40 protein-coding genes and 3 pseudogenes are annotated in these 41,323 nt (G+C 58.2%); 18 read left to right on the top strand and 25 right to left on the bottom strand.

Translation table 11 applies throughout. The annotated features are described in order from the left end of the window. Positions 1–196: 196 nt before the first annotated feature. Together APH42_RS18280 and queF are read left to right on the top strand one after the other, a co-directional pair. Positions 197–724, top strand: a complete 528-nt coding sequence (locus APH42_RS18280; protein ID WP_060493946.1) for a plastocyanin/azurin family copper-binding protein — start codon at positions 197–199, stop codon at positions 722–724. Between the two features lie 68 nt (positions 725–792). Next, a complete protein-coding gene (queF, locus tag APH42_RS18275) occupies positions 793–1,623 on the top strand; it encodes an NADPH-dependent 7-cyano-7-deazaguanine reductase QueF (RefSeq protein WP_060493945.1) in 831 nt (276 codons plus the stop codon). 39 nt (positions 1,624–1,662) lie between these two features. Here the strand turns inward: queF and APH42_RS18270 are convergent, their stop codons facing one another. Continuing rightward, positions 1,663–1,926, bottom strand: coding sequence for a DUF4404 family protein (locus APH42_RS18270; RefSeq protein WP_019471256.1), 264 nt, complete (start codon positions 1,924–1,926; stop codon positions 1,663–1,665). Positions 1,927–2,048: 122 nt separating this feature from the next. After that, on the bottom strand, positions 2,049–2,612 hold the full coding sequence (locus APH42_RS18265; RefSeq protein ID WP_012271368.1) for a hypothetical protein: 564 nt from the start codon (positions 2,610–2,612) through the stop codon (positions 2,049–2,051). A 200-nt stretch (positions 2,613–2,812) separates the two neighbouring features. On the opposite strand from APH42_RS18265, the gene APH42_RS18260 reads away from it, so the two are divergent. Next, positions 2,813–3,520 (top strand): VacJ family lipoprotein, encoded by a 708-nt coding sequence (locus tag APH42_RS18260; RefSeq protein WP_012271369.1) that lies wholly within the window; start codon positions 2,813–2,815, stop codon positions 3,518–3,520. A gap of 34 nt (positions 3,521–3,554) precedes the next feature. Here APH42_RS18260 and APH42_RS18255 read toward each other — a convergent pair whose 3' ends face one another. Next, positions 3,555–3,854, bottom strand: coding sequence for a PilZ domain-containing protein (locus tag APH42_RS18255; RefSeq protein WP_060493944.1), 300 nt, complete (start codon positions 3,852–3,854; stop codon positions 3,555–3,557). 270 nt (positions 3,855–4,124) lie between these two features. Between APH42_RS18255 and rssB the strand changes: the two genes are divergently transcribed. Together rssB and rssC are read left to right on the top strand one after the other, a co-directional pair. Continuing rightward, positions 4,125–5,306 carry a two-component system response regulator RssB gene (gene rssB, locus APH42_RS18250; RefSeq protein WP_012271371.1) on the top strand — a complete coding sequence of 394 codons (1,182 nt, stop codon included), beginning with the start codon at positions 4,125–4,127 and terminating at the stop codon, positions 5,304–5,306. Next, the gene (gene rssC / locus APH42_RS18245; protein ID WP_009686305.1) at positions 5,303–5,785 is read left to right on the top strand and encodes an anti-sigma factor antagonist RssC; all 483 of its coding nucleotides are present in this window, start codon (positions 5,303–5,305) and stop codon (positions 5,783–5,785) included. The genes rssB and rssC overlap by 4 nt, the downstream gene beginning before the upstream one ends. A gap of 74 nt (positions 5,786–5,859) precedes the next feature. Here rssC and APH42_RS18240 read toward each other — a convergent pair whose 3' ends face one another. From APH42_RS18240 to dusA, 3 genes are all read right to left on the bottom strand, one after another. Continuing rightward, complete coding sequence (locus tag APH42_RS18240; RefSeq protein WP_060493943.1) at positions 5,860–7,710, bottom strand: alkaline phosphatase D family protein; 1,851 nt, start codon at positions 7,708–7,710, stop codon at positions 5,860–5,862. A gap of 97 nt (positions 7,711–7,807) precedes the next feature. After that, a complete protein-coding gene (gene tal, locus APH42_RS18235) occupies positions 7,808–8,734 on the bottom strand; it encodes a transaldolase (protein ID WP_012271373.1) in 927 nt (308 codons plus the stop codon). Positions 8,735–8,903: 169 nt separating this feature from the next. Further along, entirely contained in the window at positions 8,904–9,914 is a 1,011-nt protein-coding gene (gene dusA, locus APH42_RS18230) for a tRNA dihydrouridine(20/20a) synthase DusA (RefSeq protein WP_060493947.1), read from the bottom strand. Positions 9,915–10,072: 158 nt separating this feature from the next. Here dusA and APH42_RS30845 point away from each other — a divergent pair. From APH42_RS30845 to APH42_RS18215, 4 genes and pseudogenes are all read left to right on the top strand, one after another. Then, positions 10,073–10,213: pseudogene (locus APH42_RS30845) on the top strand (site-specific integrase); the annotation flags it as partial. Positions 10,214–10,540: 327 nt separating this feature from the next. Continuing rightward, positions 10,541–11,018 (top strand): annotated as a pseudogene (locus APH42_RS18225) (glycoside hydrolase family 19 protein). Beyond that, complete coding sequence (locus APH42_RS18220; protein ID WP_060493942.1) at positions 11,018–11,572, top strand: lysis system i-spanin subunit Rz; 555 nt, start codon at positions 11,018–11,020, stop codon at positions 11,570–11,572. Before APH42_RS18225 ends, APH42_RS18220 begins: the two are co-directional and overlap by 1 nt. A 152-nt stretch (positions 11,573–11,724) precedes the next feature. Then, on the top strand, positions 11,725–12,522 hold the full coding sequence (locus APH42_RS18215) for a DNA adenine methylase (protein ID WP_060493941.1): 798 nt from the start codon (positions 11,725–11,727) through the stop codon (positions 12,520–12,522). Between the two features lie 55 nt (positions 12,523–12,577). On the opposite strand, the gene APH42_RS29315 is transcribed toward APH42_RS18215, so the two are convergent. From APH42_RS29315 to APH42_RS18205, 4 genes are all read right to left on the bottom strand, one after another. Then, positions 12,578–13,714, bottom strand: a complete 1,137-nt coding sequence (locus APH42_RS29315) for a hypothetical protein (RefSeq protein WP_082421424.1) — start codon at positions 13,712–13,714, stop codon at positions 12,578–12,580. Between the two features lie 47 nt (positions 13,715–13,761). Continuing rightward, positions 13,762–14,718, bottom strand: a complete 957-nt coding sequence (locus tag APH42_RS18210; protein WP_060493940.1) for a DNA-processing protein DprA — start codon at positions 14,716–14,718, stop codon at positions 13,762–13,764. Positions 14,719–15,168: 450 nt separating this feature from the next. Further along, positions 15,169–15,534 (bottom strand): helix-turn-helix domain-containing protein, encoded by a 366-nt coding sequence (locus APH42_RS29305; protein ID WP_082421422.1) that lies wholly within the window; start codon positions 15,532–15,534, stop codon positions 15,169–15,171. A 411-nt stretch (positions 15,535–15,945) separates the two neighbouring features. Next, a complete protein-coding gene (locus APH42_RS18205; protein WP_156352825.1) occupies positions 15,946–16,623 on the bottom strand; it encodes a phosphatidylserine/phosphatidylglycerophosphate/cardiolipin synthase family protein in 678 nt (225 codons plus the stop codon). 427 nt (positions 16,624–17,050) lie between these two features. On the opposite strand from APH42_RS18205, the gene APH42_RS18200 reads away from it, so the two are divergent. Both APH42_RS18200 and APH42_RS30510 read left to right on the top strand, forming a co-directional pair. After that, positions 17,051–18,298: a hypothetical protein gene (locus APH42_RS18200; RefSeq protein ID WP_060493938.1), complete on the top strand. Its 1,248-nt coding sequence runs from the start codon at positions 17,051–17,053 to the stop codon at positions 18,296–18,298. A gap of 300 nt (positions 18,299–18,598) precedes the next feature. Further along, a pseudogene (locus tag APH42_RS30510) lies at positions 18,599–18,745 on the top strand (site-specific integrase); the annotation flags it as partial. A gap of 263 nt (positions 18,746–19,008) precedes the next feature. On the opposite strand, the gene APH42_RS18190 reads toward APH42_RS30510, so the two are convergent. The 8 genes from APH42_RS18190 to APH42_RS18155 form a co-directional block, all read right to left on the bottom strand. Continuing rightward, positions 19,009–20,277 (bottom strand): malic enzyme-like NAD(P)-binding protein, encoded by a 1,269-nt coding sequence (locus APH42_RS18190; protein WP_060493936.1) that lies wholly within the window; start codon positions 20,275–20,277, stop codon positions 19,009–19,011. 134 nt (positions 20,278–20,411) lie between these two features. After that, entirely contained in the window at positions 20,412–20,741 is a 330-nt protein-coding gene (locus APH42_RS18185; protein WP_012271428.1) for a hypothetical protein, read from the bottom strand. A gap of 26 nt (positions 20,742–20,767) precedes the next feature. Continuing rightward, positions 20,768–22,129 (bottom strand): dihydroorotase, encoded by a 1,362-nt coding sequence (locus APH42_RS18180; protein ID WP_060493934.1) that lies wholly within the window; start codon positions 22,127–22,129, stop codon positions 20,768–20,770. Further along, positions 22,126–23,382: a Zn-dependent hydrolase gene (locus tag APH42_RS18175; RefSeq protein WP_060493933.1), complete on the bottom strand. Its 1,257-nt coding sequence runs from the start codon at positions 23,380–23,382 to the stop codon at positions 22,126–22,128. Before APH42_RS18175 ends, APH42_RS18180 begins: the two co-directional genes overlap by 4 nt. Then, positions 23,379–24,314: a dihydroorotate dehydrogenase gene (locus tag APH42_RS18170; protein WP_012271431.1), complete on the bottom strand. Its 936-nt coding sequence runs from the start codon at positions 24,312–24,314 to the stop codon at positions 23,379–23,381. Before APH42_RS18170 ends, APH42_RS18175 begins: the two co-directional genes overlap by 4 nt. Beyond that, complete coding sequence (locus tag APH42_RS18165) at positions 24,314–25,144, bottom strand: dihydroorotate dehydrogenase electron transfer subunit (RefSeq protein ID WP_012271432.1); 831 nt, start codon at positions 25,142–25,144, stop codon at positions 24,314–24,316. The genes APH42_RS18170 and APH42_RS18165 overlap by 1 nt, the downstream gene beginning before the upstream one ends. A gap of 187 nt (positions 25,145–25,331) precedes the next feature. Further along, on the bottom strand, positions 25,332–26,570 hold the full coding sequence (locus APH42_RS18160) for an MFS transporter (RefSeq protein ID WP_012271433.1): 1,239 nt from the start codon (positions 26,568–26,570) through the stop codon (positions 25,332–25,334). A 161-nt stretch (positions 26,571–26,731) separates the two neighbouring features. Next, the gene (locus APH42_RS18155) at positions 26,732–27,586 is read right to left on the bottom strand and encodes a hypothetical protein (protein ID WP_060493932.1); all 855 of its coding nucleotides are present in this window, start codon (positions 27,584–27,586) and stop codon (positions 26,732–26,734) included. Positions 27,587–27,891: 305 nt separating this feature from the next. Between APH42_RS18155 and APH42_RS18150 the strand changes: the two genes are divergently transcribed. Continuing rightward, complete coding sequence (locus APH42_RS18150) at positions 27,892–28,767, top strand: helix-turn-helix domain-containing protein (protein WP_012271435.1); 876 nt, start codon at positions 27,892–27,894, stop codon at positions 28,765–28,767. Between the two features lie 258 nt (positions 28,768–29,025). Here the strand turns inward: APH42_RS18150 and APH42_RS18145 are convergent, their stop codons facing one another. From APH42_RS18145 to APH42_RS29300, 3 genes are all read right to left on the bottom strand, one after another. Then, a complete protein-coding gene (locus tag APH42_RS18145; RefSeq protein WP_060493931.1) occupies positions 29,026–29,895 on the bottom strand; it encodes a GyrI-like domain-containing protein in 870 nt (289 codons plus the stop codon). A 199-nt stretch (positions 29,896–30,094) separates the two neighbouring features. Continuing rightward, a complete protein-coding gene (locus tag APH42_RS18140) occupies positions 30,095–30,424 on the bottom strand; it encodes a hypothetical protein (RefSeq protein WP_012271437.1) in 330 nt (109 codons plus the stop codon). A gap of 196 nt (positions 30,425–30,620) precedes the next feature. Further along, positions 30,621–31,010 carry a GFA family protein gene (locus APH42_RS29300; protein ID WP_071984316.1) on the bottom strand — a complete coding sequence of 130 codons (390 nt, stop codon included), beginning with the start codon at positions 31,008–31,010 and terminating at the stop codon, positions 30,621–30,623. A 155-nt stretch (positions 31,011–31,165) separates the two neighbouring features. Between APH42_RS29300 and APH42_RS18135 the strand changes: the two genes are divergently transcribed. Further along, the gene (locus APH42_RS18135; protein WP_012271439.1) at positions 31,166–31,621 is read left to right on the top strand and encodes an isoprenylcysteine carboxylmethyltransferase family protein; all 456 of its coding nucleotides are present in this window, start codon (positions 31,166–31,168) and stop codon (positions 31,619–31,621) included. A gap of 64 nt (positions 31,622–31,685) precedes the next feature. Here APH42_RS18135 and APH42_RS18130 read toward each other — a convergent pair whose 3' ends face one another. Next, positions 31,686–33,206, bottom strand: a complete 1,521-nt coding sequence (locus APH42_RS18130) for an NCS1 family nucleobase:cation symporter-1 (protein WP_060493930.1) — start codon at positions 33,204–33,206, stop codon at positions 31,686–31,688. Positions 33,207–33,500: 294 nt separating this feature from the next. Between APH42_RS18130 and APH42_RS18125 the strand changes: the two genes are divergently transcribed. Both APH42_RS18125 and APH42_RS18120 read left to right on the top strand, forming a co-directional pair. Next, entirely contained in the window at positions 33,501–34,535 is a 1,035-nt protein-coding gene (locus APH42_RS18125) for a L,D-transpeptidase (RefSeq protein WP_060493929.1), read from the top strand. A gap of 83 nt (positions 34,536–34,618) precedes the next feature. Continuing rightward, positions 34,619–35,335, top strand: coding sequence for a murein L,D-transpeptidase catalytic domain family protein (locus tag APH42_RS18120; protein ID WP_012271442.1), 717 nt, complete (start codon positions 34,619–34,621; stop codon positions 35,333–35,335). A 16-nt stretch (positions 35,336–35,351) separates the two neighbouring features. Here APH42_RS18120 and APH42_RS18115 read toward each other — a convergent pair whose 3' ends face one another. The 3 genes from APH42_RS18115 to APH42_RS18105 form a co-directional block, all read right to left on the bottom strand. After that, positions 35,352–36,059 carry a tellurite resistance TerB family protein gene (locus APH42_RS18115; protein WP_012271443.1) on the bottom strand — a complete coding sequence of 236 codons (708 nt, stop codon included), beginning with the start codon at positions 36,057–36,059 and terminating at the stop codon, positions 35,352–35,354. A gap of 149 nt (positions 36,060–36,208) precedes the next feature. Next, the gene (locus tag APH42_RS18110; protein ID WP_060493928.1) at positions 36,209–37,342 is read right to left on the bottom strand and encodes an aminotransferase class V-fold PLP-dependent enzyme; all 1,134 of its coding nucleotides are present in this window, start codon (positions 37,340–37,342) and stop codon (positions 36,209–36,211) included. Positions 37,343–37,494: 152 nt separating this feature from the next. Continuing rightward, on the bottom strand, positions 37,495–38,421 hold the full coding sequence (locus tag APH42_RS18105; protein ID WP_012271445.1) for a LysR substrate-binding domain-containing protein: 927 nt from the start codon (positions 38,419–38,421) through the stop codon (positions 37,495–37,497). 181 nt (positions 38,422–38,602) lie between these two features. Between APH42_RS18105 and APH42_RS18100 the strand changes: the two genes are divergently transcribed. The 3 genes from APH42_RS18100 to APH42_RS18090 all read left to right on the top strand — a co-directional run. Then, entirely contained in the window at positions 38,603–39,157 is a 555-nt protein-coding gene (locus APH42_RS18100; protein ID WP_012271446.1) for a helix-turn-helix domain-containing protein, read from the top strand. 27 nt (positions 39,158–39,184) lie between these two features. Continuing rightward, positions 39,185–40,531, top strand: a complete 1,347-nt coding sequence (locus APH42_RS18095) for a glutamine synthetase family protein (RefSeq protein WP_060493927.1) — start codon at positions 39,185–39,187, stop codon at positions 40,529–40,531. A 72-nt stretch (positions 40,532–40,603) separates the two neighbouring features. Further along, positions 40,604–41,323 (top strand): gamma-glutamyl-gamma-aminobutyrate hydrolase family protein (locus APH42_RS18090; RefSeq protein ID WP_060493926.1); only part of this gene is annotated, 720 nt, incomplete at its 3' end.

The raw sequence follows: 41,323 nt of genomic DNA, 5'->3' as shown, positions 1-41,323 counted from the left end.
ATCAGCAGTTTCATGCACTGTCCATAATCTGAAGGTTTGTGCCTACCCTGTGGGAGCGGGCGATGCGGTGGCTGAAATGATACGTGACGATGCGCCGGCTCGCCCAAGCTGACAAAGTTGTAATCTTCCCGTCAGGTAGCTGCCAGTCGCCCCTGACTAAGGTGGCACTCTCTCGTTGTGTATTCCCGGAGTCATCATGAAGCGCCTGTTCATTGCCGCCACCCTTGCCCTGGCCAGCCTGCCGACCTTTGCCGGCGAGGCGCAAACCTTCGCCTTTGGCGAGCCGGCTGCAGCGGCCAAGGCCACCCGCACGGTCAACGTGGTGCTCAAGGACATTGCTTTCGAGCCCAAGAGCCTGCAGGTAAAAGCCGGCGAGACCGTGCGCTTCGTGCTGGTCAACGAGGGCAAGCTGCCACACGAGTTCAACCTGGGCGACAAGGCCATGCATGCCGAACACCAGAAGGAAATGGTCGCCATGCAAGGCAAGATGTTCACCGAGGCCATGAACCACGAAGGCATGGACCACGGTCAGATGGCGAACCACGGGCAAATGATGGGTCACGGCGGTGGCCATGGCCACGGTGGTGGCAACACCGTGCTGGTAATGCCCGGCCAGCGTGCCGAGCTGACCTGGACCTTCCGTAAGTCGGCACCCATCGAGTTTGCCTGCAACGTGCCGGGGCATTACCAGGCCGGCATGGTCGGGGCATTGACCATCGAGTGACTGGCCCTGCAAGGCGGGGTGCAAAACCGGTAGACTAAGGGCAATTTCGAACCTGTAGGTCAGTTTCCATGCATCCCGCTGCCGAACACTCCCCGCTGGGCAAATCCAGCGAATACATCGCCACCTACTCCCCGGAGCAGCTGTTCCCGATCCCGCGTACTGCCAAGTGGGCCGAGCTGGGCGTCACTGCACAGACCTTGCCCTGGCAGGGCGTGGATTACTGGAACTGTTTCGAGCTGAGCTGGCTGCTGCCTTCGGGCAAGCCTGTGGTGGCGATCGGCGAGTTCGCCATCCCGGCCGATTCGCCGAACATCATCGAGTCCAAGTCGTTCAAGCTGTACCTCAACTCACTGAACCAGACAGTGTTCGCCTCGCTGGGCGAGTTGCAGGCATGCCTGGAGAAAGACCTGTCCGCCGCTGCCGGCAAGCCTGTGGGCGTGAAGGTGCGCACCTTGGCCGAAGTTGAAGCCCAGGGGGTGGTAGCGTTGCCGGGGCAGTGCATCGATGCGTTGGACGTGGCCATCAGCAACTACGAGCAGCCGCAGCCAGAGCTGCTGCGCTGCAACCCGGCGCAGGTGGTGGAAGAAACCCTGCACAGCCACCTGCTCAAGTCCAATTGCCCGGTCACTGGCCAGCCGGACTGGGGCAGCGTGGTGGTCGAGTACAAGGGCAGGGCGCTGGACCACGGCAGCCTACTGACTTACCTGGTCAGCTTCCGCCAGCATGCCGACTTCCACGAACAATGCGTGGAGCGAATTTACCTGGACTTGAAGAACCTGCTGCAGCCAGAGCATTTGACGGTGTATGCGCGCTATGTGCGCCGCGGTGGGCTGGACATCAACCCGTACCGCAGTACCGGGGTAATCAAACCGGATAACAAGCGTTTGGTTCGGCAGTAAGTTCAAGGAATGCGGGGGCCGCTTTGCGGCCCCGCTACTTCAGATACCCATGCTGTGCAGCGAGTTGGCGATGCTGCGCAAGGTAGCGGTGAGGTCAGGGTGGTCGGCCTCGAAGCGCTCGATCGCCAGGTTCACCCCGTCCACCAGGTTATTGTCGGGCGTGGCTTCTTCGAGTTTCAGTTGCGCCTCGATCTGGCGCGCTTCTTCGTGCAACGCGGCCAGTTCGTCTTCCGAAAGCGGTACGTTGCGGTCCAGTTGCTCGCGCAAGCTGTTCAGGCGCTCTTGCAATTCGCGGGCAGGCATTGGCATTTCTCCATCAAGGGCTTGGCAAGCCATGGACCTCAGCGAAGCGGCAAAGGTTCTGGCCTTTCTTCAGCGTAATCCACCTGTCGCCGATTTGCATGATCCGCGTCAAAGGTGCTGTATCAGGGTTTTTCACCCTTGCGCCGGCGCTGGGCGATGTCCTGCAGGCAGGTGTCCAGCGCTTCCAGGTGGTCGATCACCGAATGCACGCCCAAGCTGAACAGCTCCAGCGTGGCCTTGCCGCGGGCCTGGTCCTGTTCCTTTGGGGTCATGCCTTGCCATTGCTCGGAGCCTCGGTCACAGAACGGGCTGCAGGCTGCCAGGCCAACCGTCCATAGCCCCGCGTTCAAGCCTGACTGCAGCAAGCGCGGGTCACCACTCACCAGCACGCAGCCGTCCAGGCGTTCGCTGTCCAGGGTCATCAGCGCCTGCCAGCAGGCGTTTGGCGCCGGCCAGCGCACGCCGTTGACCGAATGCCCTGGCAGCCAGGCGGGCAACACATGGGCCAGGCGCTTGCTTTGCGTGCTATTGAGGTCATCCAGCCAGATGCAGGGCACCTGGCGCTGGCGCAGGCTGGCGAGGGTGGCCAGAGCGCCGGGGGCGGGCGAGGGTGCGCCATTGGTGGCCTGCACCAGGCAGCCGCGCAAGCCGAACAGCACAGCAGTGAAGGCGGGTGCAGCGTCCATGGCAACTTCCCCCAAATAGTCCGCAGGCTATGCGCTGATTGTTACCGCACTGTGACATCGGTCATTGCGCAACAGTTGTTCACAAAATATTGAGCAAAAATGTGTAAAGCTGTTTATCAGCCCGCAAGCCTCTATACTGCCGCCTTGATAGCAGCGCGCCTGTCGCGCTTGCGGCCGAGAAATTCGATGGAGAAACATCTATGCGTAGGATCGGTGCCAGTGTGATCGAACGAGTCACCCAGGCCTGTGTCTGCGCCAGCATGCTGCTGGCGCCCGTGGCAGCTACCCAGGCCGCCACCGAGGAAGATCCCTGGGAAGCGGTCAACCGCCCGATCTTTCGCTTCAACGATACGGTCGACACTTATGCCCTCAAGCCATTGGCCAAGGGCTACCAGGCTGTCACCCCGCAGTTTCTTGAAGATGGCATTCACAACATCTTCCGCAACCTGGGCGACGTGACCAACCTGGCCAACAACCTGCTGCAGCTCAAGCCCCACGCGGCGGGCGTGGATACTGCGCGGTTGATCGTCAACACCACCTTTGGCCTGGGTGGCTTCTTCGATGTGGGTACCAAGATGGGCCTGCAGCGCAGCGACGAAGACTTCGGCCAGACACTGGGCTACTGGGGCGTGCCAAGCGGCCCGTACGTGGTCATTCCGCTGCTGGGCCCAAGCACCGTGCGTGACGGTGTGGCCAAGTACCCGGACACCTACACCGAACCCTACCGCTACATCGACCACGTGCCGACGCGCAACTCGATCTTCGCCCTGGACGTGATCGACACCCGCGCCAGCCTGCTCTCGGCCGAGAAGCTGATTCAGGGTGACAAGTACATCTTCATTCGCAATGCTTACCTGCAGAACCGCGAGTTCAAGGTCAAGGATGGCGAGGTCGAAGACGACTTCTAATCGGTGAGCTTGGGGCCGCTGTGCGGCTCCAGGTTCAATGCATGGCCAGAATCCGCAACCCGAACTTTTGTTGCCCGCCCGGCTGGTCGGCAATCCATACCACTTCGGTGCTGGCATGCAGCCCCTTGAGCGCCGGGTGGTCGGAGTCGATCCGTACCTCGATCCGATCCCCCACCGCAAAGCGCTGCGGCGCCTGTAACTGCATGCCGCCGCTGGACAGGTCCAGGCACACCGCCGCAATTACCAGGCCTTCGTGCAAAAGGCTGACTTCGGTATCGATACGCATGCGAATGAAGTCGCGTTTCTCGCTGTGGCTGGAGGGCGTGTGGGGCATGCTGCATCCTTCCCATCGGGTTGCGCTGGTCGACTTTCTTATAACTCCCGGTGATTTGCCCTGTAAAGAGCGACAAGGTCGACCCTTGCATGCTTGAAACCCCTGGCGGATGGGAGTACCGTCTGCGCCTTACAAGGTACCTCTGACAGTTGCCGGGCAAGTGTTCTTGTCCTACAACTCAAGTAGAGTGTGACTATAAAGAATTCCCGTAGCTGGCCGTCTGCCTTGCCGACACCGCTGCACCAACCCAAATCGGCGCCGTTCGCCCACATGCAGAAAACCAGTGCAACGCTGCTGATCATCGATGACGACGACGTGGTCCGTGCGAGCCTCGCCGCCTACCTTGAAGACAGTGGCTTCAGCGTCCTCCAGGCCGGCAATGGCCAGCAGGGGCTTCAGGTCTTCGAAGAACACCAGCCCGACCTCGTGATCTGCGATCTGCGCATGCCGCAGATGGGCGGCCTCGAACTGATCCGCCAGGTCAGCGAGCGGGCGCCGCAGTTGCCGGTGATCGTGGTGTCCGGTGCCGGCGTCATGAGCGATGCGGTGGAAGCGTTGCGCCTGGGCGCCGCCGACTACCTGATCAAGCCGCTGGAAGACCTGGCCGTGCTCGAACATTCGGTGCGCCGTGCCCTCGACCGCTCGCGCCTGGTGCTGGAAAACCAGCGCTACCGCGACAAGCTCGAAGCGGCCAACCGTGAACTGGAGGCTAGCCTGCACCTGCTGCAGGAAGACCAGACCGCCGGTCGCCAGGTGCAGATGAACATGTTGCCGGAAAGCCCTTGGGTGGCCGGTGAATTTGCGTTCGAGCACCAGATCATTCCGTCGCTGTACCTGTCGGGTGATTTTGTCGACTACTTCCGCGTGGACGAGCGGCGCATCGCCTTCTACCTCGCCGATGTTTCCGGGCATGGCGCGTCGTCGGCCTTTGTCACGGTACTTTTGAAATTCATGACCACGCGGCTCATGTTCGAGCTCAGGCGCAGCAAGATGCGCGAGTTCAAGCCGTCGGAAGTGCTCAGTCACATCAACCGCGGCCTGATCAATAGCAAGCTGGGCAAGCACGTAACCATGGTCGGTGGGGTGATCGACGAAGAGTCTGGTCTGTTGACCTACGCCGTCGGCGGCCACTTGCCGCTGCCCGTGCTGCATACCCCCGAGCACACTCGCTACCTGGAAGGCCGTGGCCTGCCGGTGGGGCTGTTCGATGAGGCCACCTACCAGGACTTGGTCGTGGAGCTGCCCCCGCAGTTCAGCCTCAGCCTGATGTCCGATGGCATTCTGGACCTTTTGCCGGGTGATACGCTCAAAGATAAAGAAGCCGCCTTGCCGGAAATCGTCAAGGCAGCAGGTGGCAGCCTGGATGGGCTGCGTCAACGATTTGGATTGGCTACGCTTGGGGAGATGCCGGATGATATCGCCCTATTGGTGTTGAGCAGGAACCTTCAATGAGTACCGGTAGAATCCAGTTCGCCGAGCAGAGCGGTACCTTCGTACTGAAATTCGTCGGTGAAGTGCGCCTGACCCTGTGTTCGGCGCTGGATGCGACGATCGAGAAGATTTTCACCGCGCTGAACTTCTCGGCGATTGTCATCGACCTGACCGAAACCGAAAGTATCGACAGCACCACCCTGGGCCTGCTGGCCAAGCTGTCGATTCTGTCGCGGCAAAAAGTGGGCCTGCTGCCGACCGTGGTCACCACCAACCCGGACATTTCCCGGCTGCTGCAGTCGATGGGCTTCGATCAGGTGTTCAACATCGTCGATCGACCGATACCGTGCCCCGAATGCCTGACTGACCTGCCGTCGCAGGACCAGAACGAAGATGTGGTGCGTTCCAAGGTGCTGGAGGCGCACAAGATTCTCATGGGCCTGAACGACTCCAACCGTGAAGCCTTCCATGACCTGGTCAATGCGCTGGAGCGCAGCTGATCTGTAGCCTGTCCTAGCCCTTTAGCGGGTATACGCACAAAAGGGCCGGTACAGGCTTTAGGGCCTTCTCTGCACTACTCTCGGCCGACAAACTCGGTCGCCTTACCCCCGCCTGCATCCAGCTGAAACACCCGCGCAGGCCGCCCCTGTTCATCGAAGAACACTTGCCCCAACCCTGCGCCGTTCCATAACCGCTCCCCAGCCTTGCTGTGGCTGGGCGTACGCGGCACCACTTCCATCTCGCGACGCTTGGTAAACCAGTTGAGCGGCGAGCGTGGCGCATACAGCCAGCGGTTGAGCCGATCGAGCACGTCCAGCAAGCGCCGGGGGAACTCGTTCTTGATCCCGCTGCTGGTCACCTGCCACAAATGCGGGCTGCGCTGGCGATGGCGGATCAGTACTTCATAGACGAACGAGTAATGCACATCTCCAGACAGCACCACGTAGTGCCCCGGTGTGCGCGAGTGGCGGAAGATGTTCAGGATGACCTGCGCCGCACCGCGGTGGGCCATCCAGTTTTCGGCATCCACCAGCAGCGGGTAGCCCAGCCAGCTGAACACCTTCTGCACCGTTTCTATCAGCTTTACACCGAAAATTGGCGCAGGCGACACGATGATTGCTGACGGGTGGTCAAGCAGCGCTTGCTGCAGTTCGCTCAGCGCCTCCCAATCGAGCAGGCCGGATGGCTTTGCCAGGTTGCTCTCGCTACGCCAGCGACGGGTGCGGGTGTCCAGTACCAGCAGTGGTGGTTCTGTGGGCAGGCTGTACTGCCAGCCCTGAAAGCGCAGCAGCTCGCCGATCAGCTCATCCTGGTTCTGGCGGGTCAATGCCTGGCATTGCTCGATCAGCGGGTTGCACCCGTCCGGGTTGTTACCCCAGGCCTGGCAGAGCAGGTAGCCGAGCAGGGCATTGCCGATGATTCTTCGCGAGAACGGGTGGCCGTAGGCGGTTTCTTCCCATTGCGCCGAGAGGTTCCAGTCGTCGGTGATGTCATGGTCGTCAAAGATCATCAGGCAGGGCAGGTGGGCCATCACCCGCGCCACCTGGCCGAGGTTGTCGGCAAATCCCTGGACCAGCGGCAGCTCCTGTTGGTAACGGGCTTGATGCTCGTCGCTGAGCCCGCTGGGCATGCCCATGTTCACCAGCTGCCAGGGTACTGGCGACCATACCAGCAGGTACATGGCCATGACTTCGGCGAAGGTCACCAGATGGTTGTCGGCGTTGCTGGACGAGAAGATCGGCTTGCGCTTGCCGCCAAAAAAGCGTTCGCGCAGGGTGTCGTTCAGTGCTTGCGCCGGTAGCAGGTCGGCGCGGTGGTAGTAGCTGGCCGGGTGCTGGTAAAGCGCCTGGCTGTCGGCCACCACCGCGCCCTCCAGCTGCTCTTCGAACAGGCCCAGGCGCGTGATCAGGCTATGGATGGCGCGCAGCATGGGGCCGGCGACATCGTCGGCATACACCTGGTCGCCGCTCATCAGCAGCACGGCGGGGCGGTCTTCGGGCCTTGCGCAGCCCTGTAGCAGGCGGTCGGCGCAAAGCAGGCCGTCGGCCGCGGGGTGATGCGGCTTGCGGCAGGAACCGTGCAGCAAGTGGTCGAGGCGCTCGCGCAGTACCAGGTTTGGGCGCTGGGTGCCGGGGTAGAGCAGGTGCGGTGCCCAGCCCGCGATGCCCTGGCCGTTGATGATCAGGTCGTAGTCCAGCAGTTGGTTGCAGGGCAAGGGGCGGGCGAAGTGGATGTCCAGCAGATGAATGAATGCATGCTGGCCGGCCACGACCACTTGGCAATCGACCTGGGCTTCGCTGGTCGGGCAGATGAATTCGGGTTGCAGCGGTTGGGTAGCGACCAGCCAAATGGCCAGGCGCTGCGGTTCCAGGCGGCGCAGTACCGGGCCGGCGAGTACGAGGGGCAAGGAGGTAGAGGAGGTCATCGACAGCTCGGGTGGCTATACACAACTAAGGCCAGGCAAAACAAAACGGGCGGAAAATGCTGAACACTTCCCGCCCGTCGGGCAAACCAGAACTGTATCAGGCCTTTTCAGCCATCAACTTCTCCAGCTTCTCCTGGTCCCGCGCAAACTGGCGAATACCCTCGGCCAGCTTCTCGGTGCCCATGGCATCTTCATTCATTGCCCAGCGGAACTGGCTTTCGTTCAACGGCTGCTTGGCTTCACCGGCATTGCCTGGCTTCAGCACCTGCGGCAGTTCGCCCTGGTCATCGCTAAGCTGCTGCAGCAGTTCCGGGCTGATGGTCAGGCGGTCGCAGCCGGCCAGTTGCTCGATCTGGCCGATATTACGGAAGCTGGCGCCCATGACCACGGTGTTGTAGCCATTGGCCTTGTAGTAGTTGTAGATACGCGTGACCGACTGCACGCCCGGGTCCTCGGCGCCGACGTAGTCCTTGCCGGTGCTTTTTTTGTACCAGTCGTAGATACGGCCCACGAACGGCGAAATCAGAAACACCCCGGCATCGGCGCAGGCCTGGGCCTGGGCGAAGGAGAACAGCAGGGTGAGGTTGGTCTGGATGCCTTCCTTCTCCAGCTTCTCGGCGGCGCGAATGCCTTCCCAGGTGGAGGCCAGCTTGATCAGCACTCGGTCTTTTGGCACACCGGCCGCCTCGTAAAGGGCGATCAACTGGCGAGCCTTGTTCAGCAGGGCCGGCTCATCGAACGACAGGCGTGCATCAACCTCGGTGGAGATACGCCCTGGGATGACCTTGAGAATGCCCGAGCCCACGGCCACGGCAAACTTGTCGCAGGCCAGGTCGACATCACCCTTGGCGTCGGCCTTCACTTGCTTGAGCAGGTCGGCGTAGCCTGGGATGGCAGCGGCCTTTAGCAGCAAGGACGGGTTGGTGGTGGCATCGACCGGCTTCAGGCGGGTGATGGCGTCCAGGTCCCCGGTGTCGGCGACCACGGTGGTGAACTGCTTGAGTTGTTCCAGCTTGGAGGTCATGGGCGTGCTCTGTCCTGTGCATTTACTCGACATTACCCGAGCCCCGACAGCCGCTCAAGGGCCTCGGAGCCCTGCGGGCCAGCTGCGGGAGCGGGCTTGCCCGCGAAGGGCTGTACGAAGGGTGAAGTTTCGAGTCGCAAGCAAGCCTGAGGTTCCCTCGCCCTTGGGGTCACCGCCCCTGCAACAACTCCACCGCCTGATCAAACACCGCCAGCGGCTCTGCCGCCTTGTGGATGTCCGCCGACAGTAGTTGGCGGAAACGCCGCGCGCCTTTGAACCCTTGGGCCAGCCCCAGAATATGCCGGGTAACGTGGTGCATCGCGCCACCGCTTTCCATGTGCGCCACGATATAAGGCCGCAACTGCGCCAACGCCTCGCTACGGCTGACCACCGGCGCATCGCTGGCAAACAGCTGCTGGTCCACTTCGGCCAGCAGATAAGGGTTGTGATACGCCTCACGCCCCAGCATTACGCCATCGAAGGTTTCAAGGTGCTTCTGGCATTCGTCCAGGGTCTTGATCCCGCCGTTGAGCACGATCTCCAGGTCCGGGAAGTCCGCCTTCAACTGCGCGGCCACGTCATAGCGCAGGGGTGGAATTTCGCGGTTTTCCTTCGGCGACAGCCCCTCCAGAATGGCGATACGCGCATGCACGGTGAAGCTCCGGCAGCCGGCCTCGCGCACCTGGCCGACGAAGTCGCACAGCTCGGCGTAGCTGTCGCGGCCATTGATGCCAATGCGGTGCTTCACCGTCACCGGGGTCGACACCGCATCACGCATGGCTTTCACGCAGTCGGCCACCAGCGCCGGGTGAGCCATCAGGCAGGCGCCGATCATGTTGTTCTGCACCCGGTCGCTCGGGCAGCCGACGTTCAGGTTGACCTCGTCGTAGCCAGCGTCTTCGGCCAGGCGCGCACAAGCGGCCAGGTCGGCCGGCACACTGCCGCCCAGTTGAAGGGCCAGCGGGTGCTCGGAGGCATCGTGACGCAGGAAACGCTGGGCGTCGTTGTGCAACAGGGCGCCGGTGGTGACCATTTCGGTGTAGAGCAGGGTTTGCTTGGAGAGCAGGCGCAGGAAGAACCGGCAGTGGCGGTCTGTCCAGTCCATCATAGGTGCAACGCTGAAGCGGCGTGACGGCTCAGGGCGCGTGGTTTGTGGCTTGGAGCCTGATTTTGCGGTCATTTCGTTCAACGTGTTTTGTACCAATTTTTCGGGGATTTTGGGGCGTTTTACCAAGCGCTTGGTGCAATGTACCAAGCGAGTCAGGACGTGTACCAATTCTCATGGCAACCATCAGACCCCGCAAGAAGGCAGACGGTACGATCAGGTATACGGCTTAGATTCGCATCAACTGCGATAGGGTAGGCAGTCTACCAAGAGAGCCAGTCGTTCGCCCGTAAACAAGCCGCTGTGGCTTGGGCGAAGCGACGGTAACCGAGTTGGCTGAACCAGATGCTATCGAGGGTGCGAACCGGGTAGGGCACATGGCGCAGCACTAATGTAACACTGCCTAGAACCTGTTCGCCGAGTGCACGATCAACGCCTAGGGCTTCAAGGTCGGCCTCAATGGCGAGTACCGGATAGAAAGCGTTGAGCAGGTGTTCGTGGTCAGCGGGTGGGCCACAGCCGTGGGACGCAATGGCGGCAAGAAGGGTATGGCCAAGTCCTCGGGCAAAAAAAGAAAGTCGAAACGCCGCTCAAGGTTAAGCAGCTCTGATCCAAGGGCTATCACAGTCCAACGGCTACAACAGATCCTCCCCAACGCCGGCCGCAAAGCTAGTGTTTTTGTTCCTGGCCTCAACGCGACAATGGGCAAGTACTCGATCATCACGCCCAAGCGTATGGCGGCATGCCCGTGTCGGCCATTAGTCTGGCCAACTGCTGTATGTGCGTGAGCTCGGTAACGATGCCTACTTGGCCAAGTACGACACTGGCCGCTTGGCGCAGCGCCTCGGCAACACGCCGCAGGCGGATGGTGATGGCCAGCGGTACCGTGGCCGTGGGCTGATTCAGATCACCGGGCGTGATAACTACGAAGCCTGCAGTGAGGCACTGTTCGGTGACAGTCGCTTGCTCAATACACCGGACCTGCTCGAGCAGCCGGTCTACGCGTCGCTGTCAGCCGGGTGGTTTTGGCAGCGTGCGGGCCTCAATAGCCTTGCTGACAAGGTGGCACAGGCCGATGACTCGGTTTTCGAGTCGATCACCCGCCGCATCAATGGTGGCCTGAATGGCTTGAAAGATCGCCAGGCGCTCTACAAGCGAGCGCTTGAGGTGCTGCAGTAATGTCGCTGAATTGGCGTATCGCCTTGTTAGCTGCTGCGCTCGGGCTCTATGTCGGTGGCCGAGGTGCCTGGGTGTGGCAGGCCAGCGAGTACGGTCGCCAGCTTGCGGATCAGTCGGCTGATTACATTCGGCAATTGGCTGATAAAGATCGAGCCTATGGTCGCGAGCGTGAAGAGGCTGCAGCTGCAGCTCTGGATCAGTTGGCGGAGCAGAAGGCTCAGCGACAGGCACTGGAAGAGCGCCTGCAGGAGCAGGGCAAAACACATTGGCAGGAGATGAACGATGCTCAAAAAACTCAAGCTCGCCTGCGTGACAGGCTTGCTACCGCTGATCTGCGGTTGTCAGTCCTTGTCGACGCCGGAGCCTTTGCCGCCCCGGGTTGTGACGGTGGGGTGCGAGAAACCACCGGCACCGGAAGCCTGGTACATGGCGCCGTACGCGCCCAACTTGACCGAGCGCATTCTCAACGAATTGTCGCCATCACCGACGACGGCGACCGGGGGCTGATCGCACTGCAGGCCTGTCAGGCCTACGTCCGCGAAGTCACCAAGTAGTAAAGAGGCGAGCCGGGAGGATGCGCCAACATCCAGCCCGGCCCACCGAACCCGCAGACCCTTCCTGCAAGTCCAGCCGTGGCCTCTGCCTTGTGCACAAAGCGCGGCGAGCCTAACACCTGTTTATCCATACAGTAAAGACTTGCATACCTATGACCTCTCCAATCATTCCCTGGATGGGTGGCAAACGCCGCCTGGCCGACCGCTTGATCCCCCTCTTTCCCCCTCATGAATGCTATGTCGAAGTCTTCGCCGGCGGTGCCGCGTTGTTCTTCATGCGGCCCCAGCCCGCTCCTGTGGAGGTGCTAAACGATCTCAACGGTGACCTGGTCACCCTTTATCGCGTTGTGCAGAACCACCTGGAGGAGTTCGTGCGCCAGTTCAAATGGGCGCTCAGCTCTCGGCAGATCTTTGAGTGGCAGAAGATGACGCGTCCTGAAACCCTGACCGATATTCAGCGAGCGGCGCGGTTCTTCTACCTGCAGCAGCATGCTTTCGGTGGCAAGGTCACAGGGCAGACGTTCGGTACCGCAACCACCGGACCGGCCATCAACCTGTTGCGCATCGAGGAGAATCTGTCTGCGGCGTGGCAGCGTCTCGCCGGCACCTACGTCGAGAACCTGTCCTGGCTCGACTGCGCCGAGCGCTACGATAGAGCGCACACCTTCTTCTACATGGACCCGCCTTACTGGCAGACCGTCGGCTACGGTGTGGAGTTTCCGTTTGAGGAGTACGAACGCATTGCCGAGTTTATGCGCCGGTGCAAGGGTAGGGTTATGGTCAGCATCAACGACCACCCGGACATTCGGCGAGCATTCGACGGCTTCCACTTTGAGTGCTTGGATATCCGTTACAGCACTACTAATCAGCGCAATTGTAAGGCGGAGGTGTCTGGTGAACTGGTGGTCATGAATTGGCAACCCGCTGAGCTTGGTCAATTGTTGCTTTAGGATACGTACGGCCAGCTCCCAGCAAGGCTGGCCCTATGCATGCTTCTGCAAAAAATTAAGGGACTAGCTCATGCAGCGCATTTTGAGCACCGACTGCTGTCTTGCCAGGTAAAGAAGTGTGCTCGACTAGAGTGAAGTCGGAAGCTTTAACTGGTGCGAACGGATCGCTATTCAGAGTGATATGGTAATGCTCAAGGCGTGAGCCAAACTTTCCTAGCGCAATTCCAGTCATGGATGAAGCTCCGGCGGCAGCCAAAAATGCCGCGGCCACTCCGAATGATAGGCCGTAAGTTGTACAGTCGTCGATAATGATTACATCCTTCCCTCTAATTGATTGAGCATAGCTAGGGTTCAGATGAAGGGTTGTTACTTGAGAGGTGGGGTCAGTTCGGTCCCCGCCTTGCCCTTTTGAACGTTTGGGAGAAGCTGTGTGACGTATGAACAGAGGCTCGCTCCGATCAGCGTAACGAACGCGTGAAACTGTAGTTCGTAAACGATGGGTAAAGTCCGTGAGTACTTCATCGTTAAATTTTGTAGGGTCAGAAGATGGGTAAACCCCAAAAAATACACCCTTTTTCTCGCCTCCCCATTCAAGCAGTAAGGATCTTGAAGTGATTGTTAGTAGAGCATTTAATCGGCCTCCTCCTTGTTTTACTGTATTCGTTACTTTTTGGGAGAAACTTACCTGATCAGCTCCTGCCCCGTAGCTGGATAAATCCGCTAGCGCCCTGACCCCATAACTGGGGCTGTTCCCGGTGAACCACCAGCTTCCGGGCCAGTTGTTAGTGAGTTCAAACACTTCTTTGAGTTCGCTCGCATTCGCGACTTGAATGCCTAGACTTTTGGCTTTGGCATTGTTTGACCAACCTGCTGCGATGAGAATTGCTTGGCCGTTTTTGCCCATCATATAATCTTCGTCTGTGGCTGTAAGGCACAAGAAGTTAGAGGTGGGCATGTTATGTTTTTTGGCGACATCTTTGATGAATTGGCCGCTTTGACGTCCTTTGGCTCGGACGAATACCACTTTTGATAAGTTGAAGGCTTCGTCAAACCAGTTTGGCTTCGGATTGTTGGATACGATGGCCACAGGGTTGTTCTTGTTGGCGATATCTTTCAACGCTTCAACAATGTCGGTATCTGGTTTGGTCGCGGTCTTTAATATTGAGCTGGGTGAAGCGAGGAGTGCCAACATCTACTAGTCCTTTTTGTGTTGTCTGACATGCTTTGCTGCGACGAGTGCTAATTTTTAATTTTTGGAAAAAATGCAAATCGAAGAAGATTTAGAATGTTGGTGGGCATTTCAAATGATTCGGCTCCATATTTAGCCTCGGAGAAAGCAAGCTCGGCACGCAGTGAGTATGTCTTAGGTAGATATACATTGGCAATTTTGCGATTGTATTTGCTAGCAAAGCCCACGGTATGAGCGGTGCCGCTTTTGATTTTCCACTCGACAGGGATCAAAGTGTCGCAGAGAGCCGCCTGGATGCGGTTCCGTCTAACAAAGTTTTCGGCGCTAGATTTCTGATTTGGTAAATATTCAGTTATAACGCAGCCACCGTTATCTATTATTTTCTGGCGAACTTTGTCGGATCCCTTTGGGTAATCAAGAAATATCCCCGTTCCCAGAACCGCTATGGTGGGAATATCGTATCGCACTGACTCAAGGTGAGCCGTTTGATCGATTCCGGCCGCGAGCCCACTGATGGTGGCAAGTTTAAAGTTATTAAGACCTGCTACTAAGGTCTTGGTGAGAAGAATGCCGTCGTCGGTTGGCTCTCGCGTGCCAACTATTGCTATCGAATATCCATGTAGGCAGGCGGGATCTCCCTGAACGAATAACCACTCTGGAGAATCTTTGGTGGCTTTAAGTTTGCGAGGGAAGCCGTCTTCGTTTTTGAATATCAGAGTGGTGCTGTTTCTATTTAGCAGGTGTGCTAGTTCTAACCCTAGACTCCAAAGGTTCTCTTGCGCTAGCGCGAGATCGTTTTGTCCTGATTTTTGAAGAAAATCTTCTGAAATTATTTTCAAAAGATCTTCGTCAGGATTTCGCAAGCTTGAGTTGAAGCCTCTACCGCTTATGGCAATCTTATGTAGGCTCCAGAAGCCAAGTCCCTTAATAGTGCTGAGAGCGAGGAAAGCAATCTTTTCTCTTCGCCAGTGCGTTTGCTCAGCTTCGGATTCCAAAATAGCTTCCATTGAATGTGATCCTGATTGAGTCGGCGCGTTGCGGTCGACCGCCATTTCACAAAGAAGATAGCAGTTGGCAATGATAGGTTCTAGCTTGCTGATGAGTAGGCTCTAACCACCTACCTGCTAGGGATGAGGCTTGGTGGTTGCGCTGGTTTGGCTCTTGAGTCCGGGAAAAACGACCCGCCTTTGGTAGTCTATTGCAGGTTAATTATGGCTGATACTCACGCGCTAGCTCGGCCAATCGCTGGTTGGCTACGGTGTCGACTAAGATCTCTACGCGCTCAATGTCAGAGCGAGCGAGCCTGCGGCCCATATCCAACCCTAGGCAGGCGCCTTGGGGATTGGCCTGCGCGATCAAGCAGATTACAGGACTGCTGGCTGCTTCGATGGATGAGAGAAGCAGGCCAAGGCGGCGCTGAATTTCTGGCGGCAGCAACAGGCCCGGTATCAGTTCCCTTACTCAAGGAGATGATAATCGAGGCGGCAGCGCGGGTCTTTTGTTGACCCGCGACAGTTCATGCCTCTGAGCGGTGGGTGACCAGGGAAGAAAACCAATCCTTCAGCTTCAAGCGCAAATGCAAGTGCTTGCATGCTCACCGTTTTGAGGTGTGCGCCGTGTTCAAGCCGTTGAATGGCCTGAGGGGTAACACCGGATGCTGAGCTCAGTTCCTTAATGCTCCAGCCCAGCAGTTCACGAGCAGTTTGGCAATGGGCGCCTCTGAAACTGAGCGGTAGATGGTCTATGAGCTGAGCGACAGTTGCGATCTGCTGCTCGTCCAAGATGACGACCGGCGGTTGCCGATCATGAAATTGTGAGGTCATGGCGAGGTTACCTGATACTGTATGTATAAACAGTATAGGCGGTGCTGATGCGCTGGCAAATATGGGCTAGGTTTAGGGCAAATTTAGGGCAGAATCGGGGCCGCATTAGGCCGCATTAGGCCGCAATGAGCCTCCGTGCAGCGCGTTGCCGTCAATGATTTAGGGCCTCATGCGGTCTGCCGCGCAATCCGGGCGGGTTCAAATCCCTATCCCTGGTGTAGGGCAAGATCAGGGATAGGCCAGCTCGGCCTTCGTGGGCGAACTTGTCCTTGGGGCAAAAATAGGGCGAACCATGCGCCATTCAATGCCAATCCATGCCCATGCATACACGGATGCCGGGATGAAGAAAGGCGCCCAAGCCCTGATACTGTGGGGGGATGTGTCTCAGCCCCGAGTACCAGAAGAACCAGCTCAATTGATCGGGGTGGCTGTCTGCCAAGCCTGATTATGTGCCTCGATCTTCAGGCGGGCCGTTTCAGCATCTGCACGAATCAGGCTTGTAGGTGCTCGCGCAGCTAAAGCGTTGAAAGATTGTCCCAGGCTCCAGGCTTCTCGCTCGTCAATGATGATCAGGCGATCATGAAGGGATCGCTCTGGTGCGAGTCTAGCTTCTAGCGGGCGCGCTGACGCGTATTGGTGTACCCAATGCTTTACTGCAGGTGGGAACGCTGCTTTTTTGCTGCCCGCATCTGCCAAAATCCGCACGCTGACACCGTCGGGTACCAACACCGCGAAGTCTGTCAGTAGGTTGGCATCGGCGTAGGGGTCGACAAACATGACTGTGTTGCTCGCTCCGCAAAGAATCCTAGATAAAGCAGCGAATGCGGAGAAGGTTTCACCAACAGGTATAAAAGCGCCGCTGCTGGAAGGCGACGCCTGCAGCTCTGCCCGAGCAAGGGCACGATATAGAATAGTAGTCATTCGTTGAACTGCCCCAGCATGGCTGGTCGAGAATTGATAAGAGCTCAAACCTTGCACCGCAACGTTGAACTCCATTGAATCCGCCAGGTTGCCACTTTGCTCCAAGAGCGCAGCAGCTCGCCCGAGCCATCGCTGGCCCTCGGGGGTTTGCCATTGGTTGGTGGTCATGTCGGGCATTGCCACGATAAGGTACCCAAGCTCGTGGTAAAGACGGTCAGGCTCGAAAGGCATAGGAGTGCACCACTTGGTTGGATGAAATAAGTTCGCCCAAGCATCGCATTCAAAGCGGTGGGGTACAAATCCCTTTTCCTAGTCGAGGCTGAGTCACTGCGAATACAGCTCGGTCTTCGTGGGTGTGGCTCAGATTTTTTCGGGCAAAAATGGGGCAAACCATACGCCGTTCAATGCCAATCTATGCTCGCGTGCATGCTGATGCCAGAACGCAAAAAGGCGCCAGGCCCTGAAACTGTGAGGCTTCGGCGCTTTTTCATGTTCTTGCTACAGCACAAGTGGTGTGTGATTGGTACCGCTGGAATTCCTAGGTTGGGCTAGAATCGTGCTCTTTGAAGCCCTGGCCAGCCCGAGGAAGTACAGTATGCTTTCAATGACTCACCCTGCTGTTATGCAGTATGTCCACGAATTGCCAATTGGTCTGCTGCCGTTGATGTTTAAAGGGGATTCTTTGCCGCGTTTGGTTGTGAAGGCTAATAAAGAACTAATATTGGCGGCAAAACTTAAAAAGAAGTTTTCCGTGCATTTGGTACCTTACGACCTATATGGGGTTAATTCGGTCGGCTTTATTGCTGCCTTCTTCGATGATGAGCGGCATCCCTTGATACTTGGAGGGGCGCTAGTGAAGGAGCTGTTTGCCTATGAGTTCTGTCAAGTTTTTCTGTCTAGAGAAGTAAATATACATTTTTTTGACGAGCTTGGGCGAGAGGTACTTGGATACAGGGCGCAGCTTGCGTCATCAGGCGCTCATAGAAGTCTGCTGCAGGACGCTGTAATGCCCAGCGTGGTTGGGCTTAATCAAAGCGCAATACTGAACTTTCTGACAGAGTGGTTTAGTTGTTCTGGGCAAAGCGACGACGATCGCGCTATTAAAGTTGACCTCCTAGAGCCTCTTTATCCTGAGGACATCGTTTTTGCGGATATGCGTGACGAAAGCCACCAATATCACGGTAGCCCATCTGTCAGTCACTTCGAGCTTGAGCGTGAAGAGCCTGGAGTCTTTCAGGAGCAGGAGATAATCGCGTTGCTGCAGCGAACGTTTGCAGCTGAGGAGATCTACCATTCCCCCAAGCGATACTACGATCGTGAAGAGGTGGCAGATATTTTGGTGGTGACGCCGAAGAACGTGTTTATTGTTCAGGCTAAAGATAGCCCGAATCTAGAGAGGGTGGTGAATCAATCTATAGATCGAAAAAAATCCACTGCCTTAAAGGCTTTGAGGAAGGGCGCGGCACAGGTGAAAGGGGCTGCCCTCTATCTGGGACGCAAAAAGCCAGCTGTGTTTTTAATGGGAGATGATGAGGTCAAGGTTGATCTGGAAGGGCGTGGGTTGTATGGGTTGGTTGTTATGAAAGAGCTATTTAATGATAGCTATGATGAGTACACTCCAGTGCTTTTTGATGTGTATGAGTCAAAGGGAGTGCCAACTATCGCGCTCTCGTATAGTGAGCTGCATCAGTACACTCGTTTTTTGCACGGTGATGAGGCATTTCTTGAAGCCTTTATGAAAGTTTTTGAATGGGGGCGTGAAAGTGGGATTTTTCCCCGCCTTCGAGTCATGGCGCCTGGATCGGTAGTGAATGAGGATCCGCCGATGCCAGCGAAGCGCTAGCTGTTTCCCCCAGCATGATAATGGTGGAATAGGTGGTTGGTACAAAAATGGTACAAATTGAGGAGTGGTGCGCTGAGTGCCTAGTTAAATGAGGCTTTCAGGAAAAGTATTCCCAATCCATCATAGGTGCAACGCTGAAGCGGCGTGACGGCTCAGGGCGCGTGGTTTGTTGGTTTGAAGCTAATTCTAGGGCCATTCTGGTCTACGCATACTTGTGCCATTTTTCGGGTTTTTGAGGCGTTTCTGGTGTGGCAGTGGTACGGCGTACCACCGCTAGCCACGCTTGTACCACCGAAAATCATGGCAACGATCAGAGCAAGGGAAAAGGCCGATGGAACGGTCAGCTATACCGTCCAGCTCCGCCTCAAGAAAAAGGGTGTCCTAGTTTACCAAGAGTCCCAGACGTTCGCCTGTAAACACGCTGCGCAGGCCCGAGCGAAGCGGCAGACGCTTCTCAAAACCCTCGATTTAGGGTGACTGACCTCCTCAGGGCGTGAAGCGGTCATTCTATGCCTTCAGGTGTAAAGCCCTGATTGAGCAGCGGATGAAGAGGGCGCGGTAGCTCCGAGGTTGGACACGCGATGCCACACACGCGTCAACGCTTATGTTAACTGTCGACCTCATACACCCTCTTAAGCACTTATCCGTCTGCATGGCATAAAGCGTCTGCGATAGCGCAGGCGCTTTTGGATCAACTCGAATGGCGGGGCTTAATTGCCGCCGAACACCTCAGAGACAGACGAGAGCGGATAGTGCGTTGGGTACGGGAGCGTTGCGACACCCGACTCGATCGCAGCACGTGCCACCGCATCGGATACGGCGCTGATCAGACGAGCGTCCAGCGGCTTCGGAATGATGTACTCACGACCGAACTCCAGGCCTTCGACACCGTAGGCTTCGCACACTTCCTTAGGCACTGGCAGCTTGGCCAGGTCTTTCAGGGCGATAGCAGCGGCGATCTTCATTTCTTCGTTGATGCGCTTGGCGCGAACGTCCAGGGCACCACGGAAGATGAACGGGAAGCCCAGTACGTTGTTGACCTGGTTCGGGTAGTCGGAACGACCGGTAGCCATGATCACGTCGCTGCGAGTGGCGTGCGCCAGCTCTGGCGAGATTTCCGGGTCCGGGTTCGAGCAGGCGAACACGATCGGGTTGGCCGCCATCGACTTCAGGCCTTCCGGGCTCAGCAGGTTCGGGCCGGACAGGCCTACGAACACGTCGGCACCGTCAAGGGCGTCAGCCAGGGTGCGCTTGTCGGTAGCGTGGGCGAACTGCGCCTTGTACTGGTTCAGGTCGTCGCGACGCGCGTGGATCACGCCGCTGCGGTCGACCATGAGGATATTGCTAGCGCCCGCGCCCATGCTTATAAGCAGCTTCATGCAAGAGATGGCTGCAGCGCCAGCCCCCAGGCAGACGATCTTGGCGTCCTCCAGCTTCTTGCCGGCGATTTCCAGGGCGTTGATCATGCCGGCCGCGGTAACGATGGCGGTACCGTGCTGGTCATCGTGGAACACCGGGATGTCGCACTGCTCGATCAAGGTGCGCTCGATTTCGAAGCACTCAGGGGCCTTGATGTCTTCAAGGTTGATGCCACCGAAGGTGATCGAAATGCGGCGAACGGTGTCGATGAACGCTTGTGGGCTTTCCGATTCGACCTCGATGTCGAACACGTCGATACCGGCGAATCGCTTGAACAGAACACCCTTGCCTTCCATCACCGGCTTGGAGGCCAGCGGGCCGAGATCACCCAGTCCAAGGATGGCGGTGCCATCGGAAATCACCGCGACCAGATTGCCCTTGCCGGTGTACCTGTAGGCCAACTCAGCATCACGAGCAATTTCACGTACTGGCTCTGCAACACCTGGGCTGTAGGCCAAAGATAGGTCCCGGGCGGTGGCGGTAGGCTTCGAAAGCTCTACGCTGAGTTTTCCTGGTCGTGGCTGGGCGTGGTATTCGAGAGCGTCGTTTTTGAGACTCATTGCAGCATCCTAAAAGGGTCTGGCCCCGAGCATTCGGCTGCGCAGACTTGTTTTATTTTTATCAGGAGTTGCCGCGCAAGGACGCTACAGGTGTGCGTGGCACCCGTGTCACCCTCACGCGGCAAACGAGGTGCTTAGAAGATTCGGTCGCTTTTCGCGTAGTGTTCAACTACGTCGATCAACGCTTGGTGAACAACGCTGTGGTCTTGGGTGACCAAGGCCGTGTCCAGCTGGTTCATATACTCCAGCAGCTGGCGGTGGTTTCGTCTGGCGAAGTCAGCCTCTAGCGCTTGGTCTTCATAGATGAGCACGTATGTGCGGCAGAAACCGGCAATCAAGAACGCTGCACAGGATTGGAATGGCTCATTTTGGATGATGGCTTCGCAATGAGCGTTGGCGTGTTTGAACGAGTCGGTACCTGGGAGAGCGGCGGCGAATCGTTGCACCATTTCTGAAAAGTTCATGCTTACCTAAACCTCTTGTTGCTGCACTAAGCACGGTCAGCGCGGGGAGTGAAAGAAAGCCGCTGGCCACGTACCGAACTGTCTACCGCTGTCCCGTCCCACACACGCTCGCCATTTACAAAAGTGGCGACGATGCTCGAAGAAAATGCGGTGTCATCGAAAGGCGTCCAGCCGCACTTGGAAAGCACCTGATCATTGGTTACGTAGTGCGGACGCTGAGGGTCAACAAGAACCAGGTCCGCAGCGTAGCCTTCACGAAGGTAGCCGCGGCGGCTTACGCGGAACAGCTCAGCCGGCGCATGGCTCACGACTTCAACCAGTCGTTCGAGCGTCAGCGCTCCTTGGAATACACGCTCCAGAGCGGTTTGAAGTGCATATTGGACAAGCGGGATACCTGATGGCGCTTGGCTGTAGTTGCCTTGCTTCTCTTCAAGCAGGTGCGGCGCGTGGTCAGTCGCCAATACGTCGAGGCGGCCTTCAGCTAGCGCCCTCACGATGGCATCCCGGTCACGGGCAGTCTTGATGGCCGGGTTGCACTTGATCAAGAAACCGAGACGGTCATAGTCGTGCTCGGTGAAGTGCAGGAAATGCACACAGGTCTCAGCGGTAATGCGCTTGCTTGCGATTGGCCCTGGTTCAAACAGCTCAAGCTCTTCTGCGGTGGAGATGTGCAGCACGTGGAGCCGAGTACCGTGCTTGCGCGCCAACTCAATGGCCAGCCGAGTAGATTTGATGCATGCCTCGCGTGAACGAATCAGCGGGTGCTCTCGGGCTGGAATGTCGTCGCCGAAGCGTGCTTTGGCTTTTTCCAGTTCCGCGTTGATCATCGGGGTATCTTCACAGTGCGTGATGATCGGCACCGGGGACACACGGAAGATCTCGTTCAACACGTCTGGGTTGTCGACCAGCATGTTACCGGTCGAGGCACCCATGAATACCTTCAGGCCGGGTGTGCTGGCCGGGTCGATGTCACGAATTGCGTCCAGGTTGTCGTTGCTTGCCCCCATGTAGAAGGCGTAGTTGACAACACTCGAGCCAGCCGCAATATCGTACTTCGCTTCCAAGGTTGCACGATCCAGCGCGGCTGGCTTGGTGTTCGGCATTTCCATGAAGCTGGTGATACCACCCGCTGCACAGGCGCGAGACTCACTGGCGATGTTAGCCTTGTGGGTCAAGCCAGGCTCCCGGAAGTGCACTTGATCATCAATCATTCCCGGTAACAACCACAGCCCAGTAGCGTCGATCAGTTCCTCTCCGGGCAGCTGTTCTAGGGCTTCGCCGATGGTATCGATGCGACCATTTCGCACTCGAAGATCACCGACCCAACGAAGTCCTTCATTAACCAGGGTTGCATTACGGATCAGCCAAGAGTTATCTCGAACGGTCATGGTTTCAGCTCCAATGTTGAGTGATACAGCACCTCTGTCGCTGCCAGGAAGTCGTCCAACCCCATCGCCTCGTGAGGGTTGTGGGACCCATGCTGGTTTCGGATGAAGATCATTGCGCTAGGGATGCCGACGTTTGCGAAAACCGCTGCGTCGTGGCCAGCACCACTAGGCGTGAGAACGCCTTTCCAACCCTTATCACGGGCTTGTCGAACGAAAACGTCCGTCCAGGGACCATGCATGGCGGCGGGGGCGGTATCGATCCGCTTGTCAAACTCGAATCGAACCTGGCGAGACGTCTCGATTGATTTGGCCTCGGCCAGCGCAGCCGAGTAAAACGCCTTGAGCGTGTCATGATGCAGGCTGCGCATTTCGAGGCTGAAGCTGACTTCGCCTGGGATACGCGAGACAGCGTGGTGGGCAGCATTTGTACCCAGGGTACCAACGGTAACCACCAGGTCGCGCTCCGCCGCGACGTATTCACTCCACAGCTCGTCAATTCGAGCAACGAGCTCACTCACGGCAAATACGGCGTCGTGGCGGTCTTCGCGCGCGACGGCCCCCGAGTGGCCGTCTTCACCTAGGCAACGGACTTGGTTATGGCGGAAATTTCCGCGAATGCCGGGAACGATGCCCAGAGCTTGCCCCATACGTTCCAACGACTCGGCTTGCTCAATGTGGATTTCAAGGTAGCCGGCAAATTGCGAGCGATCGATAAGCCACTCTTGGCGCCGAATTGCCTCAAGGTCTGCGCCCACCGCCTCCATGGCTTCAGCAAGCGTGCGCTTGCTAAAGCGGTTGGTAAGGCAAAGGTCCTGATCAGTCAGCCCACCAAACAGCGCTCGTGATCCGATGTACGACTTGCCGTACCAGGCGCTTTCCTCGCCTCGCAAGCCGATTACACGAATGGGTCGCGCCGTCTCTACTTTTTCCTGGTCCATTCGGCACAGGCAAAGCAGACCCGCCACAACGCCGGCCAGCCCATCGTAATTACCACCTTGCGGGACGGAATCAAGGTGCGAGCCATACCACAAAGCAGGCTCACCATTGTCGCTCTTGCGTTTGAAGATCACGTTGCCAGCGCGGTCAGGCCCCACATCAAGACCATGCGTCAAAGCGAAATCGCTCAGGTAAGCGATGGTGTCGTTTTCGCCCGGGCCGTAGCTTTCACGAGTGATGCCTTCGTGGGGATCACGGGACAGTGCTGCGACATCGTTGAACAGCTTTTCGGCCTGCTCACGCCATTGGGCAGTCATGGCAGGGCTCCGAAGGGTTCTGCAGGCGAGTCATCCAGAGCCCCGATCAGCGAGCTAATTGAAGAAACACCTTTACGCTCACAGAAGGCCGCCAATTCACCCACCATCGTGTTCATGGTCTTGGGGTGAAGGAAGGTGGCCGTACCCACCTGAACAGCCGATGCGCCGGCATAGATGAACTCCAGGGCATCATCGGCCGTGGAAATACCACCGCAACCAATGATTGGGATTTCCAGAGCCTGGGCGCACTGATAGGTCAGACGCACCATCAGCGGTCGAATAGCGGCACCTGAGATACCACCCATGAAATTCCCGAGCCTTGCACGACCACGCTCGATGTCGATGGAGAGCCCGAGCAGCGTGTTACCGACCACTACGGCATCAGCACCGGAGTCTTGCGCAGCCAGGGCAACCGGTACGACTTCACCAGCATTAGGGGTCAGTTTGACCCACAGGGGGAGGGAGGTGGCCTGCCGCATCAGTGCGACAACATTACGTGTACTTTCGGCCTGCATGCCAAACGACTGGCCGTGGGCTTCCAGGTTGGGGCAGGAAATGTTGGCTTCGATACCCGCCACACCCGGCACGTCACTCAGCCGGGCAGCCAGCTCGGCGAAGCCTTGAGCCGTTGGCGCCGAGATGCTCACGATCAGCGGTGAATCGAAATTCCGGTAGAAGGGAACGACCTTGTCGATGAACAGATCTGCACCCTTACTTGGGATACCGATCGCGTTCATCATCCCGTCCGCCAGCTCACAAACGCGTGGCATCGGGTTTCCGGTTCGCTTATCCGAAGTGATGGTCTTGGTGACCAAGGCGCCAAGCTGGTTGAAATCCAGCAGGTGGATCAGCTCCTCTGCGAAGGTACCCGAGGCTGGCATTACCGGGTTTTTCAGGCGCAGTCCGCCCACTTGTACGCTGAGATCGATCATCACACCACCTCCGCCAGGTCAAATACAGGGCCTTCAAGGCATACCCGCTTACCCACCCTGAGCCCGTCGACTTCGAATACTTCGACGCAGCACTGGCACATCCCTAGGCCACACACCATTTGCTGCTCAAGTGCCACTTGGCCTACCAGGCCAAGCTCTGCGCTGAGCTTTTTCAGCAGACGGGTCAGCCGCTTCGAGCCGCAGGTAAAGAGCGCGCTGGTCTTTTCACGAGCGATGATTTGTCTGAGCAGGTGCTCCAGTTGGTCTGGTGCACTGCTGCCGTCTTCGTCCAGGACTACCTGTACGTCGGCGCCGAGCGAGGCGAATCGCTCACGCGAAAGCAGGCTTTTTTCGCTGCGGGCACTCAGCACGGCGGTCAGTCGGATACCCAGCTGATGCGCAGCTTCCGCCAGTGGTGCGAGCGTTGCCAAGCCGACACCGCGAGCCACGATGATCATGTGATCCCAGGAAGAGTCCAGGTCAAATCCCTTACCCAGTGGGCCCAGAATCTCCAACGTTTGCGCTTCGCGGAGTGTTTCCAGGCCGTAGGTGCCTTTGCCGGTCACCTTGTACAAGAATTCGACCTGCCCCTTGCTGGGGTCTGCCTTGTAGGTGCTCATTGGCCGGCGGAAGTACGGTTTGTTGTCGCCTTCGTTTGGGCACAGCAGGTTGAAGAACTGCCCCGGCAGCGACTGGCATGCAGCACCGTCGGCTTGAAGCACTAGGCGCTTGTACTCATCGTTGACCCATTCGTTGGAGATGACGACCGCCAACGTGTCGTTAGGGGGGGTGATGGCAGTGGCCTGGCAGCAACCGGAAATCACGTTCATTGTGGGTGGCCTCGCATTTGTCTAATTTTTTATACAGCATGGTCAATAGAAATTGCCGCCTCAGTGTTGAGGCGGCGGGTAACTCGGTGTTTCAGGGATTGCGTGAGTTGAATCTACCGCAGTCGATTTATTCTGTCTAATTTTTGATACGAATCAGGCGAGGCAGGCTGATAGCCGGCTTCGATGATTAAGCCGGCTGAGCCTTTTTCAGCTGTTCACTCTGACAGGCAGGAAGCAGAAAGACCGTAGCGGCCATCGCCACGACGTAAAGCGACGAGAGCAACATGATCGCGGCAGTGAAGGAGTAATGAAGTGCTACCGCCCCCACAACTAATGGACCGAACCCGCCCGCAGCACGGCCAATGTTGAACAGCACGTTCTGGGCCGTGGCGCGTATCTGCGCCGGGTAGAGATCAGAGATCAACGCCCCATAACCGCCGATCATACCGTTCACAAAAATCCCCATGATCGCGCCGGCGAACAGCATGACGGTCGGGTTATCAAGGTTGGCATAAGCAATGACCATGATCGCTGCGCCTGCTTGGTAGAGCAGGAACATCTTCTTGCGGCCAAAGCGATCCGCCAGTTGGCCGAACAGCCAAATCCCGAATGCCATGCCCAGCACAGTGACTGCAGTCCAAGTACCAGATGCCATGAGCGAAAAGCCGAATTTCTTGGACAAGTAGCTGGGCATCCAGATCATCAGGCCGTAGTACCCAAAGTTCTGCACAGAAGTCAGGACCATCACCCCAACACTGGCCTTGGTGGTCTGCCGGTCTTTGAAAAGGTCAGTGAATCGCCGAGCAAACGGAACAGGATCAGCTGCAGCCTTCACGAACTCAGCCGGCTCACTCATCGTGTGACGGACAATCAAAGAAACGAAAGCAGGCAGCAAGCCGACCAGGAACATGCCACGCCAGCCGATGTAAGGCAGAAGCAATGGTGTGAGAAGAGCCGCCGCAAGAACACCGGCTTGCCATCCCATGCCCACATAAGAGGAGGCTCGGTTGCGCCGGTGTGCCGGCCAGGTCTCGGCGATCAGCGCCATGCCGATGCCGAACTCACCACCCAAACCGAAACCGGCGAGGGTCCTGTAGATCAACAGATCCCAATAGCCCTGAGCGATTGCGCAGAGACCAGTGAAGATGGAGAAGGTCAGGATGCACAGGGTCAGCATTCGAACCCGGCCATAGCGATCGCTCAATTGGCCAAATATCAGCCCGCCTGCCACAGCTCCCAATAACGTCCAAGTCACCAGCGAGCCGGCCTCCGATGATGTCAGCGCAAGGCCGATCGTAATCGCAGGCAGCATAAACCCGAGAATCAGTAAGTCGAAGCCGTCCATTGCATAACCCGTCACACTGGCTATCAAAGCCTTGCGCGGTGACGCATCCTTTTTTTGAACCATGTCGGACGAAGCCATCATGCTTTACCTCTTGTTTTTGTATAGTTTTTTAGACGACCTGACAGAGGGACTCGCCAGACCCGCCACCTGCTGGCACCTCAAGGGCTGACCACAGGTTACTGCTAGCGCCGGCTTTTGTCTAAATATTTAGATTTCACAAAAAGCCCGAAACAGCGAATGCACTAAAGGTGCCATTCGAGGTTGATGGAAAGTGCATCGACATCAATCCCATCGCCCGTGCGGTTGCCGAATTTGTTCCGCCAATACTCGTATCCGGGCCCAACCCAGAACACGTTCTTCTTGGCCCCGACGAGCTGACCTGCGTCGACCATCAAGGAGGTACGCATCAGTTGCTCATCTGCGGTGGGGTTGTTGCGGTAGTCATCACCCTTTTCAGTGTTGTAGCTGTAGAAGCCCTGGAATTTCATCGGCACACTGCCAACCGTGAACGGGACACCCCATGTCAGGTTCAGTTGGTAGAAGGGGTCGAACAGCATCGATGAGTGGTTCCCGGGTAGGTCACAGCTGTCTAGGCCGCAGTGGTTCCATTCCCGTGCGTAATACAGGCTCAGGTCGAGAAAACCCGCCGGCAGCGCAAATTTGAGGGTTGGACCGATCACCACCATTCGCTTGCGTGACTGGAATGCGTTGTTCTTTGTATTCCAGTCAAAACCCAGGGTCAGCGCGACATCCTTGACCGGGCCGAAGGCCAGGGGCTTATCGAAAATCCGGCCGTACTGCAGTTGATTGCGATAAGTCAGGTAGATTTCGGTGGCGCCACTGTCGCTGTCCTTTTTGGGGTCATTGTGATCTGACTTGAACACATCAAGGTTCGCAAATTGCTGGCCTAGCGCGTAGGTGCTGACATGGGTGAGCTGGACGATGTGCTTAGCCACGTCTTTCTTTTTGCCTGGGTCGGAGAAATGACTGCTGTAGCGATATCCAATGAAGGTATCGCTGAACGCTGGGGGTTGAGCTGCCATGACAGCTGGGGTCAAAAAAAGGGCGAGTACGGGCGCGCCGATTCTGGTCTTCATTACCGAAGCTCCAATCAGAGTGTTGTTATTACGCGTTGGGCAGGAAAAAACTGCCTAGCTGTCAGGTCCTAGGACCAAAGCCAAGCAAGCAGGCAAGGAAGTGCTACAAAACGGTGCGGAGTGTGTGCTGAGATACCCAGCCGCGGGTCGGCGCGAGGGGAGTTGAGTAGACATGAGCCGGCCTTTTTTTGTATTTTTTAGACGAACAACTTCACCTGTCTAAATATTGATACACTTGCAGCATGACTTCGTCAAGCCGATCTGGTCGGACACGCGCACTCATCCAATAATGATAAGGATTCTCATTGAACCAGATTGATTACCAAGCAATCGGCGAACGTCTCAGGGCTTTTCGAATTGGCCGTCAGCTGAATGCCGATCAGGTTGCAGAAAAGCTCGGCATCTCGCGTGCTGCGGTTTATCGCCTCGAACTTGGCAAAATCGTAAAGCTCGAAACGCTGGAGCGGTTGGCGGAGCTGTTGAAGGTCTCGCTGACCAGCCTGCTGGGTTCAGACACGGAGTACTTCGACAATGCGCTGGGTTACTTCGAGCGCATGAGGCAGCTGGAAGCGAGGTCCAGCAGCATCATCTCCTACTTCGATCCGTTCTCTTATCTCCTGACAACGCCGGAGTACTCTGAGCTGTTCAAAACGATGCTCTACGAGGCCAGGCCTCGGGTTTTCAGCGGTGCTCAAGAAGCGATGGAAGACCAGATACTGAGTATCCTGGACGAGCGGAAATCCACCTTCTTCCGCCAAAAATTCGAGGTCAAGTCCATCGTCGGTCTGCGCCAGATCGAGCGCTATTTGCACATTGGCCTGGTAGGTCGTTTGGACTTACCGCCCAGTGTTCGTATGGAGCGGGCTTTGCTCGCCCGCCGAGAGATCGAAAACCTGATCAGCATCGTGGAATCGAACAGCGATCATCCGAACATCTATCTGATCGACGAAGCGCTCCCAAGCGCCACCTTCCAGATCTTCGAACAGAAAAACACAAGCTACGTAGCAGTCAGCCCCTACCGACTGGGCGAATTGCCCAATCTGCATGTAGGCATTGCTAGCGTGACGTCATCGGCCCAGGCGGTGGACATGTACAAAGCCATGTCTACCGACTTGTTGAGCCGAGCATATTCAGGCCGAGACGCTATGAGGAAGCTCCAGCAGCTGCTGGCAAAGTTGTAACTAGACGTGCGTCGCCCTGGCTTTCCTGGACACTTTTAAGCGACTGATTTTGGTCGTTAGCCAAGCTCGGCAAACGGCCACCTCAACGCCCAGAGGAAGTCAGTCGAGCTAAATCGAGGCTTCTGGGGCACGTATCTGATACCCGGCTCGGTTGCCCGGCGCCGGGTGGATTTGGGGAACGGGCATAGCCCACCAACTTGGCCCAAACATACGTCCGGGCCGGTGATGATTGGTGTTGACCGCTGCCCAAGGCCCCACTTACTTCAGCGGCACGTAGATATCCGTTTGCCACTGCTCCAGCGGCGTTTCCGGGTACACGCTCAGGTACTGGAAGAACAACGGATGGTCGCGCAATTCTTCATTGCTCGATGGCAGCCAGTCACGATAAAGCGGGTAGATGGTTTCGCCGATGTAGTCAGGCGAGCCGATATGCTGGATCACGGCGCAACGCCCGGCCGGGATGACCCGCTCATGCACGGCGAAATCGTTGGGCTGCACAGCCTCATCAATCTCACCGCAAACGGCAAAGCGAAAAGCGTCGGGCGGGGTGGTGTCGGGGTTGTCGTAGGGAATGCCGAACGTGCGGCTGCTGGCCACCGGCGACTGGCCGCTGTGCATGCGCCATTGGCGAAAACGCGCGACGCTTTCGCCGACCAGGCCGGGTGGCCCTCGGTGCTCGAGCGCGGCTACGCGGGTTTCGGCGAAATCCACGATACGGATCTGCATGGTGATACTCCTGGAAAGGTGTGGAACAACGAATACCGCACTCCAGGCCTGCCAGTTCGGCGCCTTGGCGAACACGCTGGGCGCCATGCCAAAGGCACGCTTGAACGCTCTGGAAAAGGCTTCGGGGCTTTCGAAACCGGCGCCGAATGCGGCTTCCAGGACGGGCATTGCGGGTGAGGCGACCAGCTGGTGCGCCGCGCGTCGAAGCCTCATCAGTTGCACATACCGCGAAACCGGAATGCCCATGTATGCCGTGAACTGCCGATGGAAGTGAAACGCCGAGAAGTTGGCGATGCGGCTCAGGGCATTCACCGACAGGTCGCCTTCAAGGTGGCTGTCGATGTAGGCAAGCACGGCTTCGAACCGCTTTGCGTAGGTAGGGTTGTGCTGTGAGTCAGTCAACGAACGGAATCTCCGGAAGGTGCGGTGAGCGCTAGCATCCGTTGTTCAGGCATCGAGGTGCCTAGCCGTGATTGCTCAATCGGGGATTGTCTTGACCATGCCGTGGATGACGCCAGTGTGGCCGGGTGTACCGTGCTACCGGCCAGTTAAGCAAGTTGGGCCGCAAAAGCGGCCCCTGTAACGCTAGCTGACAGGTGGGTCAATCCACCCGCACGAACTCGTTCTTGGCCATTTCACTGCCGCCGACGGCTTCCAGGCGCTTGCCGCCCTCCAGTACGCGCACATTGATCAGTGCAAGCCCGTCCTTGTTGCGCGCCGTGACCACATCATCCTTGCGCTCCCACTCTTCGACCTTGACCTTGCTGCCATTGGCGATGATGTAGTCCTTGGAGAACTCCCACTTTTGCTTGGGGCTTTTGAAACCCATCACAGTGGTGGTGGCTTCGTAAGTCCCTTCCAGGGCGTCGTTGCCGCAGCCGGCCAGTACAAAGAATGGCAGCGCTGCGAGTACCAGTTTGAATGTACGCATGTGATTTCCTTATCGGTTGGTTTTGATGGTGACGCATCATGAAGGCGGAGTGCCCGTAGCAGGTCCATGGACATCCGCATGGGCGCTACGCCGCGGGATTATACAGACCGGGCCTGATCAGCAAAGTTGCATGCACCAGGGTGCTTGAAACCTTGACGAAGTTGTCTGGGCTGGTGGGGTAGAGCAGCCGTGTTTTTCAGGCAAGGCTGCAGGGTGAGTACCAGGGGGCCGCGGAATCGATGTGAACGTGTTTCTGCTTCTTGGGCAGGAACGGGGTATCAAGTGTGCCCAGGGCTATCGAAACCCAGTCGGCAAAATCACCTTGGGACCGTGACCAGAACAAGCTTGAGCCGCACGCGACGCAAAACTCGCGCACTACCGTCGGTGAAGAGGCGAAGGTCTTGATGTAGGTAGCACCGCGTAGTATTCGCAGCATATTGCGCGGCACGCTGCCGTACGAAGCGAATGCGGCGCCATGACCTTTACGGCATTGGCTGCAATGGCAATGGCTCACTGCCTTGGGTGGGGTGAGTAGCAGGTAACTGACCGCTGTGCATAGGCAGCTTCCTTGGTATACCTCTGTCATTGGTGCTTCCGTGCAGGATGAAAACGCCAGCCTAAACGCCCAGGCCTGATCAGTCGACTGGCCGTAACTGACGTCCATCGTGCACAGGGTGCTTGACCCTGAAGTGGCTATAACCCTCAGTCTGGTCGTTAGTTTGCCTCTACTAGGAATTCATCATGGACAACCGTATTCCTCCGCCCCTGGTTGCAACCCTGTTCGGTCTATTGGCCTGGTTCGCGGCTCGACACTTACCGGGAACCTTGGAGGTGACTGTCGAATGGCGCATTGGCCTGGCGCTCGTGGTATTGCTAGTAGGCGTAGCTGTTTGTCTGGCCGGCGTGCTTTCCTTCCGTCAAGCACGCACTACGGTCAACCCGCTGAAGCCTGAAACAGCTTCGGCACTGGTCACCGGGGGCATCTACACCTATACACGCAACCCCATGTACCTAGGCTTCGCCACAGCCCTGATTGCTTGGTCAATCTTTCTCGCCTGGCCGCCAGCACTTCTAAGCGTGCTGGGCTTCGTAATCTATATGAACCTCTTCCAGATCGGTCCGGAGGAACGGGCCCTTGCCAGTCGTTTCGGCAGAGCGTTCACGCAGTACTGCAAACAAGTAAGGCGTTGGCTTTAGATAACGAAACGTCTGCCAGCCGAGGCGAGTTCTCGATGGGATTGAGCCTTTTTGATGCGCCCTGTCAGTGCTGCGCGCTATCCACCGCGATGCCTTCGCCGGATACCTCGGTGTAGCGGGCACTGCGATCGGCAATGGCGTAATGAATCAACCCGCCCAAACCTGCCCCAAAGAACCACGAAAACTGCGACAGCGTATCGAACGCCGGCACCAGCGCCAGCACGATGGCGATCAGCGCAGCCGGGATGAACGCCGCTACAGCGCGCAGGTTGACCCCACGGTTGTAGTGATAGGCAGCCTCTGTACTTTCGCTGTACAGCTGCGGCAGGTTTACCCGGCTGCGGCGAACCAGGTAGTAGTCGGTGACGATGATTCCGTACAGTGGGCCGAGCAGGGCACCCAGGCCGCCGAGGAAATACACGATCACCGACGGGCTGTTATACAGGTGCCAAGGCAGGATCAGCACCGCGATGGCGGCGCTGAGCAAGCCGGCGCGGCGGAAGTTCAGCAGGTTCGGCGCGAGGTTGGCGAGCACGTAGGCCGGGGCGACGAAGTTGGCCATGATGTTCACCGCGACGGTGACGATCAGGAAGGCCAGGCAGGCCAGCACCAGGCCGGCGGTGTTGGGGATGGCGGCGACGATTTCGGTCGGTCCCTGCACCAGCTTGCCGTCGATGCTGAACTGCGCGCCGGCCAGTACCACGGCGATCAGCGCGAAGCCGAGCATGTTCACCGGCAGGCCCCAGAAGTTGCCCACGCTGATGGTGCGACGGTCTGGGCAGTTACGGGTAAAGTCGCAGAAGTTGAGAATCATGGTGCCGTACAGCGAGACCCACAGCGCGGCGGCACCGAGCACTTTCAGCCACATAGTCGAACCGGTTGGCGCGTTGCCGCTGGACCATGAAATCGACAGGCCACTGCGCCAGTACATCCAGCCCGCCAGGCAGGCAAAGGCGACCAGAATGATCGGCCCGGTGATGGACTCGAAGCGGCGCACCATCTCCATGCCGTAGGCAAAAATCGCCACCTGCACGCACCATATGCCTAAGAAGGTGATCCAGCCCAGCGTCGACAGACCGAGGATCGAGTTCTGGTCGTAGGCTTTGAGGTCTGGAGCGATGGCGGTCAGCAGCACGCGCAGCACGACCGAGGCGAGGTAGGTTTGTATGCCGAACCAGGCGATAGCGATCACCGCGCGGATCAGTGCCGGGATCTGCGCACCATGAATGCCGAAGCTGATACGGCACATGACGGGGTAGGGCAGGCCGGTCTTCTGGCCCATGTAGCCCGACAGGTTCATCAGGCCGTAGATCACCAGCGCACCAAGCGCGAAGGCGGCGAGGATCTGCGCGCCGCTCATGCCCAGGGCGAACAGGCCGATGGCGAAGGAATAATTGGCGATGTTATGCACATCGTTGGTCCACAGCGCGAACAGGCTGTAACGCCCCCAGGTGCGATTGGCCGCGCGGGTCGGGGCAAGGTCGGCACTGTACAGACGCGGGCTCAACGCCAGCTGATTGGGCTCGGCCGTATCGGCGGGGAGAGCATCAAGCTGACCAACATCGGAACGTGAAATCGACGCCATCGGGACTCCATGATGGTTGTGTACTTTTATTATTGAATTTGTATACACACAAGATTCATACCAACCCACGCGTTCGGTTGAGGCCAGCCTTCTATAGCCTTCATTCGGCATTTTTGCGTGATACGCCTCGCCGAGAAGTGGGTATTTTGTGCACATTTTTTGTGCAAAGTTGTTACCGCACGCGTCAGGCGGGGATGCTTACCTGTTCACCAGGTTGAGCTGACGCGCTGAACGGGTGGCTTTCAAGGGAATGTTCGGACTAATCTGCCAGCAGGATTCTATGGGGGCTTTTCGATGTCGCATGTATCGCTCGGACTGGGTCTGTTACTTGCCGCTGCCTTGGTCGAAGCAGCCCCACTGCAGGTGCCCACCCCGGCCGCACTGAGGAGCCAGCTCGAAAGCCTCAAGCCTGGCCAGTTTCTCTGGTACCCGCAGGTTTCGCCGGTAGGGCCGGTGACCGTGGTGGTGAGCCTTACCGAGCAACGTGCCTACGTCTATCGCAATGGCATTGCCATTGGCGTCAGTACCGTGAGCAGCGGCAAGCCAGGCCGGGAAACCCCCACCGGGGTATTCAGCATTCTGCAGAAGAAGGTCGAGCACAAATCCAGCCTCTACAACAGCGCGCCGATGCCCTATATGGAGCGCCTGACGTGGGACGGCATTGCCTTGCACGCTGGCCATCTGCCGGGCTACCCCGCTTCGCATGGTTGTGTCCGGTTGCCGATGGACTTTGCCAAGAAGCTGTACGAAGTCACCGGTTTCAGTTCGACGACTGTCATCGTTTCCGATACCAACAGTGCGCCGGTGGAGGTCTACCACCCCGGCGTGCTGGCGCCTACGGTCAGCGATGGCAAGGCCCAAGGCCCGCTGGTATTGAACAACCAACAGTTCTGGAACGACCCAGACCCGACGGCTGGGCCACTGTCGATCCTGATCAGCCGCGCCGACTTGCGGGCCTACGTGTTCCGCGGTGGCCAGTTGATCGGTTCGGCGCCGGCACTTTCGGCTGAAAGCGGCCAGCATCGCAGTGGCATGGCGGTGTATTCCCTGTTGCAAAAGCCATCCAGCTTGGCACTCGATGGCGGGCTACCCTTACGCTGGTCAGTGGTGGGCTTGAGCAACCCGGAGTATGGGAATACGCCTTATGAACAATTGGGGCAATTGAACATCAACCCGGAATTTCGCCGTCATCTACGAGCGGCAATGGACGTTGGCACGATGCTGGTGATCACTGACTGGGCGTCTACTCGGGATACCCGCAGCAATGGACAATTCACGGTGATCAGCACCGAGGGCAGTGAAGAATCTAAACCATTGGTCAAGAAATGATCGGCAATCTTCAGTAAATCAAGCAAAGTAGCGGTTTTTGGCTGCAAACAAGGCAGATAAGACACGTTTTCAACAGGGTACCTATGTCGATGCTTGAACCTTTGCGCGGAGCCGTCCGGCTCTCGGTGGCCAGTATTGGCCTGTTTTTCTTGAGCGCCTGGCCTGCTGCCTACGCGCAATCTCTGCCTAGTGCTGCCGAGCTGCAGCAGTTGGCGCCGAACGCCAACCTGTCCACCTTGGCCCTGGCCCTTACTGCCTATTCATGCGCCAGTCACAACGACGCGAACAAGTTGCTGACGGTGATCGATTACTCCAAGGCCTCGCGTGACAAACGCCTGTGGGTGTTCGACCTGCGGGCCCGGAAACTGCTGTTCGAAGAGTGGGTCGCCCATGGCAAGAACAGCGGCGCCGATGTGCCGACCACGTTCTCCAACGCGCCGAACAGTTACCAGTCCTCCATCGGCCTGTATGAAACCGGCCAGACCTACAGCGGCAAGCATGGCCGCTCGCTGCGCCTGCAAGGGTTGGAGCCGGGGTTCAACGACAACAGCATGTCGCGGGCAATCGTGATGCATGCCGCCGCGTATGCCGACCCCAAGGTCGTGCCCGGCCTAGGGCGCCTGGGGCGCAGCCAGGGCTGCCCTGCCGTTCGGCCGGCCATTGCCGGCAAGCTGATCGAGACGTTGCAACGCGGTAGCTATGTGTTTGCCTATTACCCGCAGCAGAACTGGCTGAAAACATCACGGTTTCTCAACGCACAGAGCTGCCCGCTGGCAAATCAGTCGCTCGCCAGCAAATAGAGGCAACGGTGGGTAGTTACTGATTACCCTTGGCCTGTTGCTCCAGGTGCACCTGCAACGTCGGATCGATTTGCAGTGCGCTGGCCAGTTCGTCCAGGTAGGCCCGCTCTGCGGGCTGCTGGTCATCCACCAGCATCACGCTAGCCAGGTACATTTCGGCAGCCATGGCGGGGTCCTGGGCAGACTGTGCCACCTCGGCTGCATCGAGTGGTTTGCTAACCTCCTCATCCAGCCATTGCTGCAGTTGCGGGTCGCTGGTGTGGCGTTTGATTTCGGCGTAGATCAACTGTTCTTCTTGCTCGTCGATGCGACCGTCAGCCTTGGCTGCCGCGATCAATGCGCGCAGTACCGCATGGCTGTGGCCTTCGGCTTCGGCGCCCGACAGTTGATCGACCGTACGCATGGCCTGTTGCGGGGCGGCTGCCTGGCTGCGTTGCCAGCTTTGATAGGCCTGGAACGCCATCATGCCCAACGACGCCAGCGCGGCATAATTGGTGCCACCCGCAGAGCGGCCCTGGGTAGAGCCAAGCGCGCTGCCGCCACCCAAAAGCCCGCCCAGTAAACCACCAAGACCGCCAGCGCCACCCGTTGCACTGCCGCCGCCAAGCAGCCCTCCCAGCAAGCCGCCCAGGCCGTCTTGCGATGCCAGGCCGCCGTTCCCTTGTTGCGCTCGCGAGCCTTGTCCGGCGCGCAGCAGCTGTTCGAGTAGATCAGTCGTGTTCATGGCACCGCCCTCGGTCGGTAGTCGTTGCCCAGACAAGCAACGATAGCCCCCTCGAGGCGAACTGCCATGACCGTTTGGCAGACTTGGCCCAGAAGGGCCAAGGTCGGGTCAGGCACCCATATGGCAGGTGCTGCAGCCAGGGTACTGGCTCAGCCTCTCATCACTTCGTCCAATGCCTGCTCAAGGGTGTTGACCGTGCGCTCGATATTGTGCAGCTTTTCGAGCCCGAACAGGCCGATGCGGAAGGTCTGGAAGTCGGCTGGCTCGTCACATTGCAACGGCACGCCGGCGGCTATCTGCAGGCCGTGATCGGCAAATTTCTTGCCGCTCTTGATATCGGCATCATCGGTGTAGCTCACCACGACGCCCGGTGCCTGAAAGCCCGATGCGGCCACGCTCTTGATGCCTTTGCCAGTCAACAGGGCGCGCACCCGATCACCTAGCGCCTGTTGTTCCGCGCGGACCTTGTCGAAGCCGTAGGCTTGCATCTCGTTCACCACGTCGTTGAACCGTGCGAGCGAATCGCTGGGCATGGTCGCATGGTACGCATGCCCACCTTGCTCGTAGGCCTGCATGATCTGAAGCCACTTTTTCAGGTCGCAGGCAAAGCTGCTGCTCTGTGTGTGCTCGATGCGTTCGAGGGCCAACGCGCTGAACATCACCAAGGCGCAGCAAGGTGAGGCGCTCCAGCCTTTTTGCGGTGCGCTGATCAGCAGGTCGACCGCGCACTTGTGCATATCGACCCAAATCGTGCCGGAGGCGATGCAGTCCAGTACGAACAGGCCACCCACTGCATGCACGGCATCGCCGACGGCCCGCAGGTAATCGTCGGGCAGGATAATCCCTGATGAGGTTTCAACGTGGGGCGCGAAGACAATCTGAGGCTTGTGCGCCTCAATTGCCGCCAGCACTTGCTCCAGAGGCGGTGGCGCGTAGGCCGCCTGGCGCCCCGTGTCGACCGGTCGGGCTTTCAGCACCGTGGTGGCCGCCGGGATGTTGCCCGTATCGAGGATTTGGCTCCAGCGATAACTGAACCAGCCGTTGCGTATCACCAGGCATTGCTGGCCAGTGGCAAACTGGCGCGCAACTGCTTCCATGCCGAATGTACCGCTGCCCGGCACTACCGCAACAGCCTGGGCGCCATAGACCTGTTTCAGGGTCTTGGAAATGTTCTTCATCACGCCTTGAAATGCCTGAGACATGTGATTGAGCGAGCGGTCGGTGTACACCACCGAGTACTCGACCAGCCCCTCAGGATCAATACTGGAGTAGAGCGTTGACATGGGGTGACTCCTTGGCAGAGATGTCCGTGATATCGACCCTGCCCTAAGCCCTGGCAAATGACAAGACGGGGCAGGGCGGTGTGCGGCTTCGGTCGACCTTATCAACAGCCTCACCGGTACCGGTGACCGCTAAACTTTGCTCTAACCGTAGATTAACTATTGCCTGTCTGTTGCTTCAGCCAGTGTTGCACGACGCCAAGCGACTCAGGCTGCTGCAGCTTGCGTGGCCACACCAGATAGAACGACTTGTCGAGCCTGAGCTGCTGAGCGAAGACTTGAATCAGCCTGCCGGCGACGATGTCATCACTGACGAACGCCAGGCTGGCCAACGCAATGCCCTGGCCACTGATGGCCGCATCAATGGCCAATGAGGTCTGATTGAACCGCAGGTTCTTGGCGGTCGGTTGCACGTGTTGCGGAAACACTGCAGCAAGGAACTGAGGCCAGAAGTTATGGGCATCGTGGAGCATGATGAAATCTTGCAGTTGCTCGAAGCTGGCGGGGACTTGGCTGCCCTCGAACAACGCAGGGCTGGCCACTGCGACGATGCGATCCTCCATCAACAGTTCGCTGTTCAGGCCTGCGCCGATTTCGGGCTTGCCATAGCGGACGGCGATATCCACGCCATCGGTGTTGAAGTGGGACAGTCGATCTGTAGCCAGCACACGTAAATCGATGTCCGGGTGGCTTTGCGCAAAACTGCCCAGCCTGGGAATAAGCCATTTGGAGGCAAAGGTCGGGGTAACGCTGACCGTAAGGTGCGCTGATTGTGGCCGCAGCAGGCGTGTCGCCTCATCGATCATGGCCAGGGCACTGCGGATGCTGCCGCTGTAACCCAGCCCTGCATCGGTCAGTGCCAGGCCCCGGGGCAGGCGCTCGAACAGGCGAAGGTTCAGGCTTGCCTCCAGCCCGCGTATCTGTTGTGCAACTGCCGCCTGGGTCACGCCCAATTCTTCGGCGGCCAGGCGGAAGTTAAGGTGGCGGGCGACCACTTCAAACACGCGTAGCGCATTAAGCGAGGGCAATTCAGGGAAACCGTTTGGCATGACGTTGGCAATGGCCGGGCTGGAAAAATTCATTGCCGAGGCTACTCCCTGAGCACCTTTAAAGAAACCCGCGCCAGCGCCTTCAATTCAAGCTCCTGAACCTCAAGCGCTCTTTTCGCGGCAGCGGTTTTTCATCGTGCAGCTTGACTCGTGAAATTTTTAGTGTAATTTTTCATGAAAAATAAACATAAAAATTTCACGGCAGTCCGAAACGATGAAGATGCACGAAGAGGTTGAAGCCCTCGCGATCCTTATTCACGACCTGCGCAAATTCAAGAACCTGACCTTGGGTGAACTGGCCGAGCGCATCAACCGCTCTGTCGGTTTTCTCTCCCAGGTCGAACGCGGTGTTTCACGCCCGACCGTGGCGGACCTCACCGCTATCAGCGAAGCGCTCGGCGTATCCACCGCGTACTTCTACAACCTGAGCAAGCCCCGCAGCATCGGCTGGGTCACGCGCCCCCATGAGCGGCGCACGCTGTACCTGGAGTCGGGCATTACCGACGTGCTGGCCTCGCCGACCATCGCCGGCGCGTTCGCCATGCTCGACAGCCATCTCGAGCCCGGCGCCACCAGTGGCGAGGACTACCTGAGCGATCGTTCCGAGCAGGGCTGTTTCGTGCTCGAAGGCGAGCTCACGGTATGGCTGGACCAGGGTGACGCCGTGACCCTGCACGCCAACGACTGCTTCCAGCTGCAACCCCACGCGCAATTCCGTTACGCCAACCTGACGGAAAAGACCACCCGTGTGCTCTGGGTCTTCAATTGAATTCGTTCACCTCACAAGGATAAGAAGATGAGTGTCATCTTTCCGGATCTGCTGGCTGAAGTGCGCTCGTTCCGAGCAGAACACCCGGCAATACGCTATGTCGACTTGATTGCACTGGATATCCCCGGGCATTTCTATGGCAAGCGCTACCCCATCGACATGCTGGAGAAAGTCGCAGCCGGTGCGCCTTTGAAGCTGCCGCAGAACTGCGTGCTGCTGGGCACCCAGGGTGGGCTCTACCCGATTGGTGACTACTGCTTCGCCGACGGCGACCCGGATGCCGCGCGGCGCCTGGTACCGGGCACCCTCAAGCCGGTGCGCTGGGAAAAGGAAGTGATCGCCCAGATGCTCATCACCTCCGACGGCACTGCCAAGCCGATCGAGTTCGAACCCCGAGAGGTGCTGGCTCGCGTGCTTCAGCGCCTGGCCAAGCGTGGTATCCGCCCGGTGGTGGCGTTCGAACTGGAGTTCTACCTGTTCGACCGCAAGCTCGATAACGGCCTGCCGCAGTACCCGCGCGACACGGCGACCGGGGACGAAGACGACCAACCGAACATGCACATCGAGCGGCTGTCGCGCTTCTCGTCGGTGCTGCACGAGATGGTCGATGGCGCCAACGAGCAGGGCGTGCCGGCGAACGTGATCACCGCAGAGCTAGGCCCCGGCCAGTTCGAAATCAACTTCTCCCACAGCGACGATGCCCTGAGCGCGGCGGACTGGTCGGCGCTGTTCTGCCGCAGTACCCGGGGTATCGCGATGAAGCACGGCTACCGCGCCAGCTTCATGAGCAAGCCGTACCTGGACGCGCCAGGCAGCGGCATGCATGTGCATGTCAGCCTGTACGACGACGCCGGCAACAACATCCTGGCCGGTGCCGAGCAGCGCAAGCTGCGTCATGCGGTGGCAGGGTGCCTGGAGCTGCTGCCGCACTGCATGCCGATCTTTGCCCCCAACCACAATGCCTACCGCCGTTATGGCGCGATGGTCAACGCGGCGAGCAAGGCCAGCTGGGGCTTCGAGGACCGTGATGCGTGCATTCGCATCCCGGAATCCGACCCGCGCAACCTGCGCATCGAGCACCGCCTCGCGGGCGCCGATGCCAACCCGTATCTGGTGCTGGCGGCCATCCTGACCGGGATGGAGCATGGCCTGGACCGTGGCGTGGAACCCATTGCGCCGTTGAACGACAACCGCCAGAGCGGCATCGACTTCCCCAAGGATGCCCTCAGCGCTCTGGCCGCCATGCGTCACCACCCGGTGGTCAACGAAGGCCTGGGCAGTGAGTTCGTGATGGTTTATTGCGAAAACAAATACCAGGAGCAACTGGACTTCATGCGCCACATCGATGCCCGCGAATACCGCTGGTTCCTTTGACTGCTGCGGTCCGAACAGACGCTTTTTCAACGTTTGAATACCACGCGCAATACCGATTTGCCGGAGGAAGATATGCCACGTGTGCCCGTTATTGGCATTACCGCATGCACCAGCATGATTGAGCAGCATGCCACCCAGACCATCGCCGAGAAGTACGCACGCGCGGCCGCCAAAGCGGCGTGTGGGCTGCCCATCGTGATCCCCAGCCTCGGTGACCTGATGGACAGCGCCGATATTCTCGACGTGGTGGATGGGCTGATCTTCACCGGTTCGCCGTCCAACATCGAGCCGTTTCACTACAACGGCCCGGCCAGTGCGGTAGGCACCCATCATGACCCTTTGCGTGATGCCACCACGTTGCCGCTGATGCGTGCGGCCATCGCCGCCGGTGTGCCCGTACTTGGCATTTGCCGTGGCTTTCAGGAAATGAACGTGGCGTTGGGTGGCACCCTGTACCAGAAGGTCCACGAGGCTGGGGTGTTCATGGATCACCGCGAAGGCAAGGGCGAGCCCATCGAAAAGCAGTATGGCCCGCGTCACACCATGCATGTGGAACCCGGTGGCCTGCTCGACCGCATGGGCTTGCCGGCGATCTTCGACGTCAATTCCATCCACGGCCAGGGCATTGATGTACTGGCCCCGGGGCTACGGGTGGAAGCATTGGCACCAGATGGCCTGGTGGAAGCGATTTCGGTCGAGAACAGCAAGGGGTTTGCCCTGGCCGTGCAATGGCACCCGGAGTTCCAGGTCATGGACAACCCGCAGTACCTGGCCATCTTCCAGTCATTCGGC

The sequence above is a fragment of the Pseudomonas sp. NBRC 111140 genome, assembly GCF_001320885.1.
In the GTDB taxonomy this organism is placed as follows: Bacteria; Pseudomonadota; Gammaproteobacteria; order Pseudomonadales; family Pseudomonadaceae; genus Aquipseudomonas; species Aquipseudomonas putida_P.
This window is presented reverse-complemented; position numbering and strand designations above follow the sequence as displayed.

Excerpts from the sequence above, each read along its gene's own strand:
- APH42_RS18105 (WP_012271445.1), bottom strand. The coding sequence starts at position 38,421 with ATGAATTTTTCCAGCCCGGCCATTGCCAACGTCATGCCAAACGGTTTC.
- APH42_RS29300 (WP_071984316.1), bottom strand. The coding sequence starts at position 31,010 with ATGACAGAGGTATACCAAGGAAGCTGCCTATGCACAGCGGTCAGTTAC.
- tal (WP_012271373.1), bottom strand. The coding sequence starts at position 8,734 with ATGACCTCCAAGCTGGAACAACTCAAGCAGTTCACCACCGTGGTCGCC.
- APH42_RS29315 (WP_082421424.1), bottom strand. The coding sequence starts at position 13,714 with ATGTTGGCACTCCTCGCTTCACCCAGCTCAATATTAAAGACCGCGACC.
- APH42_RS18135 (WP_012271439.1), top strand. The coding sequence starts at position 31,166 with ATGGACAACCGTATTCCTCCGCCCCTGGTTGCAACCCTGTTCGGTCTA.
- APH42_RS18180 (WP_060493934.1), bottom strand. The coding sequence starts at position 22,129 with ATGACCGTTCGAGATAACTCTTGGCTGATCCGTAATGCAACCCTGGTT.
- APH42_RS18265 (WP_012271368.1), bottom strand. The coding sequence starts at position 2,612 with ATGGACGCTGCACCCGCCTTCACTGCTGTGCTGTTCGGCTTGCGCGGC.
- APH42_RS18170 (WP_012271431.1), bottom strand. The coding sequence starts at position 24,314 with ATGATCGATCTCAGCGTACAAGTGGGCGGACTGCGCCTGAAAAACCCG.
- APH42_RS18200 (WP_060493938.1), top strand. The coding sequence starts at position 17,051 with ATGCTTTCAATGACTCACCCTGCTGTTATGCAGTATGTCCACGAATTG.
- APH42_RS18270 (WP_019471256.1), bottom strand. The coding sequence starts at position 1,926 with ATGCCTGCCCGCGAATTGCAAGAGCGCCTGAACAGCTTGCGCGAGCAA.
- APH42_RS18110 (WP_060493928.1), bottom strand. The coding sequence starts at position 37,342 with ATGTCAACGCTCTACTCCAGTATTGATCCTGAGGGGCTGGTCGAGTAC.
- queF (WP_060493945.1), top strand. The coding sequence starts at position 793 with ATGCATCCCGCTGCCGAACACTCCCCGCTGGGCAAATCCAGCGAATAC.
- APH42_RS18205 (WP_156352825.1), bottom strand. The coding sequence starts at position 16,623 with ATGACCACCAACCAATGGCAAACCCCCGAGGGCCAGCGATGGCTCGGG.
- APH42_RS18125 (WP_060493929.1), top strand. The coding sequence starts at position 33,501 with ATGTCGCATGTATCGCTCGGACTGGGTCTGTTACTTGCCGCTGCCTTG.
- APH42_RS18210 (WP_060493940.1), bottom strand. The coding sequence starts at position 14,718 with ATGGAAGCTATTTTGGAATCCGAAGCTGAGCAAACGCACTGGCGAAGA.
- APH42_RS29305 (WP_082421422.1), bottom strand. The coding sequence starts at position 15,534 with ATGACCTCACAATTTCATGATCGGCAACCGCCGGTCGTCATCTTGGAC.
- APH42_RS18185 (WP_012271428.1), bottom strand. The coding sequence starts at position 20,741 with ATGAACTTTTCAGAAATGGTGCAACGATTCGCCGCCGCTCTCCCAGGT.
- APH42_RS18220 (WP_060493942.1), top strand. The coding sequence starts at position 11,018 with ATGTCGCTGAATTGGCGTATCGCCTTGTTAGCTGCTGCGCTCGGGCTC.
- APH42_RS18155 (WP_060493932.1), bottom strand. The coding sequence starts at position 27,586 with ATGAAGACCAGAATCGGCGCGCCCGTACTCGCCCTTTTTTTGACCCCA.
- APH42_RS18260 (WP_012271369.1), top strand. The coding sequence starts at position 2,813 with ATGCGTAGGATCGGTGCCAGTGTGATCGAACGAGTCACCCAGGCCTGT.
- rssB (WP_012271371.1), top strand. The coding sequence starts at position 4,125 with ATGCAGAAAACCAGTGCAACGCTGCTGATCATCGATGACGACGACGTG.
- APH42_RS18160 (WP_012271433.1), bottom strand. The coding sequence starts at position 26,570 with ATGATGGCTTCGTCCGACATGGTTCAAAAAAAGGATGCGTCACCGCGC.
- APH42_RS18130 (WP_060493930.1), bottom strand. The coding sequence starts at position 33,206 with ATGGCGTCGATTTCACGTTCCGATGTTGGTCAGCTTGATGCTCTCCCC.
- APH42_RS18100 (WP_012271446.1), top strand. The coding sequence starts at position 38,603 with ATGAAGATGCACGAAGAGGTTGAAGCCCTCGCGATCCTTATTCACGAC.
- APH42_RS18255 (WP_060493944.1), bottom strand. The coding sequence starts at position 3,854 with ATGCCCCACACGCCCTCCAGCCACAGCGAGAAACGCGACTTCATTCGC.
- APH42_RS18280 (WP_060493946.1), top strand. The coding sequence starts at position 197 with ATGAAGCGCCTGTTCATTGCCGCCACCCTTGCCCTGGCCAGCCTGCCG.
- APH42_RS18165 (WP_012271432.1), bottom strand. The coding sequence starts at position 25,144 with ATGAACGTGATTTCCGGTTGCTGCCAGGCCACTGCCATCACCCCCCCT.
- APH42_RS18115 (WP_012271443.1), bottom strand. The coding sequence starts at position 36,059 with ATGAACACGACTGATCTACTCGAACAGCTGCTGCGCGCCGGACAAGGC.
- APH42_RS18240 (WP_060493943.1), bottom strand. The coding sequence starts at position 7,710 with ATGACCTCCTCTACCTCCTTGCCCCTCGTACTCGCCGGCCCGGTACTG.
- APH42_RS18190 (WP_060493936.1), bottom strand. The coding sequence starts at position 20,277 with ATGAGTCTCAAAAACGACGCTCTCGAATACCACGCCCAGCCACGACCA.
- rssC (WP_009686305.1), top strand. The coding sequence starts at position 5,303 with ATGAGTACCGGTAGAATCCAGTTCGCCGAGCAGAGCGGTACCTTCGTA.
- APH42_RS18140 (WP_012271437.1), bottom strand. The coding sequence starts at position 30,424 with ATGCGTACATTCAAACTGGTACTCGCAGCGCTGCCATTCTTTGTACTG.
- dusA (WP_060493947.1), bottom strand. The coding sequence starts at position 9,914 with ATGACCGCAAAATCAGGCTCCAAGCCACAAACCACGCGCCCTGAGCCG.
- APH42_RS18120 (WP_012271442.1), top strand. The coding sequence starts at position 34,619 with ATGTCGATGCTTGAACCTTTGCGCGGAGCCGTCCGGCTCTCGGTGGCC.
- APH42_RS18215 (WP_060493941.1), top strand. The coding sequence starts at position 11,725 with ATGACCTCTCCAATCATTCCCTGGATGGGTGGCAAACGCCGCCTGGCC.
- APH42_RS18175 (WP_060493933.1), bottom strand. The coding sequence starts at position 23,382 with ATGACTGCCCAATGGCGTGAGCAGGCCGAAAAGCTGTTCAACGATGTC.
- APH42_RS18095 (WP_060493927.1), top strand. The coding sequence starts at position 39,185 with ATGAGTGTCATCTTTCCGGATCTGCTGGCTGAAGTGCGCTCGTTCCGA.